The organism is Collinsella sp. AF04-24 (assembly GCF_003465685.1).
Lineage (GTDB): Bacteria > Actinomycetota > Coriobacteriia > Coriobacteriales > Coriobacteriaceae > Collinsella > Collinsella aerofaciens_AP.
This window is the reverse complement of the sequence record NZ_QSBK01000002.1, coordinates 1-56123: the sequence shown is the minus strand read 5'-3', so window position 1 is coordinate 56123 and position 56123 is coordinate 1. Positions and strand designations below refer to the sequence as shown.

The 56123-nt window shown below is 60.7% G+C and carries 54 protein-coding genes and 5 tRNA genes (1 of these 59 running past the window's edge); 13 read left to right on the top strand and 46 right to left on the bottom strand.

The window, feature by feature from the left end; all coding sequences use genetic code 11:
* Both folP and DWV32_RS01255 read right to left on the bottom strand, forming a co-directional pair.
* A protein-coding gene (folP, locus tag DWV32_RS01260; protein WP_117756946.1) for a dihydropteroate synthase crosses the window boundary here: on the bottom strand, positions 1-663 show its 5' end (the start). 1068 nt of this gene lie to the left of the window's left edge; 663 of the gene's 1731 nt are visible here — the first part of the coding sequence; the start codon lies at positions 661-663; its stop codon lies beyond the left edge, outside the window.
* A 95-nt stretch (positions 664-758) separates the two neighbouring features.
* Entirely contained in the window at positions 759-1511 is a 753-nt protein-coding gene (locus DWV32_RS01255) for an NAD-dependent protein deacylase (protein WP_117735865.1), read from the bottom strand.
* A 114-nt stretch (positions 1512-1625) separates the two neighbouring features.
* Between DWV32_RS01255 and DWV32_RS01250 the strand changes: the two genes are divergently transcribed.
* Positions 1626-2444 carry an exodeoxyribonuclease III gene (locus tag DWV32_RS01250; protein ID WP_117756945.1) on the top strand — a complete coding sequence of 273 codons (819 nt, stop codon included), beginning with the start codon at positions 1626-1628 and terminating at the stop codon, positions 2442-2444.
* Positions 2445-2979: 535 nt separating this feature from the next.
* Here DWV32_RS01250 and DWV32_RS01245 read toward each other — a convergent pair.
* From DWV32_RS01245 to DWV32_RS01235, 3 genes are read right to left on the bottom strand one after another with little or no spacing between them, the layout of a single operon-like run.
* Positions 2980-3693 (bottom strand): DUF6580 family putative transport protein, encoded by a 714-nt coding sequence (locus tag DWV32_RS01245; protein WP_117756944.1) that lies wholly within the window; start codon positions 3691-3693, stop codon positions 2980-2982.
* Positions 3694-3697: 4 nt separating this feature from the next.
* Complete coding sequence (locus tag DWV32_RS01240) at positions 3698-5341, bottom strand: ABC transporter ATP-binding protein (RefSeq protein WP_117756943.1); 1644 nt, start codon at positions 5339-5341, stop codon at positions 3698-3700.
* On the bottom strand, positions 5341-6228 hold the full coding sequence (locus tag DWV32_RS01235; RefSeq protein WP_233540371.1) for an energy-coupling factor transporter transmembrane component T: 888 nt from the start codon (positions 6226-6228) through the stop codon (positions 5341-5343). Before DWV32_RS01235 ends, DWV32_RS01240 begins: the two co-directional genes overlap by 1 nt.
* Before the next feature lie 198 nt (positions 6229-6426).
* On the opposite strand from DWV32_RS01235, the gene glmU reads away from it, so the two are divergent.
* The 5 genes from glmU (at position 6427) to gltA (ending at position 12486) form a co-directional block, all read left to right on the top strand.
* A complete protein-coding gene (gene glmU / locus DWV32_RS01230) occupies positions 6427-7839 on the top strand; it encodes a bifunctional UDP-N-acetylglucosamine diphosphorylase/glucosamine-1-phosphate N-acetyltransferase GlmU (RefSeq protein WP_117756942.1) in 1413 nt (470 codons plus the stop codon).
* Between the two features lie 192 nt (positions 7840-8031).
* Positions 8032-9018, top strand: a complete 987-nt coding sequence (locus DWV32_RS01225; RefSeq protein WP_089573682.1) for a ribose-phosphate pyrophosphokinase — start codon at positions 8032-8034, stop codon at positions 9016-9018.
* Positions 9019-9242: 224 nt separating this feature from the next.
* Positions 9243-9872 (top strand): aminoacyl-tRNA hydrolase, encoded by a 630-nt coding sequence (gene pth, locus DWV32_RS01220; RefSeq protein ID WP_171025267.1) that lies wholly within the window; start codon positions 9243-9245, stop codon positions 9870-9872.
* 374 nt (positions 9873-10246) lie between these two features.
* Positions 10247-11086 (top strand): sulfide/dihydroorotate dehydrogenase-like FAD/NAD-binding protein, encoded by an 840-nt coding sequence (locus DWV32_RS01215; RefSeq protein ID WP_117647773.1) that lies wholly within the window; start codon positions 10247-10249, stop codon positions 11084-11086.
* Positions 11077-12486 carry an NADPH-dependent glutamate synthase gene (gene gltA, locus DWV32_RS01210; RefSeq protein WP_117647774.1) on the top strand — a complete coding sequence of 470 codons (1410 nt, stop codon included), beginning with the start codon at positions 11077-11079 and terminating at the stop codon, positions 12484-12486. Before DWV32_RS01215 ends, gltA begins: the two co-directional genes overlap by 10 nt.
* A gap of 461 nt (positions 12487-12947) precedes the next feature.
* Here gltA and DWV32_RS01205 read toward each other — a convergent pair whose 3' ends face one another.
* The 13 genes from DWV32_RS01205 to purF all read right to left on the bottom strand — a co-directional run bounded on the left by DWV32_RS01205 (position 12948) and on the right by purF (position 23891).
* The gene (locus DWV32_RS01205) at positions 12948-13571 is read right to left on the bottom strand and encodes an AAA family ATPase (RefSeq protein ID WP_117756941.1); all 624 of its coding nucleotides are present in this window, start codon (positions 13569-13571) and stop codon (positions 12948-12950) included.
* Between the two features lie 48 nt (positions 13572-13619).
* Positions 13620-14258, bottom strand: a complete 639-nt coding sequence (locus DWV32_RS01200; RefSeq protein ID WP_117756940.1) for an amino acid ABC transporter permease — start codon at positions 14256-14258, stop codon at positions 13620-13622.
* Positions 14259-14261: 3 nt separating this feature from the next.
* Positions 14262-15008: an amino acid ABC transporter permease gene (locus DWV32_RS01195; protein ID WP_035136546.1), complete on the bottom strand. Its 747-nt coding sequence runs from the start codon at positions 15006-15008 to the stop codon at positions 14262-14264.
* A 25-nt stretch (positions 15009-15033) separates the two neighbouring features.
* Positions 15034-15909 (bottom strand): transporter substrate-binding domain-containing protein, encoded by an 876-nt coding sequence (locus tag DWV32_RS01190; protein WP_117756939.1) that lies wholly within the window; start codon positions 15907-15909, stop codon positions 15034-15036.
* 8 nt (positions 15910-15917) lie between these two features.
* Positions 15918-16649, bottom strand: a complete 732-nt coding sequence (locus DWV32_RS01185) for an amino acid ABC transporter ATP-binding protein (RefSeq protein WP_055251548.1) — start codon at positions 16647-16649, stop codon at positions 15918-15920.
* 287 nt (positions 16650-16936) lie between these two features.
* Positions 16937-17380: a GatB/YqeY domain-containing protein gene (locus tag DWV32_RS01180; RefSeq protein WP_117756938.1), complete on the bottom strand. Its 444-nt coding sequence runs from the start codon at positions 17378-17380 to the stop codon at positions 16937-16939.
* 54 nt (positions 17381-17434) lie between these two features.
* Positions 17435-18655, bottom strand: coding sequence for a peptidylprolyl isomerase (locus DWV32_RS01175; RefSeq protein WP_117756937.1), 1221 nt, complete (start codon positions 18653-18655; stop codon positions 17435-17437).
* Between the two features lie 134 nt (positions 18656-18789).
* Positions 18790-19254, bottom strand: coding sequence for a PTS sugar transporter subunit IIA (locus tag DWV32_RS01170; protein ID WP_117584052.1), 465 nt, complete (start codon positions 19252-19254; stop codon positions 18790-18792).
* 65 nt (positions 19255-19319) lie between these two features.
* The gene (locus tag DWV32_RS01165) at positions 19320-19787 is read right to left on the bottom strand and encodes a PIN domain-containing protein (protein ID WP_199408615.1); all 468 of its coding nucleotides are present in this window, start codon (positions 19785-19787) and stop codon (positions 19320-19322) included.
* The gene (locus DWV32_RS01160) at positions 19784-20128 is read right to left on the bottom strand and encodes a type II toxin-antitoxin system RelB/DinJ family antitoxin (RefSeq protein ID WP_117584050.1); all 345 of its coding nucleotides are present in this window, start codon (positions 20126-20128) and stop codon (positions 19784-19786) included. Before DWV32_RS01160 ends, DWV32_RS01165 begins: the two co-directional genes overlap by 4 nt.
* 143 nt (positions 20129-20271) lie before the next feature.
* The gene (gene purN / locus DWV32_RS01155; RefSeq protein WP_117756936.1) at positions 20272-20970 is read right to left on the bottom strand and encodes a phosphoribosylglycinamide formyltransferase; all 699 of its coding nucleotides are present in this window, start codon (positions 20968-20970) and stop codon (positions 20272-20274) included.
* The gene (gene purM, locus DWV32_RS01150; protein ID WP_117756935.1) at positions 20960-22063 is read right to left on the bottom strand and encodes a phosphoribosylformylglycinamidine cyclo-ligase; all 1104 of its coding nucleotides are present in this window, start codon (positions 22061-22063) and stop codon (positions 20960-20962) included. The genes purN and purM overlap by 11 nt, the downstream gene beginning before the upstream one ends.
* A gap of 157 nt (positions 22064-22220) precedes the next feature.
* Positions 22221-23891, bottom strand: coding sequence for an amidophosphoribosyltransferase (gene purF / locus DWV32_RS01145; RefSeq protein ID WP_117564038.1), 1671 nt, complete (start codon positions 23889-23891; stop codon positions 22221-22223).
* Between the two features lie 286 nt (positions 23892-24177).
* Here purF and DWV32_RS01140 point away from each other — a divergent pair, with 286 nt between their 5' ends.
* Positions 24178-25407, top strand: coding sequence for a putative ABC transporter permease (locus DWV32_RS01140; protein ID WP_117756934.1), 1230 nt, complete (start codon positions 24178-24180; stop codon positions 25405-25407).
* 90 nt (positions 25408-25497) lie between these two features.
* Here the strand turns inward: DWV32_RS01140 and DWV32_RS01135 are convergent, their stop codons facing one another.
* The 9 genes from DWV32_RS01135 to DWV32_RS01095 form a co-directional block, all read right to left on the bottom strand.
* Entirely contained in the window at positions 25498-25914 is a 417-nt protein-coding gene (locus DWV32_RS01135) for a molybdenum cofactor biosynthesis protein MoaE (RefSeq protein ID WP_117756988.1), read from the bottom strand.
* A 67-nt stretch (positions 25915-25981) separates the two neighbouring features.
* Positions 25982-26980 carry a class B sortase gene (locus tag DWV32_RS01130; protein WP_117756933.1) on the bottom strand — a complete coding sequence of 333 codons (999 nt, stop codon included), beginning with the start codon at positions 26978-26980 and terminating at the stop codon, positions 25982-25984.
* A 35-nt stretch (positions 26981-27015) separates the two neighbouring features.
* Positions 27016-27480 (bottom strand): 5-(carboxyamino)imidazole ribonucleotide mutase, encoded by a 465-nt coding sequence (gene purE, locus DWV32_RS01125; RefSeq protein ID WP_006235810.1) that lies wholly within the window; start codon positions 27478-27480, stop codon positions 27016-27018.
* 312 nt (positions 27481-27792) lie between these two features.
* On the bottom strand, positions 27793-28233 hold the full coding sequence (locus tag DWV32_RS01120; RefSeq protein WP_158550938.1) for a MarR family winged helix-turn-helix transcriptional regulator: 441 nt from the start codon (positions 28231-28233) through the stop codon (positions 27793-27795).
* 104 nt (positions 28234-28337) lie between these two features.
* A complete protein-coding gene (locus DWV32_RS01115; protein ID WP_117646153.1) occupies positions 28338-28664 on the bottom strand; it encodes a hypothetical protein in 327 nt (108 codons plus the stop codon).
* Between the two features lie 195 nt (positions 28665-28859).
* Positions 28860-29687 carry a PTS system mannose/fructose/sorbose family transporter subunit IID gene (locus DWV32_RS01110; RefSeq protein ID WP_117646152.1) on the bottom strand — a complete coding sequence of 276 codons (828 nt, stop codon included), beginning with the start codon at positions 29685-29687 and terminating at the stop codon, positions 28860-28862.
* Positions 29687-30544 (bottom strand): PTS sugar transporter subunit IIC, encoded by an 858-nt coding sequence (locus DWV32_RS01105; protein ID WP_089572605.1) that lies wholly within the window; start codon positions 30542-30544, stop codon positions 29687-29689. Before DWV32_RS01105 ends, DWV32_RS01110 begins: the two co-directional genes overlap by 1 nt.
* Before the next feature lie 72 nt (positions 30545-30616).
* Entirely contained in the window at positions 30617-31105 is a 489-nt protein-coding gene (locus DWV32_RS01100; RefSeq protein ID WP_089572604.1) for a PTS sugar transporter subunit IIB, read from the bottom strand.
* 79 nt (positions 31106-31184) lie between these two features.
* Positions 31185-31619 (bottom strand): PTS sugar transporter subunit IIA, encoded by a 435-nt coding sequence (locus DWV32_RS01095; protein WP_089572603.1) that lies wholly within the window; start codon positions 31617-31619, stop codon positions 31185-31187.
* Positions 31620-31927: 308 nt separating this feature from the next.
* On the opposite strand from DWV32_RS01095, the gene DWV32_RS01090 reads away from it, so the two are divergent.
* Entirely contained in the window at positions 31928-32710 is a 783-nt protein-coding gene (locus DWV32_RS01090; protein WP_158551165.1) for a GntR family transcriptional regulator, read from the top strand.
* 215 nt (positions 32711-32925) lie between these two features.
* Here the strand turns inward: DWV32_RS01090 and carB are convergent, their stop codons facing one another.
* The 12 genes from carB to rpsF all read right to left on the bottom strand — a co-directional run bounded on the left by carB (position 32926) and on the right by rpsF (position 47718).
* Positions 32926-36240: a carbamoyl-phosphate synthase large subunit gene (gene carB, locus DWV32_RS01085; RefSeq protein WP_117564030.1), complete on the bottom strand. Its 3315-nt coding sequence runs from the start codon at positions 36238-36240 to the stop codon at positions 32926-32928.
* A gap of 1 nt (position 36241) precedes the next feature.
* Positions 36242-37681 (bottom strand): glutamine-hydrolyzing carbamoyl-phosphate synthase small subunit, encoded by a 1440-nt coding sequence (gene carA / locus DWV32_RS01080; RefSeq protein ID WP_117584039.1) that lies wholly within the window; start codon positions 37679-37681, stop codon positions 36242-36244.
* Positions 37682-37888: 207 nt separating this feature from the next.
* Positions 37889-38854, bottom strand: a complete 966-nt coding sequence (locus tag DWV32_RS01075; protein ID WP_117584038.1) for a hypothetical protein — start codon at positions 38852-38854, stop codon at positions 37889-37891.
* A gap of 19 nt (positions 38855-38873) precedes the next feature.
* Positions 38874-40646, bottom strand: a complete 1773-nt coding sequence (locus DWV32_RS01070) for an ABC transporter ATP-binding protein (RefSeq protein WP_117756932.1) — start codon at positions 40644-40646, stop codon at positions 38874-38876.
* A 247-nt stretch (positions 40647-40893) separates the two neighbouring features.
* Entirely contained in the window at positions 40894-41589 is a 696-nt protein-coding gene (locus DWV32_RS01065) for an NUDIX domain-containing protein (protein ID WP_187361800.1), read from the bottom strand.
* A 21-nt stretch (positions 41590-41610) separates the two neighbouring features.
* Positions 41611-42915, bottom strand: a complete 1305-nt coding sequence (gene purD, locus DWV32_RS01060; protein ID WP_117756931.1) for a phosphoribosylamine--glycine ligase — start codon at positions 42913-42915, stop codon at positions 41611-41613.
* Positions 42916-43033: 118 nt separating this feature from the next.
* On the bottom strand, positions 43034-44320 hold the full coding sequence (locus tag DWV32_RS01055) for an adenylosuccinate synthase (RefSeq protein WP_055251352.1): 1287 nt from the start codon (positions 44318-44320) through the stop codon (positions 43034-43036).
* Between the two features lie 93 nt (positions 44321-44413).
* The gene (gene dnaB, locus DWV32_RS01050) at positions 44414-45811 is read right to left on the bottom strand and encodes a replicative DNA helicase (protein ID WP_006235827.1); all 1398 of its coding nucleotides are present in this window, start codon (positions 45809-45811) and stop codon (positions 44414-44416) included.
* A 218-nt stretch (positions 45812-46029) separates the two neighbouring features.
* A complete protein-coding gene (gene rplI, locus DWV32_RS01045) occupies positions 46030-46569 on the bottom strand; it encodes a 50S ribosomal protein L9 (RefSeq protein WP_022094073.1) in 540 nt (179 codons plus the stop codon).
* A 15-nt stretch (positions 46570-46584) separates the two neighbouring features.
* A complete protein-coding gene (gene rpsR / locus DWV32_RS01040) occupies positions 46585-46851 on the bottom strand; it encodes a 30S ribosomal protein S18 (protein WP_006235829.1) in 267 nt (88 codons plus the stop codon).
* A 72-nt stretch (positions 46852-46923) separates the two neighbouring features.
* Positions 46924-47376 carry a single-stranded DNA-binding protein gene (locus tag DWV32_RS01035; protein WP_006235830.1) on the bottom strand — a complete coding sequence of 151 codons (453 nt, stop codon included), beginning with the start codon at positions 47374-47376 and terminating at the stop codon, positions 46924-46926.
* 48 nt (positions 47377-47424) lie between these two features.
* Complete coding sequence (gene rpsF, locus DWV32_RS01030; RefSeq protein WP_006235831.1) at positions 47425-47718, bottom strand: 30S ribosomal protein S6; 294 nt, start codon at positions 47716-47718, stop codon at positions 47425-47427.
* A gap of 505 nt (positions 47719-48223) precedes the next feature.
* On the opposite strand from rpsF, the gene DWV32_RS01025 reads away from it, so the two are divergent.
* From DWV32_RS01025 to DWV32_RS01005, 5 genes are all read left to right on the top strand, one after another.
* Positions 48224-48314 (top strand) — tRNA-Ser (locus tag DWV32_RS01025).
* Positions 48315-48362: 48 nt separating this feature from the next.
* Positions 48363-48453, top strand: a tRNA-Ser gene (locus tag DWV32_RS01020).
* A 418-nt stretch (positions 48454-48871) separates the two neighbouring features.
* Positions 48872-49879 (top strand): hypothetical protein, encoded by a 1008-nt coding sequence (locus DWV32_RS01015; protein WP_147346199.1) that lies wholly within the window; start codon positions 48872-48874, stop codon positions 49877-49879.
* A 203-nt stretch (positions 49880-50082) separates the two neighbouring features.
* Positions 50083-50772 carry a trimeric intracellular cation channel family protein gene (locus DWV32_RS01010; protein WP_229057814.1) on the top strand — a complete coding sequence of 230 codons (690 nt, stop codon included), beginning with the start codon at positions 50083-50085 and terminating at the stop codon, positions 50770-50772.
* A 106-nt stretch (positions 50773-50878) separates the two neighbouring features.
* On the top strand, positions 50879-52024 hold the full coding sequence (locus tag DWV32_RS01005; RefSeq protein WP_117756929.1) for a polymer-forming cytoskeletal protein: 1146 nt from the start codon (positions 50879-50881) through the stop codon (positions 52022-52024).
* 129 nt (positions 52025-52153) lie between these two features.
* Here the strand turns inward: DWV32_RS01005 and typA are convergent, their stop codons facing one another.
* The 7 genes from typA to DWV32_RS00970 all read right to left on the bottom strand — a co-directional run bounded on the left by typA (position 52154) and on the right by DWV32_RS00970 (position 55965).
* A complete protein-coding gene (gene typA, locus DWV32_RS01000; RefSeq protein WP_117756928.1) occupies positions 52154-53992 on the bottom strand; it encodes a translational GTPase TypA in 1839 nt (612 codons plus the stop codon).
* A gap of 117 nt (positions 53993-54109) precedes the next feature.
* On the bottom strand, positions 54110-54559 hold the full coding sequence (locus tag DWV32_RS00995; protein ID WP_089572580.1) for a hypothetical protein: 450 nt from the start codon (positions 54557-54559) through the stop codon (positions 54110-54112).
* Between the two features lie 30 nt (positions 54560-54589).
* Complete coding sequence (locus DWV32_RS00990; RefSeq protein ID WP_117756927.1) at positions 54590-54946, bottom strand: hypothetical protein; 357 nt, start codon at positions 54944-54946, stop codon at positions 54590-54592.
* Between the two features lie 33 nt (positions 54947-54979).
* Positions 54980-55480, bottom strand: a complete 501-nt coding sequence (locus tag DWV32_RS00985; RefSeq protein WP_117756926.1) for a bifunctional nuclease family protein — start codon at positions 55478-55480, stop codon at positions 54980-54982.
* Positions 55481-55664: 184 nt separating this feature from the next.
* A tRNA-Ile gene (locus tag DWV32_RS00980) sits at positions 55665-55741 on the bottom strand.
* A gap of 4 nt (positions 55742-55745) precedes the next feature.
* Positions 55746-55821 (bottom strand) — tRNA-Ala (locus DWV32_RS00975).
* Positions 55822-55888: 67 nt separating this feature from the next.
* Positions 55889-55965: transfer RNA gene (locus tag DWV32_RS00970), tRNA-Ile, on the bottom strand.
* Between the last annotated feature and the right edge of the window lie 158 nt (positions 55966-56123).

Here is a 56123-nt window from a genome sequence, read left to right as displayed (position 1 = left end):
CGCGGGCTCAGGTTCGCCAAACGGCAACGAGGGCTGCACCACGCCACCCGGAAGCTTTGCCTCGGGCTTAGGGTCGCCCAGCAGCTTGCCACGGCGGCGACGAGCGGGCTTCTCGGCCTCGCGCGCGGCCTCGGCAGCCGCCTCGCGCGCCTTCTCGGCAACAAACGCCGCTGCCGAGGTATCGAGCTGCACCGTTGCGTGCGTGCGGGTAGGCGCGGCGACCTCGCCGGCATGCATCACGATGACACCGCAGGTGCTCGTCTTAACAAACTCGACCATCTTGGGGTCAGTGAAGCCGGTCACGTCGTTGACGATCGAGGCGCCGCAGCGCACGGCCGCCTTGGCAACCGCCACGTGACGCGTGTCAATCGAGACGATGGCGCCCTCCTTGGCCAGCGCGCGCACCACGGGCAGCACGCGGCGAGCCTCCTCGTCGGGGTTGACCGGGGTAAAACCAGGGCGCGTGGACTCGCCGCCTACGTCGATGATGTCGGCGCCGGCGTCGAGCATCGCCAGACCGTACTCGATGGCGGCATCCGGGTCGAAGTGCTCCCCGCCATCGCTAAACGAATCGGGCGTCACGTTGAGGACGCCCATGATGCGCGGACGGTCAAAGCTGAGCTCATACTTTCCGCACCGCCATGTCTTGCTGTCGTTCGCCATGAACATCCTCCTAAAATGCCCACGCCGCCGAGCTTGGGGAGCTGGCGGCGGGGTCGCTTTGCACTCAGTCTTTCTATTGTATCCGCGCACACGGGCTAGAACGCAAACGCGGCCGCGATGTCGCAAGAAATCAGCAGGTCGGCATTTGCATCCTGATCGGTAGGCGCCAAATTGCAAATGGCCAGCGTATCGCCAGTAAAGTAACGCGTAAGGCCTGCCGCCGGATACACCACGAGCGAGGTCCCGCCCACAATGAGGGCATCGGCCGCGGCGATGGCGGCAACGGCACCGGTCAACACACGCTCGTCGAGCGGCTCTTCGTAGAGCACCACATCGGGCTTGATGCGACCACCGCACGCGGGGCACACGGGCACGCCCGCGGCGTCCTCGTGCTCGCGCGAGCAAATCCACTCGGCGCTATAGACCGCGCCGCACGACTGGCAAATGTTGCGATGGACCGATCCGTGCAACTCAAACACGCGCTGCGAGCCCGCCATCTGATGCAAGCCGTCGATGTTTTGCGTCACCACGGCATCGAGCTTGCCAGCTCGCTCCAGCTCGGCCAGCTTGGTGTGGCAGCGGTTGGGCTTAGCGTTAAGCGCGATCATCTTGGTTCGGTAAAAGTCGAAGAACTCCGCCGGATGTGTCTCGTAAAAGCTGTGCGACAGCATGGTCTCGGGCGGATAGGCAAACTGCTGGTGATACAGGCCGTCCACGCTGCGAAAATCGGGAATGCCGCTCGCCGTGGAAACACCAGCGCCGCCAAAGAACACCACACGCCCGTGGGTATTGAACAGCTCCGCCAGCGCGGTGGAGGCCTGCTTGGAATCTGTTATCGCTTGCGTCATGTTTGTCCTCCGTCCACGTTGGTCGGGGCGGCTGCGATTGCGCCGTCGCCCACGGAGCCCACCCCGCCCCTGTTGCGCTAATCTTAAGCCTGCCAACCCCGTCGAAAGGACACCATGCCTCAGACTTACACTTTCGCCTCGTGGAACGTCAACGGCCTGCGCGCCGTGCTCAAAAAGGACCCGAGCTTTATCCAGATCGCGCAGGAACTCGATGTCGATGTCCTAGCGCTGCAGGAGACCAAGCTGCAGGAGGGCCAGGTCGATATCGACCTGCCCGGCTATCACCAAACCTGGAGCTACGCCGAGCGCAAGGGCTACTCGGGCACCGCGGTCTTTAGCCGCCAGGAACCGCTGCGCGTGCTGCGCGCCGATGCACTGCTGCCCTACGCCGGCAAGGGCGGGGCTGCCGAGCTCGTCGCCCAAGCCGCAACCGAGGGCCGCGTCTGCGCGCTCGAGTTCGACAAGTTTTGGTTTGTGGACGTCTATACGCCCAACGCCCAAAATGAGCTCGCGCGCATCAACGTGCGCATGGCTTGGGACGATGCCTACCGCGGCTTTTTGGCAGGCCTCGAGCGCGAGACCGGAAAGCCCGTGGTGACCTGCGGCGACTTTAACGTGGCACACGAGGAGATCGATCTTAAGAACCCCAAGTCCAACCGCGGCAACGCAGGCTTTTCGGACGAGGAGCGCGGCAAGTTTACCGAGCTGCTCGACGCCGGTTTTACCGACACCTGGCGCGCGGCCAATCCGGACGTCGAGGGCGTCTACAGCTGGTGGAGCTACCGCTTTAATGCCCGCAAGAACAACGCAGGCTGGCGCATCGACTACTTCCTGGTAAGCAACGCAATCGCCGGCAATGTGCGCGACGCCGGCATCCGCGGCGACATCTTTGGCAGCGACCACTGCCCCGTCACTCTCACCCTAGAGCTCTAGCCCCAACTGATCTCCTGGGGACGGAGGAAAAGGAATCATTTTCACTTCGCGAGATCATCCACGCAGCTCGCTTGCCACGAAACTGGCCCATCTACTACGTTTAAGCCACTACCCTCAACCACAGTGAACAACGCAGAAAGAAAACCGCAGGTAGAAAGCCTACGGTTTTTCATAAAACACGGTTGAGGTTGGGGGTGTCGGGCCAAACGTAGTAGATAGACCGATTTCGTGGCGGGCGGGTTCAGCTGATTCCCTGGGAACGTCTGGAGGCGAAAGAAAACGGATCAATTTGGCTCTCCGAGGGCCACGATGCCCGTCGTATCAGCCGGCTATTTCAAAACTATGCCGGTTTACGGGGCTGAATCGCGAACCCCCAACCATACGCAATTCCGAAATAATAAAACCGCAGGTAAACGGCTTGCTCTATTTCAAAAATAGCCGGCATGGTCTGCTTGTGCCAATCTGGCCCCGTAAACCGGCATAGTTTTAAAATGGCACTTCGGCAGTATTGATTCCCGCCCCGGCGCAACCAGCCCTACAGTCCGTACTTCACGACGACTCGGTTGATGCGGCGACACCAAGGCTTGTACAGGGCGACCAAAAACACGCAGGTCGCGAGTCCGTGCGTGATATCGAACGGTACGGCGGTGGCAAGACGCGCCACGGTGCCCGCCCACGTGAGCGGTTGAACAAAACCGATGATGTCATACGCGTTGATCACCACGCCGTACAGCAGACCCGAAGCAAAGCCGTACGCCATCAACGGCGGCATGCGCACGGTGCCGTCGGCACGGTCGAACGCACCCGCATGCGCCAGCGCGCCGCCAACATAGCCAACCAGACCCCAGGCATACATCTGCCACGGCGTCCACATACCCTGCCCAAAAAAGAAATTGCTGGTCAGCGCTGCCAGCGCACCGACCATAAAGCCATTACGACGGCCGAGTGTCGCACCGGCGATAATGGCGATGGCGCTCACGGGTTTAAAGTCGGGAATGGGGCCAAACAAGATGCGCCCCGCCGCGGCCAACGCCGCCAGAACCAGCGTTGGCATAATCTGGCGCAGGCCCGGTCGCGACGCCTCGTAGTCCGCAAAGAACAGCGCGAGCACCAGCGCCACCACAACCAGCATGGCAAGCGCTGTCTGCTCAATGCCCGTCAGCAATGCTGCGGCCATTACCGCCGGCACCGCCAACAACAGCGGAATCTCCAGTTTTGCAAGTAGGCGCGAGACGCGATAATCCACCATTCCATCACGCCCTATAAAACACGTTGTCGGCAAAGAAGTCTGCCGGCGGCTCCATGCAGGCAATTTCGCCGTCGAACATCATGGCAACGTCGTCGGCAGCCTGCTCGGCGAAGCCCAGGTCGTGCGTGGCCATGATGACGGTGCCGCCGGCTTGCGCATGCTCGCACAGGGCGCGGGCGATAATGCGGCGGCTCGTCAGGTCCAGCCCCTTCGTGGGCTCGTCGAGCAGCAACAGCTCCGGACCAATCAACAGCAGCTTTGCCAACGCGAGCAGCTGACGCTGGCCGCCCGAAAGATCGTACGGATGGCGCGCATCCAGGCCGTCCAATCCCAGCTGCGCCGCGCGCTCCTGGGCCGCGTCCTCGTCGTATCCGCAGGTCGAAGCCCATTCCATCAGCTCGTCGTGCACTGTCTCGGCGACCAGCAGGGCCTTGGGGTTCTGCGGCAGCAGCGCCGCCGAAGCCGCCCCGCGCACCATGCGCCCACGCTGCAGCTTAGCCGTTCGGGCCAGAATCGAGAGCATCGTCGATTTGCCGCAGCCGTTTCCGCCCACAATCGCATGCACCGCGCCAGTCGAAAACGCCACATCGAGTCCGCGCAGCACCCAGCCGGACGCCCGATCGTAGCGAAACCAGCTTCCTGTCAAGGTGGTGGCCGAGCCAGCGTACATTTTTGGGAATATTCTGCATCCACCGGCGCGCGATGACGCCCCCGAGTCGTCCTGCGGCAGGATTTGCGCCTCAAATTTAGCCGATTTGTCCGTTTTTGGTCCCTTTTTCGCACCCGCAACGTCCGCGTGCGGGTCTAAAGAGCCCTGCCGGCCACCAGCGATGCTGAAAATTCCGTTTTTTGCACGCCGCGAGCCACCCCACCCTGGCACCTCGCCAGAAAACAGCTCTTCGCGATGCCCCAAGGAGGCAATGTCGGCCACCTCGCGCACGCGGCCGCCCTCAATCCGATACGCGCACGTCGCATACTCGAGCATTGGGCGCGGTTGATGCGTAGCCACAACAACCGTGCAGCCCAGCTCGCGATTCACACGAAACAGCGCGTGCAGAAAATTCTTCTCGGCAACGGGATCGAGCTGAGACGTGGGCTCGTCGAGTAGCAGCACACGCGGACGCAGCGCCAGGACGGCGGCAAGCGACAGCAGCTGCTTGCGGCCACCCGAAAGCGTATCGGTATCGCGATGAAGCCAGTCCTCCAGACCAAAGAAATAGCTGGTTTCGGCAACACGGCGGCGCATCTCGTCGCGCGACACCCCCAGATTCTCTAGGCCAAACGCCATCTCGTGCCACACGGTCTCGCACACAATCTGGTTCTCGGGATCCTGGAACACGTAGCCCACGCACTCCGCAGACGCGCGCACGTCCATGTCGGCAACGTTCTCGCCCAGCACGCGCGCATCGCCAGTGCGCTCGCCCGCCGGAGCGATCTCGGGCTTGAGCAGCGACAGCAGCGTCGACTTACCCGATCCGGTACCGCCAACAAGCAGCGCAAATGCACCTTGGGGAACAGACCAGTCGAGCCCCTCGAGCACCGCAGCATCAGCCCCGGGGTAGGCAAAGCTCAGGCTCCGCGCCTCAATCGCCGGCATATCCGGGCCGCACGCCGCACCCGACACCGGGCCCCTATCCAACCGAGCCATCAGCCAAACCTCTTCTCATCGATCACATGCAACACGCAGGGCAGCACCATCCATGCAGCGTACACGACATAGCCCAGCCACGGCGCCGGCACCGAGAGCTGCGGATAAAACGAATACTGCGTCGTCGCGGTCCACGCCACTGCCGCCGTGGCCACGCCAAACACCGCAAGCCCAGCCAGCGCGACAACGTCGCTGCGCCCCAGTCGATACCTCGCATACGTCGTACGACGCGTCGCGGCACCCCACCCGCGCGAGCGCATCGCGTCCGCACGCTCCAGCGAATCTTCCATGCCCCAGCCCATCAACACGCTCGATGCCCGTAGGCGCGAACGCACGGGGTCGGCCGGCGCACGCCCCGGCACATCAATCGCATCCTGCACCGCCAACACCGTACGACCGCGGCGCAAAAACTGCGGGACAAGCCGCATGCACATCGAGATCATGAGCGCAATCACCGGTGCGGCATTGCCCAGCAGCGCGAGCACCTTGTCGTATTCGAGCATCGACGCCGCCGCCTCAAACCACAACACGCTCGCCACAAACAGCCCTCCCATGCACAGGCCGTATACCATGCTCTCCAGATACACCGCGCGCATGCCAATACGGAACAGCTCCGTCGAGCCCGAGGCGCTAAACAGCGGATTGAGCACCGCGACGATCAAAATCACCGGCAGCTGCCAGCGGAGCGCGCCCAGCGTGCGGGCAGCCCCACGCGTCGCAAATCCATACGCCAGCCCGCCCGCAAGTGACAGCGCAATCAGTACCGGCTGCATCGAGAACATAGTGAGCCCCAGCGTCAGCACTATATAGAGTGCCGGCACAGCCGGATGCGACATCGAGAATGCCGCGACGGGCTCGCCGCCAAACTCCTCTCGTATGTTGTCCACGGGCACCCCGTCCCCTCGCTCAAACAACAGCTCCGCAGCACCGCCAACGCCGCACGCAAGCAGTGCAAACGCCACGCCGGCGGCGCAAGCCTCAACCGCCGCAAACCAATCGTTACGCGCTCGTCATATGCCTGCGGTATCATATTGCGCCGTGTATCGTTTCCAAACACACGTCTCTATAACGTAACAGGAGATCACATGGACGCAACCGCAATTATCCTCGCTGCCGGCGAGGGCACCCGCATGAAGTCGAACCACTGCAAGGTTTCGCACAAGATCCTGGGTAAGCCCATGGTCCAGTGGATCGTCGACGCTACCATCAAGGCCGGCTGCAGCCGCGTCGTGGTCGTCATCGGCAGCCACGCCGACGAGATGCGCGCCCTCATCGACGGCGCCTACGCCAACAGCGCCACCAAGGTCGAGTGCGTCGAGCAGACCGAGCGCCTGGGCACCGGCCACGCCGTAAAGGTCGCGCTCGAGGCCTGCGGCATCACGCAAGGCCCCGTCGTCGTGCTCAACGGCGACCTGCCGCTCATCACCGCCGACACCGTCGCCAAGTTCGCGCAAACCGTCGCCACCGGCGAGCTCGCCTGCACCGTCATGACCATGACCCCGCCCGATCCTTTCGGCTACGGCCGCATCAAGCTGGGCGCCGATGGTCAGATCGAGCGCATCATCGAGCAGAAGGACTGCACGCCCGAGCAGGCCGCCACGCTGCTGGAGTGCAACGCCGGCTGCTACGCCTTTGACGGCGCGCAGCTCGCCGCCCACATTAACGAGATCGGCAACGACAACGCGCAATCCGAGTACTACCTGCCCGACATGCTCGAGATCCTCAAAGGCCACGGCCAGGCTGTCTCCATCTTCCACTGCGACGACTACCGCGACGGCCTGGGCGTCAACAGCCGCATCCAGCTCGCACAGCTCACCGCCATCGCGCGCGACCGCATCAACGAGCACTGGATGGCCGAGGGCGTTACCTTCATCGACCCCACGCAGGCTTGGATCGGCCCCGACGCCACCATCGGCCGCGATACCGTCGTATGGCCGCAGACGCACCTGATCGGCCACGTCACCGTGGGCGAGGAGTGCCAGCTCGGTCCCAACAGCCGCCTCAGCGACACCACCGTCGGCAGCGGCTGCACCATCGATGAGACCATCGCCATCGAGGCCGTCATCGAGAACGGCGTCGACTGCGGCCCGCGCGCTTACCTGCGCCCGGGCACCCACATGCTCGACGGCTCCAAGGCCGGCACGCACGTGGAGATCAAGAAGTCCACGATCGGCGAGGGCTCAAAGGTGCCGCACCTGTCCTACATCGGCGACACCACCATGGGCTCCGGCGTCAACGTGGGCGCGGGCTCCATCACCTGCAACTACGATGGCGTGCACAAGCACAAGACCGTCATCGGCAAGGACGCCTTCATTGGCTCCGACACCATGATGGTCGCGCCCGCCCAGATTGGCGACGGTGCACTCGTGGCCGCTGGCTCCGTCATCACCGAGCCGGTCCCGGCAGACGCGCTCGGTCTGGGCCGCGCCCGTCAGGTAAATATTGAGGGCTGGGCCGCCGATTACCGCCGCCGCCTGCACGAGGACGACGAGGTATAACGTTTTACCAAGCACAAAAGGAGCTGCTCCATGGGGGCGGCTCCTTTTTCCATCGTGACCTGCGCAACCGGATGAGTGGTCGGTTCGTGTCCGTTGGCGGTAAAGACGTTATCAGGACCCGATAAACCCCGCCGCGCGGTTACAATGCAACAAGGCATCTATATGGCATTCGATGTATAAAGGAGAAGGGTAATGCCGATTAATGATCCCGAGAAGTCGGAGAATATGCGCAAGTCCATCCGCGTGTATTCCGGTTCCTCCAACCGTCCCCTCGCTCAGAAGATTGCTGAGTACCTTGGGGTCGAGCTTTCGGGCCTTACGCTAAAGCAGTTCGCCAATGGTGAGATTTACGCCCGCTACGACGAGACCGTCCGCGGCGCCGACGTCTTCCTGATTCAGTCCGTGGCCGGCGGCAACGTCAACGACATGCTCATGGAGCTGCTCATCGCCACCGACGCTGCCAAGCGCGCATCCGCCCGCTCCATCACCGCCGTTATCACCCACTACGGCTATGCCCGCCAGGACCGCAAGGCCGGCCCGCGCGAGCCCATCACCGCCCGCCTCGTCGCCAACCTGCTCGAGCGCGCCGGCGTCAACCGCATCATCACCCTCGACCTGCACCAGGGCCAGATCCAGGGCTTCTTCGATATCCCGGTTAACCACCTGTCCGCACTGCCGCTGTTTGGCCAGTACTACAACGACATGCACTTCGACACCGACAACCTGGTTGTCGTCTCCCCCGACGTGGGTCGCGCCAAGGCCGCCAAGAAGCTGTCCGACATGCTCGGCTGCGACCTGGCCATCGCCCACAAGGGCCGTCCGCGCCACAACGCCGCCGAGGTCATGGGCATCATCGGTGACATCAAGGGCAAGACCTGCATCATCAACGACGACATGATCGACACTGCTGGCACCCTGTGCGCCAACGTCAAGGAGCTCAAGGCTATGGGCGCCGGCGACATCTACGTCTGCGCCACCCACGGCATCTTCTCCGGTCCGGCCATCGAGCGCCTGAACGATGCCCCCATCGTCGAGTGCGTCGTCACCGACGCCATCCCCGTCGAGGTCGGCGGCAAGATCAAGACTATCTCGGTCGCCGAGGAGTTCGCTCAGGCCATCTCCGCCGTTTACCACGAGGAGCCCGTCTCCACGCTCGTCGGCGGCGACTTCGCGCTGTAGTCGCATCGTCCTTGCAACCCGACGCATCGCCGTCGGAACAGAAGAAACCCCCGCGCTCCCCCTTGCTTCGCAAAGGTCGCGCGGGGGTTTCTTCTGTTCCGACGGCTCGCTCTGCCGCGGCCGCGCTTTTGTCTGGTGGGATTTCGCTGAAACGAAGTCTCGCCTTCGGCGGGCGTGGTAGCCTTTGTCGTTGATTGAACTATTTGTGTAACGAAGGGACAAATATGGCAGCTGCACAGCCGCTTAAGATTCGCATGGTTGCCGGACTTGGCAACCCTGGCGATGAGTATGCCGAGACCCGCCACAACGCTGGCTTCAAAGCAATCGACGAGTTGGCCCGTCAGGCCGGTGTCACGTACTGGAAAAACCAGGCCGGCGCCGAGGTCGCACTCATCAACATCAACGATCCCGAGGAAGAGGGTGGCAAGCGCCAGATCGTGCTGGTCAAGCCGCAGTCGTACATGAACACCTCGGGCGGACCCATCTCCAAGCTCTGCCGCGAGTACAAGATCAAGGCCGAGGAGCTGCTCGTGATTCACGACGAGCTCGACATTCCCGCCGGTGACGTGCGCGTCAAGGTGGGCGGAGGCCATGCCGGTCACAACGGCCTGCGCTCCATCATCGACAAGATGGGCAGCCGCGACTTTAGCCGTATCCGCACCGGCATCGGCAACCCTCCCGGCAAGATGGCCGTGGCAGACTATGTGCTCAAGCAGCTGCGCGCCCGCGAGGCCGAGGACTTCCAGGACACCTGCGCCCGCGCCGCAGATGCCGCCGGTCTGGCCATCGTCCACGGCGTAATCTACGCCCGCGACCACGTCAACGGCGCCGCCTCCGCCAACGGCAAGCACTAAAACCTACCGTTTAGGGACAGGTTTATTTTGGCAGGTTTTATCTGCGGAAACGCCCCGGTGGCCGCATCGCAATAAACCCCGCGCCGCCATACACGCATAACACCCCAAAGGGGGCCGGCCTCATCACAACCCGAGGCCGGCCCCCTTTGCCGTTTTGCCTGATAAAACCGACCAAAATAAACCTATCCCTATTTGGTAGGTCGAAGTGGATAAACCCTTTTCCCAACCGCCGAAGACACACGTAAACAGCATGTCCATGAGGGTATAATTTGCACCGTATGTCTGCACAACGCCTGTGCGCGTACGGTTTTACTCGGGCTACCGTCCATTTCCGTGGAGGCACGGTTCGGCGGCCCTAACAAGAGAGGGGTTCTATGTATAAGATCCTGGAGAAGACGCAGTTCTCGGAGAAGGTGTTCAAGTTCCGCATCGAGGCGCCCGCGATCGCCAAGCATGCGCACGCTGGACAGTTCCTCATGGTTCGCGCCAACGAGACGGGCGAGCGCGTCCCGTTTACCCTAGCTGGTTGGAACGGTGACGAGGGCTGGGTCGAGTTCATCTTCATGGTGATCGGCAAGACCACCGAGATGCTTTCCACCTATGAGGCCGGCGAGTCACTGCGCGACGTCGTGGGCCCGCTGGGCGTTCCCACCGAGATGGCCGAGGGCCCCTGCGCCGTCATTGGCGGCGGCGTCGGCCTGGCAATTGCCTTCCCGGTCGCCAAGCACCTGGTCGAGACCGGCCACGAGGTCCACGCCATCATGGGCGCCCGCACCAAGGACCTCCTGCTCATGGAGGACCAGTTCCGCGAGCTCCTCGACGAGGACCACATCCATATCACCACCGATGACGGCTCCTACGGCGAGCAGGGCGTTGTCACCGCTCCGCTGGAGCGCCTGCTGCAGGACAAGGCCGTGAGCCAGGTCTTCTGCGTCGGCCCCGTTCCGATGATGAAGTTCTCGACCCTCACCGCCCAGAAGTACGACACCCCCATTACCGCGTCCCTCAACCCCATCATGGTTGACGGCACCGGTATGTGCGGCTGCTGCCGCGTCGAGGTGGGCGGCGTGACCAAGTTCGCTTGCGTCGACGGCCCCGACTTCGATGCCACCTTGGTCGACTGGGATGACCTTCGTGCCCGCCAAGCCGCTTACCGTTCCGAAGAGGGCGCGTCCCTCAAGGCCTATGAGGAAAAGAGCTGCGCATGCCACTAGTTAACGGTCGTTTCGTTGCCGATATGAAGTCGCCCCGCACCCCCGATAACGAGGAGCCGGCTGCCGAGCGCGCCTGCGACTTCCGCCCCGTCGACAAGGGCTTCACCGAGGAGATGGCGCTGGCCGAGGCCGAGCGCTGCCTCAACTGCAAGAAGCCGTTCTGTGTCGAGGGCTGCCCCGTCAACATCAACATTCCCCGCTTTATCGAGCAGATCCGCGAGAAGGACTTTGGCGGCGCCCTCGATACCATCCGCGAGGACTCCATGCTTCCCGCTATCTGCGGCCGCGTCTGCCCGCAGGAGAACCAGTGCGAGGGCAAGTGCATCCGTGGTAAGAAGTCCGAGCCCGTGGCCATCGGCCAGCTCGAGCGCTTCCTGGGTGACCGCCCCGAGCTCGCTTCCACGCCCAAGATGGCTCCCAAGAACGGCAAGAAGGTCGCCGTCGTCGGCTCTGGCCCGTCCGGCATCACCTGCGCCGGCGAGCTCGCCCGCAACGGCTTTGACGTCACCGTCTTTGAGGCCTTCTTTACCGGCGGCGGCGTGCTGGTCTACGGCATCCCCGAGTTCCGTCTGCCCAAGGCGGTCGTCAAGCGCGAGATTGACGGCCTGGAGGACATGGGCGTCAAGTTTGAGTACAACTCCGTCGTGGGCAACATGGCCACGGCCGAGGAGCTGTTCGAGCAGGGCTTCGACGCCATCTATGTGGCGACCGGCGCTGGCCTGCCCAAGTTCCTCAACGTCCCCGGCGAGAACCTGCCCAACGTCTTCTTCGCGAACGAGTACCTCACCCGCGTGAACCTGATGAAGGCCAACAAGTTCCCCGAGTACGACACCCCCACCAAGCACGGCAAGAACGTCGTCGTCTTTGGTGGCGGCAACGTGGCTATGGACGCCGTCCGTACCGCCAAGCGCCTGGGCGCCGAGCACGCCATCATCGCCTACCGTCGTACCGAGGACGAGATGCCCTGCCGTCGCGCCGAGCTGCACCATGCTAAGGCCGAGGGCGTCGAGGTCCTGCCGCTCGTCTCCCCGCTCGAGTTTGTCGCTGGCGAGGACGGCTCCGTGTGCGCCGTCAAGGTCCAGAAGATGGAGCTCGGCGAGCCCGACGAGTCCGGCCGTCGTCGCCCGGTGCCCATCGAGGGCGCCATCGAGGAGATCCCCTGCGACGTCGCGATCTCGGCTATCGGCACCAACGCCAACCCCTTCGCTGCCAAGATCGGCGGCAAGATGGAGCTCAACAAGTGGGGCTACATCGTCGCCGACGAGGAGACCGGCCAGACCACCGATCCCCGCATCTGGGCCGGCGGCGACATCGTCACCGGTGCCGCTACGGTCATTCTGGCGATGGGCGCCGGCAAGAAGGCCGCCGCTTCGATCACCAAGAGCCTGCTGGGCGAGTAATCACCTGCAGCACTAGCCATCAAACGGCAAAGTCCCCGTCGAGCACACGCCCGGCGGGGACTTTTTTCTATGCCGGCCGCCCCAACCACCACGATGGGACAGGCACCTTTGTGGTGGTTGGGGACTTGCCCGGTCGTTTTGTCTCAATCTGTAACAGCTGGAGTCCGTTGAGCCCTGCAGTTGTTACAGATTGAGATATTGTGCCGGCCGCCCACGCCGCATCTCAATCTGTAACAGTTAGAGACCAAATATGCCGCCTGGTGTTACAGATCAAGACGTTGGGCTGACGGCCGAACGGTTCATCTAAATCTGTAACAGTTAGAGCCATTTTCGCTGGCTTGGTGTTACAGATCGAGATTTTGCAAAAGCCGAGGATAGGCACTGCCGCCAAGGCCTTTCCCTCGGCCTAAAACAAAACCCCCACAAAGGTGCCTGTGTCCCCCTTGTGGTGGTTTGGTCGGTTAGTCTTCGAGCTGCGCTACTTTGTAGCGGTAGGCAGCGGCGATAACGTCTTTGCAGCCCTCGCGGCCCAGCTTGGCGCGGTTGACGACGATGTCCTTACCGCTCGTCATCTTCCACTTGCCGGCGCTGTAGCGCTTGTAAAAAGCCTCACGCGCCTTCTGCTGCTGCTTGACCAGCTTGGCGCCCTTCTTTTTATTAAGGCCACGCTTCTTGCGCACAATCTCGACGCGATCCTCAAAGGGAGCGGTCACCAGCACGGCAATGTGGTTGGGGTTGTTGCGAAGCAGGTAATCGGACAGACGGCCTTCGATAATGCAGCTCTCGGTCTCGCCCAGGTCCAAAATCACCTGGCTCATCTTCTGGAACAACTTGTCCGAGTACGAACGCGCATCGTAGCGGTCGGGCAGAAACGCCATGTTCTCCACGGCCAGACGCTCGTCATAGGCGGCCATCTTATCGAGCGACTCGCCCGTGCGCAGCGACGCACGCACCAGCAGCTCGTTGTCATACAGCGGAATCCCCAACTCGTCGGCAAGCATGCGACCGATCTCGTGACCCTCGGCACCAAAATCGCGCGCGATGGTAATGACCACAGGATTCTTCTTATTCTCCAGATCGCTCATCGCGATTCCTTTCTCTACGTGACAAAGGGGCTGTCCCTTTGCCACATTCTACGCTGCCACCATTCGCCTCTGATATGCCCTCACCAGCAGCGAGATACCAAAGTTGAGCGCAAAGTACATCGCAAATACCAGGCCGTAGAGCATAAGCACCTGCGACAGGTCGATTGCGTGGGCCATCACGACGTTTGCCGTGTACATGAGCTCTGCCACGTTAATGCCCGAAAGATACGAGCTGTCTTTAATGACGGTCGTGCACTGGCTAAACAGCGCCGGAATGATCGTCTTAAACGTCTGCGGCAGAATGATGTAGCGCATGGTGGCAAAGAAGCCGAAACCCTGGCTCTGCGCCGCCTCAAACTGGCCGCGCGGAATCGAGTTGAGGCCGCCGCGCACAATCTCGGCCATAACAGCGCTGGTAAACAGCGTAAAGGCGATGGTCGAGATCACAATGTCCAAACCCTGCACCGTAAAGTAGATAAACAGGATCCACAGTAGGTTGGGCGTGCAGCGGAACAGCTCGATATAGGCGCTCACCAAAATACGGAACGGGCGGGGCGCATAGCTTTTAACAAGCGCCAGCACCGCGCCAAAGATGAGCGAGAAAAAGATCGACAGCGCCGAGATCTCGATCGTCTTAACAAAGCCGCCCCAAATGTAGAGCAGGTTGGTCGCGTTGAAGATTTCCATGCGCTAGGCCTCCTCTACGTTGTCGAGCCCCAGCTCGGCCAGGCTCACGCCGCGCGGACGCTCCTTGGAGCGGCGCTCGAGCCACTGCACCAGCATGGCGAGCGGAAAGCAGATGATGAAGTACATAAGGCAGCAGACGATGTATCCCTGCAGGTAACCGTACAGACTCACAAAGTTGTCGGAACGGTACATAAGGTCGCCGCCGGCCACAAGCGCCAGCACCGACGTGTTCTTGACTAGGTTGAGTGCCTGGTTACACAGCGGCGGCAGAATGATCTTGAATGTCTGGGGCAGCACGATGTACCAGTACGCCTGCGCACGGGTGAAGCCCTGGCTCTGCGCCGCCTCCATCTGACCGCGCGGAACCGCCTCGATACCGGTGCGGATAACCTCCGAGATATAGGCCGCATGGTACAGGCCCACGCCCAAGAAGCCCAGCACGAACGGCGCGATGCGCACCGGCTGGTCGGCACCGGTTATGGCCTGCAAAAACTGCGGACCGGCCATGTACATAAAGAGCACCTGCACGGGCAACGGGGTGTTCTGGTAAAACTCCACGTACACGCGGCTTATGGCGCGCAGCACGCGCGAACGGGTGGTAGAGAACACACCCAGCAGCGTGCCCAGCACCAGCGACAGCAGCAGACCGGCAACGACCACCTGTAGCGTCACGCCAAAGCCCTCCCAGAAGGGCCCCATGTTTTGAAATGTCGTCGACCAACGGTCGGCGTCAAATAATCCTTCGAGCATTTGATTCCTTCCTTGGACGATGCGCCTATACAAGACCCCAGGTCTTGACCTCTTGGTCGAGCCATCCATCGGCCAGGCGATCGCAAATCACCTGATCGACCACGGCCGAAAGGTCGCAGCCCTTCTTGGTCGCCACGCCGTAGCCCTGCTCGCCAAACTTGACCTCGGGCTGCAGCAGCTCAACGGTCTCGTTCATGTAACCGGCCAGCGTGGAGCGGTCCATGGCAAAGACGTCGATATTGCCGGCGTCGAGCGAACTCTTGATGATGGGGTAGCCGCTAAAGGCCCTAAACTCGGGCTTGCAGCTAAAGCCGTTGTCCTTGATCATCTGCTCGATCAGCCCCTGCGTGGTGGCACCCTGGCTCACGCCAATGACCTTGCCGTCCAGATCCTCAATCGAGGTAAAGCCCGAACGCTTCTTGACCATGAGTCCCACGTAGTCGGTGCGGTACGGCGTCGAGAAATCCCAGCTCTTCTTGCGCTCGTCGGTGATGGTGTAGGTCGCTGCGACCACGTCGAGCTGGCCGTTATCGACCAGCGGGCCGCGTGTCTTGGGCGTTACATCGGTAAACTCGACAAGCTCCTGGGCACGGGCCTTCTTGTAGCTCACGCCAAAGACGGCAGCGGCGATCTGGTAGCACAGATCGACCTCCATGCCCTCAAAGCGACCCTTGGCGGTGTCGTAATAGCCGTAACCGGGAACGTCCTTCTTAACGCCGGCATTCAGATGGCCACGCGACTTAATGGCCGCAAGCTTGGACCCCTTGTCGGAGCCCTCGCCGCTGGTAGAGTTGCCGCAACCGGTAAGCGCGGTCCCCGTCAGCGCAAGCATGCCGGCGCCAGCCAGCTGCAAAAAGTGACGGCGCGACACGGCCGCCCTCGTCATATCCGTCATGTCCATCACCGCGCCTAGTGCAGAATCTTGGACAGGAACTCGCGGCAGCGCGGGTTCTCGGGGTTATCGAAGAAGTGCTCGGGCGTGCCCTCCTCCAGAATGCGGCCGTCCTCCATAAAGATGACGCGGTCGGCCACCTGGCGCGCAAAGCCCATCTCATGCGTCACGCAGATCATGGTGATGTCCTCCTGCGCGAGCTCAATCATAACGTCAAGGACTTCCTGGACCATCTCGGGGTCGAGCGCCGAGGTCGGCTCGTCAAACAGGATGATGGGCTGTTTGGTGCACAGGGCACGGGCGATGGCAATGCGCTGCTGCTGACCGCCCGAGAGGTTCTGCGGATACTCGCCGGCCTTATGCGCCATGCCGACGCGCTTGAGCGCGGCGATGGCGATCTCGGTCGCCTCCTCCTTGCTCTTCTTTTGCAGCTTGATGGGCGCGAGCGTCAGGTTGCCGAGCACCGTCATGTTGGGGTACAGGTTGAACTGTTGAAACACCATGGAGCTGTACTTGCGAGCCATCTCCAGGTGATTCTTCTTGGTAAGCGGCGTGCCGTCGATAATGACCTCGCCCGACGTGGGCTCCTCCAGATAATCGACGCAACGGATGAGCGTCGACTTACCCGAGCCGGAAGGCCCGATCATTACGAGCTTCTCGCCGCGCTTGACGGTGAGGTTGATATCTTTGAGCACATGCAGGTCGCCAAAGTACTTGTTGAGATGCTTGATCTCGATCATGTCTGCCATGAATGTCCCTTCCCTGCGTTTACACGAGTTGAACTATTGTACGGAAAGAACCACGTTTCCGCAGCCCACACTACATTCCCGTAAAGAACCCGCAATCTTCCGCCCACTCATTGGGCACTCGGGCACTCATTGGGGACAGACTTAAATGAGTACCCTTAAATGATCACCTACTCATTGGGTACTCATTTAAGTCTGTCCCCAATGAGTGCCCTTCAGCTGCCATCAAAAAAGGGGCGCGACCGCAATGGTCACGCCCCCCTCAACATCAACTATGTGTCGACCGGCACTTACGCCAATTTCGCGCCAACGATCTTTGCTGCTGCCGGCTTGTCGAAGTTGCCACCGGTGGCCTTGCCCAGAGCGCCCATGACCTGGCCCATCTGCTTCTTGGACGTGGCGCCCAGCTCGGCAATAACCTGCTCGATCAGAGCCTCGAGCTCCTCGCCCGAAACCTGCGCGGGCAGCAGGCTCTCCAGAATCTTGACCTGCTCGCTCAGGTTATCGGTACGCTCTTGGTCGGTGCCGGCCTTGATGGACATCTCCAGCGTCTCGCTCGTCTGCTTAATCAGACGCTTGATCATGCTGTTGACGTCTTCCTCGGTCACATCGCGGCGCTCGTTGACCTCGATATTCTTCACCTCGGCCTTGACCTGGCGAATGATGGACAGGCGAACCTTGTCCTTAGCCTTCATGGCCGCGATCATTTCCTTCTGCAGCTCTTCGTTGGTCATCTGCAAATCCTCCTCAATAGCGTGGGCGGCACTCACGCGGGCGCCGCCCCATGATTACTCAGTCGTCGACGCGTCGTCGGTCGAACTCTTGGTGACACCCTTCAGGCTCACGTTATAGGGTACGTCCTCGGGCATGGGGTTGACGGTGATGTCGGCGTCCTTCTTGTACTGCTCAAGCCACTCGCTATATGCAGTGCTGGCCGCCTGCGTCTTCACCACGTTGGAGACGTACTTCTTGATGGCCTTGGGCACCTGGTTGATGTCATCAACCTGATTATCGACATGGAAGTAGTCGGTGCACTTGATGATGTGGTAGCCATAGGTCGACTCGATGACTTCGCTCACGTCGCCCTTGTTGAGCCCCTCGAGCGCCGTCTGGTAGCTGTCGACAAAGGTGGTGAGCTTATCCCAGCCCACATCGCCCTTCTTCTCCTTGGAACCGGTGTCCTCGGAGTACTGCTCAACGGCGTCCTCAAAGCTCAGCTCACCGGAGTTGATCTTGTCCAGGCACTCCTGCGCCTTGGCCTTGGCGGCAGCCTTGTTCTCGTCGGAAGCGTCGGAATCAACCTTGATCAGGATGTTCGACGAGCGGCGGACGTCGTTGTAGCTGGACAGGTTTTCGTTGATGTAATCGACGATCTCGCTGTCCTTGGGCTTGCTCGTGGGCGCGACGGCATCCTTGAGTTTCTGCTGCGCCAGACTCTCCTTGAGCGAATCCTTGTAGGTATCCTCGGTATAGCCGTAGGTCTTGAGGGTCTTCTTAAAGGCCTTGGCACCGCCCGCGCTCTTGCACGCGTCCTTCCAAGCCTTCTCGACCTCCTCGTCCGACACCGTCACGCCGTTCTCCTTCTGTGCCTGTTGAAGCAGAATCTGCTGCGTGTAGGAGTCGATGAGTTGCTTGCGGTACTTCTTGGGCGTGAGGTCGTTGTCGACCAGATACTGTGCCCAGTCCTTGTCCTTGGTGTAGCCATAGGACGTGCGCATGCTCATGATCTGCTTGGTCACGGTATCCTCGGTGAGGTTGGTGCCGTTGATGGTGGCGGCAACGCCGCCGGTGAGCTTGTAGCCCGAGGTGTCCTCGGTCTGCGACATAAGACCGGAGCACGCCATGGCCGAGACGGAAAGCAACATTGCCAGCACGCCGATAACCACCAGAACAATCTTGACGGTCTTAGACACGTACGTCTTGCGCTGCTTCTTACGAGAGCTGGAGGCAGCGCGAGTCTGCTGCTCGGGCGTCGGCGCGGCCTCGGAGTTCTTTTTCTTATTTGCCATAGTTGGCCTTTCGCATAACGAATCGAACAAACGCCATTGTGTCACAACGCAGCCCCCGCGACAAAGGGGCAACCCTGGCACTTGGGGACGTTCCTTTTCTGCCGGCAGTTAGGGACAGTCCCCAAGTGCCGGCTTTAAAAGTGGCGGCGGATGGCGTCGACCATGCCTTGGGGCGTGGTCTGGCCGAGCACATCGGCTGCGACGTCCGCGTCCATAAAGATATTCATGAGCGCTTGCAGGGCCTCGACCTGGCCGCCCGGCTCGGCGATGCCCAGATTGATGACGATCTGCGCCGGCACCGGAGCACCCATGCCAGCCATAGCGTTAAATGTCACGGACGTGGCGGGCTTTACCACCGCGATATAGGGCTTGGCCACAAACCCCGGGTCGGTGTGTGGGATGGCGATGTTGGCCGCCGGCATGGCAAGGCCCGTGGGATAGGCATCCTCGCGCGTGCGGACGGCGTCGAGCCAACCGGTGCAGATGTAGCCGCGTGGGGCAAGTTCGCCTTCGAGTCGCGCAAACACCTCGGCGGGCGTCGCGCACTCCCAATCAAAAAACACCAGCTCAGGCGTAAACAGTGCTTCGTTATCCGCCATACCGTCCTCCAAAGTTGCATGAGGGCCACAATGCTCAATATGATAGCGAAACGGGGTATGCAAGGTTAGCCGAGGATCCCGATGAGCTCGAGTGCGCGCGCGGGCGTCAAGCATACCTCGGGCATCGTCTCCAACATGCGTCGGTCGCTCGTGACTACGTAGTCAACATCCGCCGTATCGCCCGAGGCAATAATGAGATTGTCCTCGAGGTCCGGCATGCGCTTGCCAAGCATGCGCGCCATCTCGCACTCCGCCATCGAAAGCGGGGAAGCCGTTGCCACCTGCATCATATGCTCGACGCATGCCCATGCAGCCGGACCGAACGAAGCGTTAATCCCATTCACATTCCGTCGAGCTAGACGCCGAGGCAAGATATAGAACACGTCCTTTGCCGTCGTTGGCGCGTACAGAAGGTCGATCTTTCCCGCTTCGGCCAGTTCAACCAATCTTCTCACGTTGTCGAATGCGCCCTCTTGCAGGTAGTAATCAAGCCAAACATTCGTGTCCACCAAGAGCCGCTTTGCCTCAATCATCGGCAATTCGCCTCTATGTCGGCAATCATCGCGTCATACATATCATCGCGTACGGCATCCCAGTTGTCCGCCGATGATTCGCCTGGCGCAAAATCTGAGAAGCTCAACCCCAATGAGGAAAAAGCCAGACCACACCCCTGTTCGGCAAGACTCTTCGCACGGGGCGTCTCGCACTTATCCGTCACCATAAATCCCGGCAACGTTTGATGCTCGGCAAGATAGGTCCAAAGCGCACGAATGGCGTCACTCGGCCCCAGCCCATTACGAGTCAGGACCGCATCGCCACCGGCCTTGAGCATAGGGTCGATTCGTGTGTTGAGCTGCACCGTTGCTGTACCCATAGCGGCCCCTCTCTACTTGCTAGCAGTATAGCAAACAGAGTAGACCACACAAAAGGGCCCCGCCCGCGCACGGACAGGGCCCTATCAGATTTTCTAGATCGCTTACGTCCCAAAGAACGCTCAATGAGCCCTCTTACACACGACTAGCGTGCCGGATCAATTGCGACCTTGCCGCTCTCCACCACGTGGACGCGGCCGTCGGCGAGCATTTGCACGACCTCGGGATACAGCACGTGCTCAATCGCGTGGATGTGCTCCTCGAGCGTGTCGACATCCCAGCCCTCCTCGACAGCCAGCGCACGCTGGGCGATGATGGGACCGTTGTCGTAGACCTCGTTGGCAAAATGCACGGTCACGCCAGTTACCTTGACGCCGCGCGCAAAGGCATCGTCAATCGCATGCGCACCGGTAAAGCTCGGCAGCAGCGCCGGATGCAAGTTGACCACGCGGTTGGGAAACGCCGCCAACAGAGGCGTGTGCACCATGCGCATGTAGCCGGCCATGACCACATACTCGCAGCCGCGCTCGAGCAGCTCGTGCGCGATGATCTCGTCGGCGGCAATAGGGTCGGCATAGACATCCTTGGACAGCGTGAGCGTCTGGATGCCCGCGCGCTCAGCGCGCTGCAAACCCTTAGCCGAAGGACGGCTCGACACCACAAGCTCAATCGAGGCGTTGAGCTTACCGGCGGCGATCAGATCGATCAGCGCCTGCAGGTTGGTACCCGAACCGCTGATGAGCACACCGATCTTGAGCGGCTCGGCCGTATCGGTGCCGGTCGGACGGGCGTAGGGCACAAAGCCCAGGCCCTCACTAGCAGCCATCTGCTCGTTAGCGCTCATCGGAGTACACGACCTTACCGGAGCCCTCGACGCACTCGCCCACGCGGAACGGCTTCTCGCCCAGCGCGACCAGGGCCTCGGTTACCGCGGCCTCATCCTCGGGGGCGACGATCAGGCACAGACCAACGCCCATGTTGAAGGTCTTGCATGCCTCGTTGGGGGCGAGCTCGGCCTGGCGCGACACGTAGGTGATGACGGGCGGAACGTCCCAACCCATCTCCGCGCCGTTGCGGGTGACCACGGCGTCAACGTCGTCGGCGAGCGCGCGGTTGAGGTTCTCGGTAATACCGCCGCCGGTGATGTGGGCGATAGCATGCACGTTGGCGCCGCCGCGCAGCAGCTCAAGAATCGGCTTCACATAAATGCGCGTGGGAGCCAGCAGGGCGTCAGCCAGCGAAGCACCGCCGAGCTCCTCGAGCGGACGGCTCAGCTCCTCGGCCTTAGCGACGGCCTCGGGCGTGCCCGGCTTAACGCCGTCGACGCCAATGACCTTACGCACGAGCGAGTAGCCGTTGGAGTGCACGCCGGTGGAAGGCAGGCCCAGGATCACATCGCCCGGGTGGACGTTTGCGGGGTCGAGCATCTTGGGACGGTCGACGACGCCCACGGTAAATCCGGCAAGGTCGTAGTCGGCAGGAGCCATGACGCCCGGGTGCTCGGCCATCTCACCGCCCACGAGCGCGCAGCCCGCGAGCTTGCAGCCGTCGGCCACACCCTTGATAATCTTTGCCATGTGCTCGGCCTCGATGTGACCGATGGCAACGTAGTCCAGGAAGAACAGCGGCTCGGCGCCCGAAGCCAGAATATCGTTGACGCACATAGCGACCAGGTCCTGGCCAACCGTCTCGTGACGGTCCATGATCTGGGCGAGCACGAGCTTGGTGCCCACGCCGTCGGTACCGCTAATCAGGATCGGGTCTTCCATATCCTTGAGCGCGGCGGCCGAGAACAGGCCGCCAAAGCCGCCGATGCCACCGATAACCTCGGAACGGTTAGTGTCCTTGACCATCTGCTTAATCGCGTCGACGGCGCGGCCGCCCTCGGCGGTGTCGACGCCGGCGTCCTCGTACGTCACATGCTTGCTGTCGCTCATCTGAGCCTTCCTCTCCCACTACCGTGGCGCCGCACGGGCGCCAAACGGTGCTCATAGTTGCGTTCATTTCGGCGCGCGCCATAACAGCACGCGCCGTCATATCAACAAAACAGCAGGTAAAACCTACCAAAATAAACCTGTCCCCATATGGCAGGTTTTATGCCTCGCCGTGCTCCTCTTCCCAGCTGCGGTCGTCGTATTTCTCGATCACGGCGTCGTCGTCAAAGTGCAGCGGCTTGTCCAGGTTGCGGGGCTTAAAGCCCTCCATAAACTTGTCGCGGCCAAAGCTCTCGGGAATCGCCACGGGGTAGCGGCCGGTAAAGCACGCATCGCAGTAACCGCCCTTGGGCATGACCTTAAGCAGGCCCTCGACCGAAAGGAAGGCCAGCGAATCGGCGCCGATATACTCGCAAATCTCGTCGACCGTCTTGTTGGCGCTGATAAGCTGCGACTGCACGTCGGTATCGATACCGTAGAAGCACGGCCAGATGACCTCGGGCGAGTTGATGCGGATATGAATCTCCTTGGCGCCGGCGTTGCGCAGCATCTTGACGAGCTGCACCATGGTGGTGCCGCGCACGATGGAGTCGTCGATGACGACCAGGCGCTTGCCCTCGATGTTGTCGCGCAGCGGGTTGAGTTTCATACGCACGCCCATGGCGCGCAACTCCTGCGTAGGCTCGATAAACGTACGGCCCACGTAGCGGTTCTTGATAAGGCCCTCGCCAAAGGGAATACCGCTCTCGTGCGAATACCCCTCCGCAGGCGGCAGGCCGGAGTCGGGCACGCCGATGACCAGGTCGGCCTCGACAGGCTCCTCATGTGCCAGCTGACGACCCATGTCGTAACGGCAGGCATAGACGCTCTTGCCGTTCATGATGGAGTCGGGGCGGGCAAAGTAGACCTGCTCAAAGATGCAGTTGGCGGGCTCTTCGGCTGCAGGCACGCCCTGCTCGGATACCAGGCCCTCGGCGCTGATGCGCAAGATCTCGCCGGGACGGACGTCACGGACGTACTCGGCACCCACGATGTCGAGTGCGCAGGTCTCGGAAGCAACGACCCAGCCGCCGGCGCGCGTGACACGGACGGCGGAGTCGACCGTCGCGGCGCCGTCCTGCGACGGCAGCTGCGAAACGGCTGCGGCATCGGCCTGGTCCAGACCCTCGTCCACCAGCTTGCCCAGCACGAGCGGGCGAATGCCGTGTGGATCGCGGAATGCGTAGAGCGCCTGCTCGTTGATGAGCGTCATGGCGTAGCCGCCGCGCACGAGCTCCATGGTCTTGCGAATACCCTCGCGCAGGTGGCCCGTACGCTGGGTAAAGTAGCCGATAAGCTTGGTCGCGACCTCGGAATCCGAATTGGAGAGGAACGGCACGCCCAGCTCGATCAGCTGACGGCGCAGCTCGTCGGTGTTGACGAGGGTGCCGTTGTGCGCGAGCGCGATAATGACGCTATTGATGGTAGAGAGGTGCGGCTGAGAGGCTTCCCAGCTCTTGGCGCCGGCAGTGCCGTAGCGCACATGACCCACGGCCAGCTGGCCGGAGAGCGTCGACAGGTCGGCGTTGGAGAACACGCGGTCGAGCAGGCCCAGATCTTTGCGGACCATAACCGTGCCGCCGTCACCCACGGCGATTCCAGCCGATTCCTGGCCACGGTGCTGCAGCGCACGCAGGCCAAAGTACGTCAGTCGAGCCACGTCGCGATCGGGCGCCCATACGCCGAAAATGCCACATTCCTCATGCAGCTGGTCGGAGTCCGGATCATACGTCGACATGGTGTTCACCTGTCCCGCGGCACGCTCGGCCGCGCGGATGGTTTCTTGAGACATGGTATCCCCTCAGAGCCTCGTATTTTTGGCGTTACCCGCCTTATTATACGCACGGCGCGACGTGCTCCCCAGCGCATGAGCAGCGCTTTTTAAAAGCCCACCGAGCTAATAATCAGTTTTGTTGCCAAACATTTTATCGGTCTGTCCAGTGTAAGTGCCCGCGCCCCCAGATGGCCGCCGCGTCCGCCGTTGGGGATTACAAAGTTGCAATTGGGACGTTCATCCTGTCTTTTGGCAGGTCGGCGGCGTATCCTTATAACCTACAACAAAGCGAGAAAGGTTCTGTATGGATCGAAACGAACTCGACCCCAGCGTCCCCAGCGCCACAGAGGTCAAGAAGATTCCCCTCATCATTAAGGTGTACGCCGTCCTGTGCATCCTTTCCGGCGTGGGCACGCTCCCGTCAGTCGCTGCCTTTATGTGGCAGGTCATCACGGCACTTGTTAACGGCAACGCCACCGAAAAGCTCGGCGATAACACGCTCGTCGCAGTCGGCCTTATCGTCGCCGGCATCATGCTCTCTGCGGCAAGTGCCGTCATCCTAATCATCTTTGGCCTGGACCTTATCAAAAACCAGCGCCGCAACGCCGCCCGCCTGTCCTACATCCTTATTGCATTCACGGTCGTCGAGCTTTTGGTCGACGTGATGCTCCAGGGCATCGGGCCCTTCCTGCTGCGTCCCACGATCCAGCTCGGCATCCTTGTTGCACTTTCGGCAACCGTCGACCCCACGCTGCGTCAGGAGCGCGAACTGCAGCGCCGCCTGCAGGAGATGCTCGACCGCGACGCCGCCGCCGAGGGCATGCTCGGCCGCGATGAAACCGGCGAGGGCTACATCAAGCTCAACTACTTCAACCTGTTCTGGGTGTTCTTTGTCTGCTGCATACTCGGCCTGATCGCCGAGGACATCTGGCACATGACGGTCGACGACCCGGGCGTCTATCAGAACCGCGCCGGCATGCTGTTTGGCCCCTTCAGCCCCATCTACGGATTTGGCGCCGTGCTCATGACCATGGTGCTTAACCGCTTCTACAAAAAGAACCCCATCATCATTTTCCTGGTGAGCGCCCTGCTCGGCGCCAGCTTTGAGGTGTTCGTGGGCTGGTTTATGCAGACCGCGTTTGGCGTGGTCTCGTGGAGCTACTCGCACATAACGCTGTTCGGTTTGCCCGATCCGCTCGTGGTCCTCACGGGCGGACGCACCTGCACGGGCTTCGCCTGCCTGTGGGGCCTGGGCGGCCTCATCTGGATCAAGCTGCTGCTGCCGAGGCTGCTTAAGCTTATCAACAAGATCCCCTGGAAGAGCCGCTACTCGGCCACCGTCATCTTTACCGTTATCATGCTGGTCGACGGCGTCATGACGCTGCAGTCGCTCGACTACTGGTACCAGCGCGTTAACGGCACGGAGCCGGACATTCCCGTCGCACAGTTCTACGGAGAGCACTTCGATAACGAGTACATGGAAAACCGCTTCCAGAGCATGACCATGAGCCCCAAGGATGCGACACGCGTATAGCGCTCACCGCGCCCAAAACGCAAAATGCCCGCCGGTATCACACGTACCGGTGGGCATTTTTATAAACGATCCTTCTATCGACGCAATCCTCTATGCCTCGCGCTCGACCTCACTCACGCATTCGTTCTTGATGGTGCCAACGAGCGCCTGCAGTGCATCGACCACGTGTGGGCGAATGTCCCCGCCGATAAGCACGAGCATGATGTCGTCACCTACGGAAAGCTCGCCGCTTGCCAGCCACACGCGCACATAGCCGATACCCGGCATCGCGCGCGTGGCCTCGATAGCAGACCGTACCTTTTCGGCGTCGTAGTCAAAGACCATGCCGCCCACCCTGTGGCCTGGTGCCACGCCATCGGTCTCGACTCCGCGCACCTCGGCCTTGGGCGTCGCACGCACCACACCGTTATGCGTCAGATACATCCCGCAGCCTGCCGCCGAAGCATCGGCCTTGGCCTCACACAGCCAAGCATCAATCGAAGGCATCAATTTGCCACTCTCGAGCATCATTTCTCCCTTACCGTCGTCGAGTAGCTAATTTGGGACGGGGCCTTTTTAGCTACTCTCGAACAACTTATTCCTCGACCGGCGTGAGCACCATGACGGCGCGTGTGTTGCTCAGCGACAGCGAACGACAGGTCACAAGCGTTACAACCTTAGTTGCCGAAGCGGCACGATCGGTAGCATCACTCGCCACGGCAGAAGCGCCGTCGAGCATCTCGGACAGGTAGTTCTTGAGTCCGTCGTCGCCCTCAAAATTGGTCGTGCGCGCCTTGGCATACGTGTCCTCGACCACCTTGGTCGCCAGCGGACGCAGCTTATACGTCGCATCGCGCGTGATGTAGTACACAAACTCGATGCTATCGAACGTCGCCTGATCAGTGGTGTCCGAAATCACGTTGAACATCGATCCGTCGTTCATATGGTGGCCGTAGATCGTGGTCTGCTGGTCGACCATTCCCGGCGCGGTGTCATCGCTATCCAGGAAAATGGCACCGGACGCGTTAGCCGTTCCGTCGAACAGCGTGTTGAGGTATTTGGAGTTGTTGTTGGTCTGCACCACGGGATAGTTGATGTTGGTTCCCGGCACGTAAATCCAACCCACAATCTCGGGGTTCGTCTGAGCAAGCGCATCAAAGTCGATAATCGGCACGCCGCTGGCATCCTTATCGCTTACATATTGCTTCTCGATTTTCTGATACGAATCGCTCGCCTGCTTATAGCCAATCTGGGCATTAATAAAGATAGCGGCGGCGGCGACAATCAGGCCGATACCGATGATGATGAGCAGAATGGGAATAATGGAGCGGCGCTTTTTGCGCGGCGGCTCGGTGCAATCCGACGGCGCGGCATGCGATGAGAACCGGGGCGGCTTCTTAGCGGAGCTATAAGACGAAGGACGATATGCGGCCGGCGCGTCCTGTCGACGATGCGTCGCCGGTGTCACGGGGCGCGGCGCGCGCGGCTGCTGAGGAGAGGATGTCCGACCCTGCTGTGCCGCACGGGCAGCACCTGGCTTCGACGGATCGGGAATCTGAGAAGCCTTGAATCGTTTTCCCTGATAATCGGACATGGCTCTCCTTATACTGCGGTGAAACGGCGGAACGCTTAGGCGTCAGCCATCTCCTGCTTCATCTTCTCGATAACCTTGCGGTACTCGGGGTCGCAAGCACCCAGAATCTGTGTGGCATAGATGGCGGCGTTCTTGGCACCGTTGATGGCAACGCAGGCCACGGGCACGCCCGAAGGCATCTGCACCATCGACAGCAGCGAATCCATACCGCCCAGGTCACTCGTCTTCATAGGCACGCCGATAACCGGCAGCGGCGTAAAGGCAGCCACGACACCACCCAAGTGAGCGGCCTTGCCGGCGGCGGCGATAATCACTTTGATACCGCGATCGGCGGCAGTCGAAGCCCACTCGTGGACCTTCGCCGGCGTGCGGTGCGCGCTCGCAATGACGAGCTCATAGGGCACACCCAGTGCCTCGAGCTCGGCGGTGCAGCCTTCCATAACGCCCAGATCGGACTTGGAACCCATGATGATCCCGACAACCGGCTTCTGATCTGCCATAAACAAAGACCTCCTGTTGAGAGCGGTGACGCGGCGAATCCGCGACCCTTAACTACTGAGAGTAGTATAGCTGCTCCCGTCCCTGCGGTCTGCGGGTGCCCCGCGGCGGTCTGGTGTTTTCATCTTCACTCCGGTTGCTTCGCAAAGTCGTTCAGATGAAAACACCAGACCGCCGCGGGGCACCCTCGACCTACCGGGGATTGCCATGACGTACGTTGGCTGATTTGGTTTGGAATGAGATGTTGACGGTGGCTGATGGGCACAACTGTCCCGGGTGCATTTCAAGATGCACCTAAATGTCTGTCTTTATCCTTATAGATTGTCCAGGTAGTCGTCGGCATCATAGGTAAGGCTGTAAGCTTTATTCAGGATGCGCACGAGCTCCTGGGCATCGTGCTCGCCGAGCGCCGAGAGTTGTTTCGAGAGCGATGCCACACTCTCGGCATTTTTTTTCGCCGCGAAATCACGGCCTTCCTCGGTAATGCTCACCAGCACACGCCGACGATCGTTTGGATCAGTCCTGCGCTGAACGTAACCCTTACTCTCGAGTGAATCCAAGATATGCGACATGCGCGCACGGGAGAATTTCAGCTTCTTGGCAATCTCGGAGGGAATGACATCACCGTCAATACCCGATAGATACTGTAAAACCGGTGCCTCGCCCACACTGGCGCCGCCGGCAGCACTCAAGGATCCCTTGGCAAGGGAACGTGAGTACACAATCAGTTTTCGAGCGACGTCATCGTAATCCACTGGGGATATTGTCCTTTGCAACTCTAGAAGGGCCATAAAACCGTCATTTGCCGTACATTAGTTAACATTCGCAACAATTATTTATGATACCCCAACGCGGAAGTCTATTGCTCGTCCTTCTTGCGTCGCATAAGCTCCTCAACGTCGACACCAGCGGCCTCGAGCATGCGCTCGACATTCTTTTTGGCGTTGGTCGTGCCGACCTTAAGCACGATCGAAAGCGGAGTGCCCACCACCAGGCACACGATGCCCACGGGGACACCCCAGCCGGGGCCGCCCTGCATACCCCACATCCCCATCAAAAAGCCAATCGCCACGAGCGAATAGCCCAGGCGCAGCCAAACATTGAGCCGCTGAATAGCATCGGTCTGCATCTTTGCCTCGCGAATCAAGTCGTCGCGCGAAAGGTCGTGTCCATGTTTCTCGTGCATATGGTCCTCCTCGTGCAAAGTGTGCATCATGCGCAAGTGCATCGTTTGTCGAATACGTCATCTTTCAAGAGCAATATAGCGGGTGTCGTGTAGGCGATGGAGGTCGCTGGCCATATTGCCCTTGAAGGGCGGCGCAAAATCAGAAGGCCGTGCGGTTGAGGCCGCACGGCCTTACAGGGGGCCAGGGGATGATGACTAGTAGCTCAGTGCCGGGTCGAAGAAGCCAATGAGAACGCCCACAAATGCGATCACAACGAGGATCAGCATCATAACGATGGGGTTGACCTTCTTCTTGGTCATCATGTACCAGCAGAAGATGATGAAGATCATCGGCAGCAGGTGCGGATAGATGCCATCGAGCGTGTCCTGGAACTTACCGCCACCGGGCAGCACCAGGTTGGGGCTGCAGGTGATGGAGACCCAGGTAGCACCGACTGCACCGATGACCATGGTACCGACCATCACGATGGAATCACGCAGAGCCTTGGCCTTGGGGCCGACGAGGGCCTCGACCGCCTTGCCGCCGAGCTCATAGCCCTGGTTGTAGGCAAAGCGCATGCCAAGGAACATGAGCAGGTTCCACACGACAATATAGAAGATGGCGCCGAGCGGGGAGCCGCCGGTCGAGAGACCGAGGGCAATACCGAGCAGGATCGGGATCAGGGTACCGACGATCAGCGAGTCGCCAAGGCCGGCGAGCGGGCCCATGAGGCCGGCGCGGATGCCGTTGATGGCGTCGTCGTCGATGGCCTCGCCGTTTGCGCGAGCCTCCTCGAGGCCGGCGGTGACGCCGACAATCATGGTGCCGATCTGCGGCTCGGTGTTGAAGAACGCGGAGTAGGTCTGGAGGGCCTGCTTCTGCTCCTCGGGCGTGTCGTAGAGCTCCTCGACAATCGGAAGCATGGCGCACAGGTAACCGAAGGTCTGCATGTGCTCCTGCGAGAAGCAGGTCAGGTTGCCATAGGACCAGTTACGGAACGACTTGGCAAGCGTTTTCTTAGAGAGCTTTTTCTTCTCTGCCATTAGATGTCCTCCTCTTCCTCATCATCTGAGCCCGAGGCGATAGCTGCCTTGGGAGCGTTTGCGAGGTCGATCTTGAGCGAAGCGATCTCATAGTTGATCAGGGCGAAGAAGCAGCCGATGCCGGCAGCGGCGATCAGGTTGCAGCCCATAACAGCGGACAGGGTGAAGCCGAAGAAGAACGTCAGGAAGTCCGTGGGCTTAGAGATGACCTGCTTGAGCAGGATGGCGATACCGACGGTAGGCAGCAGCGAGCCGACGGTAAACAGCGTCTTCATCGCGATGCCGTCCATGGGCATGTAGGTCTTCATGAGGTCGACCATGGCGGTGCCGCCCATGGTGATGATGAACGTCGGGAGGAACGAGCAGACGATGTGACCGATCCAAGGCAGAACGTTGTTGACCAGGTAGAGCTTGTGGAGATCGCCCTTCTCGAGCCACTTCCAGCCCATGCCCTGCCACACCAGGTTGATGGTGGCGGTGCCATAGAAGAGCACAGTGCCGAGCGTGCCGACGGCGGCACCGAGGGATGCGGCCATGCCGGCAGCCTCAGCGGAGGCGGGATCGATGCCCGAGTTCTTGATGGCGAGGATCGCCAGCGGGATGCCGATATAGGACACGGCGCGGACGTCGGCGGAGACGGTTCCGCCGGGGGTCACGAGAGCGATGTAGACAACCTGGATGGCAGCGCCGACGAGGATACCCGTCTGCATATCGCCCATGATGATGCCGACGATGAGGCCGGCGACCAGAGGACGACCCAGAGTGTAGTTGCCGATCGTCGTGCCGCCCATGCCAGGCAGTGATGCCAGGCAGGCGAACAGGCCGAACAGCGCGGCTTGGAATGCATTGATTGCCATGCTTTCCCCTTTCTTTATTCCTCAGCCCCTTTCACCAAGGGCTGTAGATACCAAAATGCGGCTGGCACCTAACTAGAAGCCAAACTGACCGCGGAACTTGGGCCACTCACCGATGGACTTCTCCTTGATAAGGGCGAACTCGACCGTGTAACCGGCGTTGGTGAGATCCTCGAGCGCCTGGGCCTCTTCCTGCGTGATCGACTGGTTGTTGCCAAGCTTGGTGGTGCCGGGACGATCGTTGCAGGGACCGACGATGATGCGGTCCATGCCGGGCTTAAAGCCAAAATCGACGAGAAGTTCCTTCATGTCGAGCGGGTTCTTGGTGATCAGGAAGTACTTGGTGTCGGACTTGAGAACCTTCTCGGAGACCTCCTTGAAGTGCTCCTTGGTCCACACGAACGTCTTCTTGCCCGAGGCACTCTTGTAGGCCTCCTTGAGCACGGGGTTGGACGCTGCAGCGTCGTTGACGGCGATAAGACCGTCGCAGGGATACTCGAGGGCCCAACGGGTAACGGTCTGTCCATGGATCATACGGTCATCAATACGGATGAACGAAATCATGCGTTCTCCCTTTCTTTATCACCGGGGGTCTTTCCTCTTAACCCCCGCTCCATCACGAAAATTTGGGCGGATGCGCTGCCTAGATGTCGTCGTCCTCGTCGTCGGCGTCATCGGTCGGGACAACGAGCTCGGACATACCGTTCTTGCCCTCCTGCAGCATCATCTGCTTGAGGGAATCCAGGTCCATGGTGGCAAGCCCCATCATGGCGGTCATAGCCATGGGCAGATTCATACCGCCGAAGGCAATGGTGTGGGCGAGCAAACCCTTCTCGGCCAGCGTGTTCATGGCATTGGTGAGCGGCGATCCGCCCAGGATGTCACCAAGCAGGACAACCTCGTCATCGGCGGTAACGGGAGCGAGCATCGCCTTGACGTTCTCGACATACTCGTCAGCGCCCATGCCGTCCACGAGACTCGTCGACAAGATGTTCGGGGCGTCATTGCCGAGCATCTTGAGGACACTGTGCAGTCCGGGAGCGAGCGTTCCGTGACTGACCATTACCAGATACCGCATGCGGTCTCCTCTCGACCTGCCGTGTGTCGCACGGCTTTGCTTTTTGCTGAGATTATTGTTGCGCCGGGGCATGTTCGGTACAAGAAAATAGTTGCGAACGGCAACTATTCATCGGTTAACGGTACCAACTATTTTTGTGCCTAAATTATTTTTTCTTCTAATTATTTTTAAAATAGCAGGTAGATTGCCTGATAAATGTTTTATGTTCCTTATGCACCATACATACCAGCAAGAATCGGGCCTGGCATCTCCGGTTTGCCCCGCAGTGTCAGACCATGTCACGTACGCCCACGACATGGAGGTACCCCATGGATATGATCTCGTTTCTCGCCTCCGAACCCTTCGACCGCAGCGGTGATACGCCGCTCTATGTCCAGCTTAAACATCGAATCGCTCTGCTTATCGCCAGCCAGGCGTTCGACACCAAGACGCCGCTGCCACGCGAGCTCGAAATCTGTGAGCGGCTGGAGTTATCGCGCGCGACCGTGCGCCGTTGCTTCCAAGATCTCGTCATCGAGGGGCGCGTGGTGCGCAAGCGCGGCCAGGGCACGTTCATCAAGCCCCAAACTTCAGCACCCGGCATCGACCTGGCCCTGAATTTCAGCGCGCGGATGCGCGAAGCGGGACGGGTTCCGAGCTCGCAGATTCTCGCCTTTTCAAGCATACCGGCCGTCCGCGGCATCGCCTCCGGGCTCAAAGTGCCCGAAGGGACACCCGTCTGGGAGATTCGCCGCCTGCGTCTCGCCAACGACAAACCCATGGAGCTCAACTACGTCTATATCCCCGTGTCACTTTGCCCCGAGCTCACGCGCAAAGACGTGGATGGCTCGCTCTACGCCTACATCGCGGAAAAGACCGGCATCCTGCCCGCAAGCGTCGATGCCGTCTACGAGACAGTCAACCTCGACAAGCATGAGGCGCGTCTTTTGGGACAGAACACCGGTAAGGCGGCGATGCGCATCGTGCGTTCGACCTACGACAAGACGGGAACCCCGTTCGAGGTAGGCGTGCTCATCAGCTGCGACGGTCAGGCAAAGCTGCACGTGCACATCGCCGCCGACAAAACAACCTTCACCGCCACAGCCCAATAAATCCAAAACGTGGGCGCCGTCGTTCAAACGAACGACGGCGCCCACACTCATTTTCTATTCAGCCCTAGTCATCGCACAAAGCCCCTTCGGCAGCACACGGTGCAACCGAGTCACCGTAGGCCGGGGCGGGAGGCGGTCCTTTCTCTCGGAAAACTTCGCGAAGCCCAGTTTCCGAGAGAAAGTGTCCGGCTGCCGCCCCGGCCGACCAGGTCACATTACACCGTGTGCTGCGGCAGGTCCTGCAGGGCGATGACGTCCATGCCCATGTCGTTGGCGCTGCCGTGACCCTGCTGGTCCTCACGCACCGCCTCGATGGCACTCACGTACGTGTTGGCGGCAGACATCGCGGTCACGCAGGTCACACCGCGTCGCACTGCCTCGGTGCGCAGCAGATAGCCGTCGCCGCGCGAGCCCGGACCGTACGGCGTGTTGATGATCACCGCGATCTTGCCATCGGCGATGAGGTCGCCGATGTTGGGGCGCTCGCCGTCGTGCGGGCCGCTAATCTTCTCCACGATCTCGCACGTCACGTTGCCTCCACGCAGCACGCGCGCCGTACCCTCGGTAGAGCAGATGTCAAAGCCCAGATAGCGCAGGATACGGGCGACCGAAAGGATATGGCGCTTGTCGCGGTCGCACACGCTAATGAACACCTTGCCGCAACTCGGGTCGGGCAGCTTGTAGTCGATCGCCAGCTGCGTCTTGGCGTATGCCTCGGGATAGCTCTTGGCGATACCCATGACCTCGCCCGTCGACTTCATCTCGGGCCCCAGGATGACGTCGGCGCCCGGGAAACGGCCCCAGGGCATAACGGCTTCCTTCATGCAGAACCAGTCCAGCTGACGCTCATCGCTCGGCAGGCCCAAGCTCGCGATGGAATCGCCCGCCATGATACGCGCCGCGCACTTGGCCAGCGGCACGCCGGTGGCCTTGGAGATAAACGGCACGGTACGGCTGGCACGCGGGTTGGCCTCGATCACGTAGACGGTCTCACCCTTGATGGCATACTGCACGTTGACCAGGCCGCGTACGCCCAGCGCCATCGCGATGCGGCGCGTGGTCTCGCGGAGCTTCGCCTGCAGGCTCTCGCTAAAGCTAAACGGCGGAATGCAGGTCGCAGAGTCGCCGGAGTGAATACCGGCCTCCTCAATATGCTCCAGGATGCCGCCGATGTAGACCTCTTCGCCGTCGCACAGGGCATCGACATCGGACTCAATCGCACCCTCCAGGAAGCGGTCGAGGTACACCGGGTAGTCGGGGCTAATGCGCGCAGCCTCGGCCATGTAATCGCGTAGATGCCCGGCATCGTAGGCGATCATCATGCCGCGGCCACCCAGCACGTAGCTCGGACGCACCAGCAGCGGGTAGCCGATGTGCGCGGCCACGGCCTCGGCCTCCTCAAACGAGGTGGCCTGACCCGCCGGCGGGTACATAATGCCCAGCTTGTCGAGTAGGGCGGCAAAGCGCTCGCGGTCCTCGGCAAAGTCGATGGCGTCGGGCTTTGTGCCCATAATGTTGACGCCGCTCTCCTCGAGCATGCGCGCCAGTTTAAGCGGGGTCTGGCCGCCGAGCGTCACCACGACGCCGTCGGGGCGCTCGACATCGATAACGTCCATGACGTCCTCGTAGGTGAGCGGCTCAAAGTACAGACGGTCGGACGTGTCATAGTCGGTCGAGACGGTCTCGGGATTGCAGTTGACCATGATGGTCTCGAAGCCGCGGGCCGCCAGCGCGTAGCTCGCGTGCACGCAGCAGTAATCGAACTCGATACCCTGGCCAATGCGGTTGGGGCCGGCGCCCAGGATCATCGCCTTGGGCTTGTCCGCCGGCGTGGTCTCGTCGGGAGCCACGCACTTCTTGGCATCCGGGCTCGTGCGGTAGATGTTCTCGTACGTCTTGTAGTGGTACTCCGTGGCGCTCGAAAACTCCGCAGCGCAGGTATCGACCGTCTTCATGCTGGGAACCACGCCCAGACCCTTGCGATAGGCGCGCACAAAGCGCTCGTCCGAGCCGGTCAGCGCGGCAATCTCGGCGTCGCTCGTGCCGTACTGCTTGAGCAGGCGCATCGCGTCGGCGTCGATATCCTCCACACGCAGGCCGCGGATGCTCTCCTGGACCTGCACCATGTCGTTGATACGGTTGAGGTACCACGGATCGATACCGCAGATGGCATGGATGTGGGCGATGTCCCAGCCACGGCGCAGGGCCTCGACCACAAAGAAGATGCGGTGCTCGGTCGGGGTTGCCACGGCCTGAGCGAGCTCATCGTCGCTCAGCTTGTCGGCACCCTCCTTGCCACCGGCGCAGATGCCCTGGTGACCGTCCTCCAGTGAGCGCATGGCCTTGCCGAAGGCCTCCTCAAAGGTGCGGCCGATCGCCATAATCTCGCCCACGGCCTTCATGCGCGTGGTGAGCGTGGGGTCGGTACCCTTAAACTTCTCGAAGGCAAAGCGCGGCACCTTGACCACACAGTAGTCGATCGTGGGCTCAAAGCAGGCGGGCGTTGCCTTGGTGATGTCGTTGACGATCTCGTCGAGCGTGTAGCCCACGGCCAGGCGAGCGGCGGCCTTGGCGATGGGGAAGCCCGTGGCCTTGGAGGCCAGTGCGGACGAACGGCTCACGCGCGGGTTCATCTCGATGACGATCAGACGGCCGGTCTGGGGGTTCACGGCAAACTGCACGTTGGAGCCGCCGGTCTCGACGCCAATCTTCTCCAGAATGGCGAGCGACGCGACACGCATGCGCTGGTACTCAAGGTCGGAGAGGGTCTGCGCTGGCGCCACGGTGATGGAGTCGCCGGTGTGCACGCCCATGGGGTCGAGGTTCTCGATGGAGCACACGATGATGCCGTTGCCGGCGTGGTCGCGCATGACCTCCATCTCATACTCTTTCCAACCCTCGATGGACTCCTCGACCAGCACCTCATGGGCAGGCGAGAGCTCAAGGCCCTGGCTCACGATGGAGACGAGCTCCTCGTGGGTATGCGCGATGCCGCCGCCGGCGCCACCGAGGGTAAAGCTCGGACGCAGTACGCAGGGATATCCCACGCGCTCGGCGATAGCCTCGGCGTCGGCCACGCTGTAGGCATAGCCCGAGCGCGCGACCTCCAGGCCGATCTCGGCCATGGCCTCGTTAAAGAGTTTGCGGTCCTCGCCGCGCTCGATAGCGGCCAGGTCGCAGCCGATCATCTCGACGCCGTACTTGTCGAGCGTGCCGTCCTTTGCCAGCTCGACGGCGGCGTTCAGACCGGTCTGGCCGCCCAGCGTGGGCAGCAGCGCGTCCGGGCGCTCTTTCTTGATCACGCGCTCGATAAACTCGGCGGTGATAGGCTCAACATAGGTGCGGTCGGCCAAGCCCGGGTCGGTCATGATGGTCGCCGGATTGGAGTTGACCAGGATGACCTCAAAGCCATCCTCCTTGAGCACCTTGCAGGCCTGGGCGCCGGAGTAGTCGAACTCGCAGGCCTGGCCAATAACGATGGGGCCCGAACCAATAACGAGGATGCGCTTGATGTCAGTACGTTTAGGCATGTTAGTTCTCCTCGGTCGCAGCGTTCTCGGACTCGGCGAAATTCCAGCCGGCGAGGCGGTCCTTCGCGGTGTCGATGTCCAGGTAGTTCTCCTCGCCGTCCATGAGTCGCGTAAAGGCGGTAAAGAGATAGTGGGCATCGGTGGGGCCGGGCGAAGCCTCGGGGTGGTACTGGACCGAGAAACACGGGGCGTCGAGCAGCTGGATGCCCTCGGCGGTGCCGTCGTTGAGGTTCACATGTGTCAGGCGAATGCGACCAAAGCGCTCGTTCATCACGACCGGCGCGACGCCGCGACGCACCCAGGCGCGCAGGTCGCCATCGGCCGCATGCTCGGTTTCGCCGCCGGAAAGCTCCGGAATCAGTTTGCCCAGACTGGGGAACAGCAGGCCAAAGCCGTGGTTTTGCGCGGTGATCTCCACGCGACGGCTCACCAGATTCATAACCGGCTGGTTACCGCCACGGTGACCGAATTTAAGCTTTTCCATTTGGGCGCCGCAGGCCAAGCTGATCATCTGGTGACCCAGGCAAATACCAAAGACCGGCACCTTGCCGATCAGCTGCTGCACCTGCTCGTAGGTCTCCACCACGGCATCGGGGTCGCCGGGGCCGTTGGACAAAAAGACGCCATCAGGATTCATGTCGAGCACCTGCTGGGCGGGCGTATCCCACGGCACGACGGTGAGGTCGCAGCCGGCACGGACCAGGCCCTCCAGAATACCGCGCTTCACACCGCAGTCGTAGGCGACCACTTTGTGACGGGCAGGAGCGGCAGCCACAAGCGCAAAGCCATGCGTGGCAGGCAGGTCGGCGGCCACAAACTCGTGAGGCGCGGGACAGCTCACGGTCTTGACCAGGTTCTCGCCCACCAGCGTGGGCGCTGCGTCCAGACGCTCGGCGAGCTCGTCGACGTCGAAGATCTCTGTCGAGATAATGCCCATCTTGGAACCATTGTCGCGCAGATGGCGCACCAGAGCGCGGGTGTCGACACCCTCGATAGCGACGATGCCGTGAGCGCGCAGGTACTCCGGCACGCTGACGGCCGAGCGCCAGTTAGAAGGCGTGGCGCACATGTCGCGAACGATCATGCCGCGCATAGCCGGAGCGCTCGCAGGGCGCACGGCGTCGCCGGGGAAGGCCGACTGGACATCGGTCTCGTCGATACCGTAATTGCCGATCTGCGGATAGGTCATGGTTACAATTTGGCCGGCATAACTCGGGTCGGTCATGACCTCAAAGTAGCCCTCAAGCGAGGTGTTGAAGCAGACTTCGCCGGTCGCGGTGCCCTCGGCGCCGCATGCACGTCCATAAAAAATGGTCCCATCCTCAAGATACAGGATACAGGGACCGCAGGCGCCCTTGCTGGTTTTGGCCAGCATACGCTGGCAAAGCTCGCTGGGCGCGAAGGTGCGGGCGGCAGCGCCCGCGGTATGGTTGTTCGCCATAATTCTCCTTCCCGGTCTCACAGGACCGGCTTAAAGGTGTGTAGTTAGGCCTCGCGGTATTGTAACCGCAAGCATGCCTCATGGCGTTAATTTCATCGAAATGTTTACGAAATGATAATTATGACTTTCTATGCATAATGATTTTTTAATCCCCGTCCCGGAAAAATCATCCCGCGGGGCTTGTGGCTCACGCGGGATGATGGCGTCTTATTTTATCTTGTCCTGCTCCAGCAGTTCGGACGGTGTGCGATCGGGCTTGCCGCCGCGGAAAATCTCGCGGCCATGCAGACGATGCTCCAGGTCACGTTCGGCCTTTTCCTCGTCAATCTTGGTCTGGCTCACCACCGGGTCCTCAATCAACGACGACACCGAGTTCACCTGCTTCTGAATGCGCTCGGCGATGGTGTCATCCATACTCACGATGCGCATCTTCCAGTCGATACTCGTAGCGTTGGATGAGCTCTTGGTCCACACGAACGTCAGGATGGCGCTCTGGTGGCCCTGGGCGGGAAACATGCCAAAGAAGGAATCGTGCTGAATGTTGCTATCCTCGTCGATATAGGCGTGAACGTTATACACCACGCGGTCGATCTTATCGTTGAGCAACGCGTTGGTCGCAAGCGCCGCGGCCTGAATCTGCCCGTTGGACAGCAGCTCGAGCTCGTTGGCAGACGATGTGTCCAACACCGTCACCTCGACCGTGCCCGTACGCTCATCGGCTTCATCGACGGTAAAGTCGAGCGGGAACTGCGTAAAGCCGTTGCCCCACTCAAGGCCGCCCTTCAGCGCCGTCGAAACGGTATCGACCGAAACGCTCTCGGACAGGTTGGCGGTGTTCAGGCGACGCATCACGCCGTAGCCAATCTGCATGCCCACAATCAGCACCAAGATGCCAATGACCACGGCCATCGCGGTCTTCGTAATGGTATGACTCACCTGCGAACCCGAAGGATCATCCTCGGACAGCGGGTCGATATGTTTTGCCTGGCTCGCGCGGTCCTCGCTGCGCAGCTGCGCTAGCGCCGCTTTGTCACCGCGCTTGGCCGCAGCCTCCTTCTCACGCATGCGCTCGGTTCGCTTTTTGGCAAGCGTGGGATCCAAGACACCGGATGCATCGATTTCGGAGAATAACTCCGTCACTTCTTCCGGAGTCAAAGGGTTCTTGTCAGCCATAAACTTCCTGTCATATCAATCAGTCGAGCTCGTGCGCACGCGCACCTTCGAACTGCATTCGATAGTAACGGGCATAGGTGCCGCCACGGGCGAGAAGCTGTTCATGCGTGCCACGTTCCACAACGCGACCATGCTCAACGGTCGCAATCTCATCGGCGTGTTTAATGGTCGAGAGACGGTGGGCGATGATGATTGTGGTACGGCCGCGTGCCAGCTCTTCGAGCGACTCCTGGACCGCCTCCTCGCTCTCGTTATCCAAAGCACTCGTCGCCTCGTCCAAAATCAGGATCTTGGGGTTCTTGAGAAACACGCGCGCAATGGCAACGCGTTGCTTCTGTCCGCCCGAAAGACGGCTGCCACGCTCGCCCACGACCGTGTCATAACCCTGTGGAAGCGACTCGATAAAGGCATCGATGTTGGCGCGACGGGCGGCCTCGGCGATCTCTCCTGCCGTAGCGCCCGGCTTGCCGTAGGCGATGTTCTCGCCAATCGTGCCGTCAAACAGATAGACATCCTGCTGCACCAGGCCGATGGCGCGACGCAGGCTCTGCTGCGTCACATCGCGCACGTCCTGGCCGTCGATGCTAATGGATCCGGCAGCCACGTCATAAAAGCGCGGCAGCAGCGAACAGGTCGTGGACTTGCCGCCGCCCGAAGGGCCAACCAAAGCGATGGTCTGCCCAGGCTTGATGGACAGATTCATATGGTCGATAACGGGACGCTCTTCGGCATCGCCCTCGCCCAGCTCAACGTCCTCGTAGTTAAAGCACACGTCGTGATACTCCACGGCGCCGGCAGTCACCTGCAGATCCGTAGCGCCCGGCTTGTCCTGGATATCCGGCGCGGTCGAGAGCACCTCGTCCATGCGCTTAAAGCCGGCGATGGCCTTCTGATACGTTTCGGCCGAATTGACAAGTGTCTCGAGCGGCGTGCAGAACAGCGAAATATAGAGTGCAAAGGTCGCCATATCGACCGCCTGCAGCTGTCCCTGGGCGACCAGCCAGCCGCCCAGCAGCACCACGATCACATAGAGCACACCCGAAAGCAGGCCATACGTCGCGGTATAGACGCCCATGGCGTGATACATGTTCTCCTTGGACGAAAGATAGCGATTGTTGGAGGCGCGGAACTTGAAGCGTTCGGTCTCCTCATTGGCAAAACTCTTGACCACGCGCATGCCCGCCAGCGAATCCTGCAGCTGCGCATTGATGCCGCTGATCTTTTTGCGGTTGTCGCTAAAGACCTCGCGCATGCGCATGTTCTGCCAAAACATGATGACCGCAAACGCCGCCGTCACCACGGCCATGGCGAGCGCCAGCACCGGGGCGATGGTAAAGAGGATCACAAACGAGCCGATAATCTCGATGCCGCAGATGATGATCCACTCGGGCACGTGGTGCGCCGCCTCGCAGATATCGAACAGGTCGTTGACCACGCGGCTCATCATGTCGCCCGAGCTGTTGCGGTCAAAGTACGCAAAGCTAAAGCGCTCATACTGGTCAAACAGGTCCTCGCGCATCTTGGACTCCATACGCGCGCCCATCACGTGACCCCAATAGCTCACAAAATAGCGGCAGGCGCAGCGGGCGGCATACATCAGCACCAAGCCCACCGCAATCATGCCGAGCGCCTGCATAATGACAGCCTGACCCTGAGTAAAGAGCCCACCGGTCAAATTGCGCAGGATAATGGGGAACGCCAGGTCAATGGCGGCAAGCACCAGAGCACAAACAGTATCAGCAACAAAAAGCCCCATCTGGGGCTTGTAGTACGAAAGAAACCTTTTAAACATGCAATCCTCGAAGAGAAATAAATAGCGTGAGAAATCCGGTTGAACCGGTCAGGCTGAAAACAAAGCGTCCCAACAAGCATAACGCCGATGTTCTGGCAGCGTCAGCGAAAACGTCCCTAAGCGAGCAAGGTGCCTTGAAAGAGGAGCGACGCGTACTTCGGTACGCGAGCGACGATTGAAAGGCAGATTGCCGCTTAGGGGCGTTTGCAGCGTCGACTCGTTACGCGGTTTGGTAAAACCGCGTAACCTAGAGCTCCGCGCCCCCAAGGCGATGCGCGATGCTATCGCAGGCCAAGGCGCCCACGACGGTCTTGGCGTCTTCGATCTTGCCGTCGAGCACGGCGTCGATCAGCTCGTGCAGCGGCACCAGGTCAACGTTGACAAACTCGTCATCGTCGGGGCTGGGCGCATCAAACTCCAGCTTGGTAGCCAAGTAGATGTGAATGATCTCGTCGCAAAAACCGCAGGACGTGACAATCGACGTCAAAAAGCGAATGCGACCGGCCCTAAAGCCCGTCTCCTCGTGTAGCTCGCGCTTAGCGCAATCGAGTGGGTCCTCGCCCGGGTCGAGCTTGCCGGCGGGAATCTCGACCGTCACGCGGTCGATGGCGGTGCGGTACTGACGCACCAGTACGATCTTGCCGCTCTCGGTCAGCGCCACAACGGCCGCCGCACCCGGATGGCGAACGATATCGCGGGCACTGCGGCGACCGTTGGGCAGCTCAACCTCAAGACGGTGGACGTCGAGGATCTTGCCCTTCCAGGCGCACTCCTCCGAAAGAATCTTCTCGTGCAGCTCGGCATCGTGCGGGTCGTCGTCGCCCAGCACCAGCGCCGGCTCGTCAGCGACCTCGCCACCAGGTTCGCCCTCGGCGTGCCCATACATGCGGCTGTCCTCCTCGACGATCTGTGCGTCCACGAGCTCTTCGTTCTTCTCGTCCATCCGTCTCATTCCTCTCGGATTTTAGGCATCCCAGGCGTCGCGGCCGCGCAGCGCACGCAGGCCGATGTCGTGGCGCAGGGTCTTACCCTCAAAATCAATCTTCTCGCAGGCCTCGTAGGCAAGGTTGCGAGCGTTCTCGAACGTGTCGCCCAGAGCGGTCACGGCAAGCACGCGGCCACCATTGGTCACGAGCTGGCCGTCCACCACGGCAGTGCCCGCGTGGTACACGGTCACGTTCTCCATGGCCTCGGCATCGGCAATACCGGTGATGACCTTGCCCTTCTCGTAGCTGCCGGGATAGCCCGCACTCGTCAGGACAACGGCCACGGCCCACTCGTCACGCCAGTCGAGCTCAATCTGATCGAGCTCGCAGTTGGCGCAGGCCAGCATGACCTCGACCAGGTCGTTCTTAAGGCGCGGGAGCACGACCTGCGTCTCGGGGTCGCCAAAGCGGGCGTTGAACTCCAGCACCTTGGGGCCGGCGGGGGTGAGCATAAAGCCGCCATACAGGCAGCCGCGGTAGTCGATGCCCTCGGCAGCAAGCTCGGCAACGGTCTGCTCCATGACCGCCACCATGGTGGCGTGCTCCTCGTCGGTCACGATGGGCACCGGGCTGTAGACGCCCATGCCGCCGGTGTTGGGACCCTTGTCGCCCTCGAGCGCGCGCTTGTGGTCCTGCGAGGTGGCCATGGGGCGCACGGTCTTGCCGTCGGTAAAGGCCAAAAGCGAGCACTCGGGGCCGGTCAGCATCTCCTCGATAACCACGGTGTTGCCGGCATCGCCAAAGGTGCCGCCAAAGCACTCGCGCACGGCCTCCTCGGCCTGCTCAAGTTCGATCGCCACGATGACGCCCTTGCCCGCGGCAAGGCCGTCGGCCTTGACGACCAGCGGGGCGCCCTGCTCGCGCACGTAGGCGAGAGCCGAAGCCTCGTCGGTAAACGAGCCGTAGGCTGCCGTCGGAATGCCCGCGCGCTCCATGAGCTGCTTGGAGAACAGCTTGGAGCCCTCCATCTGGGCGCCCTCGGCACCCGGGCCAAAGCAGAGAATACCCGCCGCGCGCACGGCGTCGGCCACACCCGCCACGAGCGGAGCCTCGGGGCCAATTACCACGAGTCCGCATCCGTGGCTCTGCGCAAACGCCGCCACGGCCGCAGGATCGCAGTCGTCGAGAACAACGTTCTCGCCGCAGCTCGCGGTGCCGCCGTTGCCCGGCGCGATGTAGAGCTTGCCGGCGCGCGGTGATGCTGCGAGCTTAGCTGCCAAAGCATGCTCACGGCCGCCGCTGCCCAACAACAGGATGTCGATGGTTTGAGTGTCCGCCTTCAAGGGTGCCTCCTCTATGGATGAATGGCCCGCTCCGCGCGAGCCCTTTGCAAGCAAATATACCCCTCGGCCGCCCGCTTGGGCTGCAAAGGGGTATATCGCAATAACCAAATAGTCCCGATTACTTCCAGAATCGGTTGATGATCTGCTCGCGACCGGCGCCGACGCCAATGAACGTCACGCGGGTGTGTGCCAGATCCTCGATAAACGCCACGTAGTCCTGAGCCTCCTGCGGCAGCTCATCAAAGCTGCGGCAACCGGTGATGTCGCACTTCCAGCCGGGGAGCTCCTCGTAGATGGGCTTGGCATGCTCAAAGCGCACCTGATGCTCGGGCACGCTGGTGTAGCGCTCGCCATCGACGTCGTAGGCCACGCACACCTTGATGGTGTCGAAGGCCGAAAGCACGTCGAGCTTAGTCAGGGCGATATCGGTGAGGCCGTTGACGCGTGAGGCGTAGTTGGCGATGGGGCCGTCGAACCAGCCGCAGCGACGACGGCGACCGGTGGTCACACCGTACTCATAGCCCTCCTCGGTCAGCGTGTGACCGGCCTCGGACTCATAGGAAAGCTCGGTGGGCATGGGGCCCGAACCGACGCGGGTGATATAGGCCTTCATGACGCCCAGCACGCGGTCGACGTTCTTCATGCCCACGCCGGAGCCGGTGATGGCGCCGCCGGCGGTGCAGTTGGAAGACGTCACGTACGGATAGGTGCCGTGGTCGATGTCGAGCAACGTCGCTTGGGCGCCCTCAAACAGCAGGTCCTTGCCCTCATCGATCATGTTGTTGAGCAGCAGGCTCGTCTCGGTGATGTAGGGACGCAGGCGCTCGGCCATGGGCAGGTACTCGTCGCAAATCTGGTCCACGGTGTAGGTGGGCAGGTTGTAGATGAGCTCAAGCTCGGGGTTCACGCGGGCGAGAGCGGTCTCCAGCTTGTCGCGGAACAGCGCCTCGTCCAGCATATCCTGCATGCGCAGGCCAATGCGGGCCATCTTGTCCTGATAGCACGGACCGATACCGCGCTTGGTGGTACCGATGTTCTTCTTGCCGAGCTTCTGCTCAAAGGCGCCATCCAGGTCGATGTGGTACGGCATGATGACATGCGCGTTGCCGCTAATCTTGAGGTTCTTGGTGGTGATGCCGTCGGCCTCGAACATGTCGATCTCCTCAAGGACAACCTTGGGGTTGACGACGCAGCCGTTACCGATCACCGACACATGGTCGGAATACATGATGCCGGAGGGCACCTGGTGCAGGCCGTACTTCTTGCCGTTGACGACGATGGTGTGGCCGGCGTTGTTGCCGCCCGAGTAGCGCACGACGGCATCGAAGTCGCCGGCGACCAGGTCGCAGATCTTACCCTTGCCCTCATCGCCCCACTGGGCACCGACCAAAACGGTTGACGGCATGTTTACTCCTTACATTCATGGACTGTCTACGCGCCACGCCGGCACGCAGAAGCACAAAACATTCCCAGTATACCCGTGCAACGGGCGCCTGTCCTACTCCTCGGCATGTGCCCCATCAAGCTCATAGAACTTGGTGGATGCCGGCAGGAACATCAGGTCGACGTCGCCGATCGGGCCCGAACGGTTCTTGGCCACGACGATACGCGTAACGCCCTCGTCGGGTCGATCGTCGCGCGAGGCTTCGGCCTCGTCGGCGGAGCGGTCCAAGAACATAACGATATCGGCGTCCTGCTCGATGGAGCCCGATTCACGAAGGTCGGAAAGCTGCGGGCGCTTGCCGGTACGGGATTCGACCTGACGCGAGAGCTGCGACAGCGCGATGAGCGGGATCTTGAGTTCCTTGGCCATGATCTTCAGACCACGCGACATCTCGGAGACCTCGACGGTACGGCTCTCGGAGCGGCGTCCCGGCGGAGGACTCACCAGCTGCAGGTAGTCCAGGATGATGATGGCCTTCTCCTTGTTGTGGAGCATGCGGCGGCTCTTGGCGCGAATCTCGGTCACTGTGGTGCCGGGCGTATCGTCAATCAGAATATCGAGCTTGGACAAGGTCTGCGTGGCCTCGTTGATATTGGCCCACTGCTCGGGGCTAATGCGGCCCATGCGGAAGTCACTGATCGAAATCATGGCGTAGGCGCAAATCAGACGCTGGGCAATTTCCTTGCCCGACATCTCCAGCGAGAAGAAGCCGACGGTATAACCGGCCGCGGCAGCGTTGAGCGCCAGATTCAGGGCGAACGACGTCTTACCCACAGCAGGGCGGGCGCCGATGATGATGAGCTGGCCCTCGCGAAAACCCATGAGCATGCGGTCGAGCGACGGGAAGCCCGTGGGCACGCCCGCAGCCTGGCCGCCTGCCTGGCACACTTCCTCGGCCTCGTTATAGGCCTCGACCATAAACTCGGTCAGCGTCTTGTAGCTCGACTTGACCTCGCGCGCCGTGACCTTGAGCAACTTGCTCTCGGCCAGCTCCACGACCTCTTTGGTATCGGTGGGAGCGTTATAGGCCAGCGCGTTGATCTCGTTGGTGGCGCCGATCAGCTCACGCAGCATCGAATCGCGGCGAACGATAGCGGCATGGTGCTGCCAGTTGACGAGCGACAGGGTCTGACCCATCAACTCCAAAATGTAGGCCTCGCCGCCCACGGCATCAAGCTTGTTGATGCTTCGCAGGTAATCGATCAGCGAGATGGAGTCGATGGGAATGCGGCTGTTGTACATATCGACCATCGCGGTATAGATGGTCTTATGAATGGGCCGGTAGAAGTCATCGGGCTGCAGCTCGACCTGGGCCTCTTCGACCACCTCGGGCGATAGCAGCATAGCGGCCAGTACATTGGCCTCTGCATCTTGGTTTTGGGGAAGACCCAACTTGGAGCCGCGGTCCTCAACCGTCAGCCCGGTCTCCCTATCGTCATATGCCATGAGCATCCTCATTCATATCGCTTGCGAGCATCCATAGTATCAGCCACGGTCCCAAAACGCGCCGCGCGCCGCCAATCATCACCGAACCAAACGGATGAACGGTCCTGTATATAGGACTTCGACGCAACGTTCACCATGACACTCACTCAGCGCAAAAAACAAAAGGGCGCCCTGGTTTCCCAGAGCGCCCTTCTTAGAACAAGATTGTTGCGTTGCAGCAAATGCTACTCGGCAGCAGCCTCAGTCTCGACCTCGGCGGTCTCGGCCTCGGCGACCTCAGCGGCCTCCTCGACCTCAGCCTCGGCAGCGAGCTCCTCGGCGGTAACGCCGACGAGAACGACAACCTCGGCCTTGATCTCGCGGTACAGCGAGATGGCAACGGTGTGGGCACCGGCAACCTTGATGGGCTTACCGAGCTCGACGCGCTTGCGGTCGATGTCCATACCGAGCTGAGCCTTGATGGCGTCAGCGATCATAGCGGCGGTAACGGAGCCAAAGAGGATGCCCTCGTCGCCGACCTTGACGTCAACGGTGACCGTCTTGCCCTCAAAGGCAGCCTTGGTCTCGTTGGCGGTAGCCAGACGGACGGCCTCGCGCTTGGCGATGTTGTTGCGACGCTCGTCAAGCTGCTTGAGGTTGCCCTTGGTGGCGGCAACAGCGAGCTTCTTGGGGAACAGGAAGTTCTCAGCGTAACCCTGAGCGACCTCTACGACGTCACCCTCGCCGCCCTTGCCCTTGATCTCATCGAGAAGAATAACCTTCATGATGCGTCTCCCTTCTTAGCCGCGGTCGCGGTTGCCACGAGAGGAAACCACGGGGACGGTGTACGGCAGGAGAGCCATCTCGCGGGCGCGCTTGATGGCGTTGGCGATGTCATGCTGATGCTGCGTGCAAGCGCCAGTGACGCGACGGGGCTTAATCTTGCCACGGTCGGTCATGTACTTACGGAGAAGCTGAGTGTCCTTATAGTCGATGAACTCAGTGTTCTCCTTGCAGAACTGGCAGTACTTACGACGCGGCTGACGTGCAGAAAAATCATTAGCCATGTCAAAATACCTTTCGTTTGGCAACTTCGGCGAACCGAAGCCGCCTCTCACTCAAAAATAGGTGAACAACCCTTAGAACGGGATGTCCTCATCGTAGACGTCGACCGCGGGCGGCGTAGCCACCGGTGCGGCAGGACGTGCTGCGGGCGCGGGAGCTGCGGGGGCGTAACCGCCCTGGTCGTAGCCACCCTGGCCACCACGGGAGCTCATAAACTCGATCTCATCGACGATGACCTCAAGCTTGCTCCGGCGCTGGCCGTCGCGCTCCCAAGAGCTGTAGCGCAGCTTGCCCTCGATCGCGACCTTGTTTCCCTTTGCCAGGAAACGGCTCACGGCCTCGGCGCGGGTGCCGAACATGGTGCAGTCGACAAAGTTGGGATAGTCCTCCCACTCGCCAGTCTGCGCGTTGCGGCGACGATCGTTCACGGCGACGCCAAAGGACAGAACCTGGGTTCCGCCGGCGGTGGCGCGCAGCTCGGGATCGCGGGTGAGGTTACCGGTGATGTTCACTCGATTGATGCTCATAACTCACTACTTCCTCTTGGGGCACAAGCCCAGTCCAAAACGACAGTCTTACTCCTGGTCGTCGCGACGGACGATCATGTGGCGGACCACAGCGTCGGTGATGCGCAGGACGCGATCAAGCTCGGCGATCTGGGTAGGATCTGCGTGGAAGTTGATGAGGGTGTAGTCACCATCGGTGAGGTCGTTGATCTCGTAGGCGAGCTTGCGCTTGCCCCACTCGTCAACGGAGTCGACCTTGCCAGCGCCCTCAGCGATCGTGGTATCGATACGCTTCATAACAGCGAGACGAGTCTCGGGGTCGAGCGACGGGTCAACAAAGAACAGCAGTTCATAAGCCTTCATATTGTCACCTCCTCTGGGCAAATGTGGCTTCAGGTCGTGAAGGTGCGCCTGAAGCAGGAAAAGACTTGGTAATAATATCTTTCAACCTCCTAGGCTGCAAGAATATGCAGCTACAACCTCATGACCTCCACATATGTCCATGCTCACACGGCACTTCATGCGCATTCCAACCAAATGCTGACCAAATGCTTGACGGATCTGTGTTCAAGATACGGTGCCGTGGGGACAAGCTGAGCCAAGCCGCAGGTCAGCGGGCACAAGGCTGTGGTCGCAAAATGCATACCAGTGGCCCACAGCACCACCCAAAGATTTTTAAATTCATTGCCAAGTCGCTTATGAATACCCTTTTTTGAACAATTGAGTTGATCAACCACGCTGGTCGGAAGCCGTTTTTTGGGACCTCAAGCCCCACTGCAGCGCCAAGCACGGCCAAGCGTTTTAAAAAATGCCAACTTTTCTGTTTGCACTTTGCGATTCCTCGTGTATACTGACTTTCGCATTTAACGGAGAGTTGTCCGAGTGGCCGAAGGAGCACGATTGGAAATCGTGTAGGCGTCAAAAGCGTCTCCAGGGTTCAAATCCCTGACTCTCCGCCAGTTAATTCCAAAGCAGGCCTTCGAGCCTGCTTTGTTTTTACCCCACGCGGAGGGGTGGCAGAGTGGTTGAATGCGGCGGTCTCGAAAACCGTTTGGCCTGTATAAGGTCACGAGGGTTCGAATCCCTCCTCCTCCGCCATTTTGGTTGAGAAAGCTCCCGAAAACGGGGGCTTTTTGTTTAGAGTCCCTTACAAGCAAATACGGCGGAGGAGGAGGGATTCGAACCCGCCAGGGCGCAAAGCGTAAAGAAAACGCGCCAGTGGCGCGTTTTTAGCGCAGCGCGGTCGGCGCAAGCCGACCGAATAAATTTTGAGCTCCGCTCAAAATTTAGACATCCCTCCTCTTCAACCCACACCCCCATCACGTTCAATCCCAACCCAACATCCCAAACATGTACATTACCCTCCAAAGATGTCAAAAAATGTCGTTTTTGGAGGGTGGTGTACACGTTTGTATATGACACACGCCGTGCATGAGTCGGCTTACTCGCATTCGGTATATTTCCCCACCTCAACGGACATAAGAGTTGGGTATCGACTCAGAGCGAGAGGTCCCCAATGGATACCCCTGTTCTCATTTCGCATAAAACTGCATGGCTCGTCCATCACGCGCCGCAAGGCCGGGTTCAAGCGGTCGCGCAACACGGCTACCAGATAGGCGCAAGAGGTCTCTCCACCCAGCAACGCATCGCGCGCATACGACAGGCCCTCACCGACTGCGGCATTCCGCCCGATATGTTCAAGACTATCGATATCTCCGTAGTGTTTGCTTTCGAGCGAATTCGCACCAACGGCGTCACTTGCCATGTTCTCGGCCAAAGCCTACCCTATGGCCATATTGACGAGCTTACGCCCGGCATCTTTATCACCGACGAAGCCTTCACCTTCGTGCTCGCCGCCGAGTGGATGGATAGAATCGAATACCTCGAGTATGGCTACGAAGTTTGCGGCGACTATCGCATGGGCCTTAATCCCTCTGACCCTTATACCGAGCAACCAGCAACCACCTCCAAGGACGAAATTGTCGAACTGCTCGATCAACACCCTGGCAAACCCGGTGCCACACGCGCGCGACTCGCGCTCAGACATGTCTACGACCACTCGGTCTCGCCTATGGAGGCTGCATCGGCAATCGCACTTTCACTTCCAACAAGCGAAGGCGGCGTTGGCATTCGAGGCATCGAGCTCAACCGACCGCTCGAGATCCCTCAACGTCTTTGGCATTGCACCAAAGCCCGAACACTCAAAATCGATGCCCTCATTACCTATAAGCGCAGAGAGCTCGGCATCGAATATAAGGGTGGCTTTCACGACGAGACTGGCCGTAAGGGAGCAGATGCGGAACGCGAAGCTGTGCTCGCCCAAATGGGTTATCGCATTGTCACACTCACCTCAGCGCAATTTGCCAGTCAACTCGCTTTTCACCGTGCCATGAACAATATCCGCGAAGCACTCGGTATGCCCCGCTGCACGGATGCCGAGTATCAGCGAAAGCAAAACGAACTGCGAAAGGCACTTATCCGCAACTGGAAGGGCACGAAGGACATAGAGACGCCCTCCGAGTAACGTCGCCCGCTCGGCGCGCGCCAAAACATGTACATCATCCGCCAAAAACGACATTTTTCGACATCTTTGGAGGCTGGTATACATGTTTGGAACCTATGACCGCACCCAACCCCTACCGTTTGCCGAGCAATAGGGTCGCAATCGCCGCCAACCATGTACTATGTACGGGCATTGTCCAAACCTGCAACTCAAAGGATTCCATCTTGCCCGTCGTCGCCGCTATGACCGTTACCTCACACGCCACGGATGCCATGGTCGCCATCCCGTTTTGGCTCGAAATGTTCGCCGTCGTCGCGGCTTCAATCTCGGGCGTGTTGGTCGCGCGCGAGCACAAACTCGACCTGGTGGGTGCAGTTGCGCTCGCCGTGGTCTGTGGCTTGGGCGGCGGTCTTTTACGCGACATGACGCTGCAGGTGGGCAACGTCTACATCCTCAACCAGCCAATGGCGCTGCCGCTTTCCATTGCCACGGCAGCCATCATCTATATTTTCCCGGCAATCGTCGACAAGCCCGAAAAACTCATTCCCCTGCTCGACATCATCTCGGTCGGCATCTACGCCGCCACTGGAGCAGACAAGGCGCTGGTCTACGGCTTTGCGCCGGCGGTGTGCATCATGATGGGCTTTTTCACCGCGGTGGGCGGCGGCATGTTGCGCGACGGCTTTATGGGCGTGGTTCCGGGCATTTTCCAACGTACTAACTTTTATGCCATCGCCGCCATCGCCGGATCGACAAGCTATGTGTGTCTCGTTATGAGCGGCATTATGAGCAATGTCGCCGCGCTGGTCGTATGCGTTGTCGTGACCATGGGTCTGCGCTGGCTCTCGCTGCGCTTTGACATCAAAAGCCCCACCGAAGAAGATATCGCGCGCTTCTTGCACCGTAAAAAGTAAACAGCACGGCACGACCCTTCGAAATGCAACCGAGAGGTTCTTTTAGAGCGCCCACGCGTTGGGTACCCTGTTAGGTGTATGTCGAGCATCTGACGAAGGATTCACTATGCCCTGTAATCAATTCCCGTCGACCCAGCGCCGTAAAGCGTGGGTCCGCATCACGATCCTATTCGCGCTCGTCGCCCTAGCGGTCACCGCACTTCCCACGGCGTCGTTCGCCGGCACAGACACCGCAGGCAACGTACTCGCGACCGACAATGACGCCAATTCGTCCGGCGTCGAAGGTGACCTGTACTGGGCAGGTCAGGCCCTCAACTTGGACGATGCGTCCATCGGCCGCGACATAATTGCAACAGGCGAGAGCCTCTCCATCCGCGACTGCACGGTGGGCGGCGCCGTCCGCTTGGCGGCGCGCACCATCGACATTGCCAAGACTACGGTTGATGGCAGCGTGACCGTTGCCGGCCAGCATGTCGTGCTCAATTCCGACAGCACCGCCAACTGTTTCTATGCGATAGGCGAGACGGTTGCCCTGCGCGGCTCTACCAAGTCGGCAGCGCTTGCGGGCGATACGGTGACTATCGATGGCACCGTCGAGGGCGATGTCGAGGTTTGGGCCGACAAGCTCATCCTGGGCAAGAACGCCCGCATCACCGGCACCGTGAACGCTCACGTCTCCGAGGACCCCGAGCGTGCCGCGGGAGCCGAGGTCGGTGCGCTCAAGATCGACCGCACCGAGAACGAAGATACTTCCACCGTTAACGATGTCATCGGCGGTATCGTCGCCGCGGCGCTTTCCACCTGCTTTGTCGCCCTACTGCTCGAACTCGTCTTTCCGCGCGCAACCGCCAGCGCCGCCGGCATGCTCCACCAGCGCCCCATGCCCCTGTGGGTGAGCGGTCTTCTGGGCACGATTGCTATCGTCCCCGCCGTCCTACTGCTAATTATCTCTATCGCTGGTCTGTCGCTTGCCGGAGCCCTCATGTGCGGTGTTATTGGCATCGCGTTGGTGTCGAGCGCCTTTGCGGGGTGCGCGATCGCCCGCATGGTCGGACACAACCAGAACCGCTACGCCATGGCAGCCGCGGGCGGCGTGGCCGCGGGCGCGCTTACGGCAATCCCCCTCGTAGGCGATTTCATCAGCGGCGTGGCCTTTGTCTTCACGCTCGGCTATGTTATCCAGATCATCTGGCGCAACGCTCACCTCAAGTCGCAACAGCCGGCTAATACGCCGGAACTCCCCACCGCCTAGCCGCCAACCACCACAAAGGGGACAGGCACCTTTGTGGTGGTGCAAGCGAACCTGTCCCCCTTGCACCAAAAAGGGCGCCGACCATCGCGGTCGACGCCCTTTCTTATTGGCGGTTATAAGCCCCAGCGCTTATTTGTTGACCTGGCCGGCGCGGACGGCAGCCTTCTTGCGGTCGGTGGCGTTGAGCAGACGCTTGCGCAGGCGAATGTTCTTGGGGGTGATCTCGACCAGCTCGTCGTCGGCGATGTACTCCAGCGCCTCCTCCAGCGAGAAGGTGCGAGGCGGCACCAGTTGGACGGAGATATCGGAGGTCGAGGAACGCTGGTTGCCCAGGTTCTTGGTGCGGGCGATGTTGACGACCATGTCGCCAGCCTTGCTGCGCTCGCCCACGATCATGCCCTCGTAGCACTCGGTGCCCGGCTCAACAAACAGCTGGCCGCGCTCCTGCAGCGTACCCAGGGCGTAGGCAACGGCCTTCTCGGTGGTCATGGAGATCATGGCGCCGTTCTGACGGTTGCCGATCTCGCCGGCGTAGGGGCCATACTCCAAGAAGGTGTGGTAGAACACGCCCTCGCCGTGGGTGACGTTCATGATGCGGTTCTTAAGGCCCATGATGCCGCGGGTCGGGATCTTAAACTCGAGGTGCGTCACGATGCCCGAGGTATCCATGCTCGTCATGATGCCGCCGGAGGTACCGAAGACCTCAACGACCTTGCCCGAGTACTCGTCCGGGCACTCGACGACAGCCTGCTCGACGGGCTCCATCTTGTTGCCGTTCTCATCCTTCTTAAACAGAACGCGGGGACGACCGACCTGGAACTCAAAGCCCTCGCGGCGCATGGACTCCATCAGGACGGACAGGTGCAGAATGCCTCGGCCCGAGACCTCAACGCCGCTCTTGTCCTCGAGCTCCTCGATCTTCATGGTCACGTTGTTCTCGGCCTCGTTGAACAGGCGCTCCTTGAGCTGACGGGCGCCCACGATGTCGCCGTCGCGACCGACGAGCGGGGAGGTTGAGGCCTCAAAGACGATAGACAGGGTCGGCGGGTCGATCTCGATGGGTTCGAGCTCGACGGGGTTCTCGGGATCGGTGTAGACATCGCCGATATCGGTGCGGTCGATGCCCACGACGGCGGCGATGTCGCCGGCGCCGACTTCCTGGCACTCGGTGCGGCCTAGGTAGTCGAAGGTAAAGAGCTGCTTGACGGTAGCGGTGGCGCCGGAACCGTCGCTCTTGACGACCAGGATCTGATCGCCCTGGTGGATGGTGCCGGAGTACACGCGACCGATACCGATACGGCCGACGAAGTTGGAGTGGTCGATAGTCACGCACTGCATGGCCAGCGGGGCGTTCTCGTCAACCTCGGGCGCGGGCATGTCGTCGATGATCATATCAAGCAGCGGATACATGTCCATGTTGCCGTCGTTGGGGTCAAGACGGGCAAAGCCGTTCATGGCGCTGGCGTAGACCACGTGCTCCATGGCGAACTCGAGCTGGTCGTCGGTGGCACCCAGGTCGGCCATAAGGTCCAGGCAGTCGTTGTAGGCCTTCTCGGGGTTAGCGCCCGGACGGTCGATCTTGTTGATGACGATCATGATCTTAAGGCCGGTGTCGATAGCGTGACGCAGCACGAAGCGGGTCTGGGGCATGGGGCCCTCAAAGGCGTCGACCAGCAGCAGGGCGCCGTCGGCCATACGCAGCACGCGCTCGACCTCACCGCCAAAGTCGGCGTGGCCCGGGGTGTCGATGACGTTGATCTTGACGTCCTTGTACTCGATAGAGATGTTCTTGGCGAGAATCGTAATGCCGCGCTCGCGCTCCTGGTCGTTAGAGTCCAGGACGCGGTCCTCGACCTGCTGGTTGGCACGGAAGGCGTCCGTGGCACGCAGGAGCTTGTCGACCATCGTCGTCTTGCCGTGGTCGACGTGGGCGATGATGGCGATGTTCCTCAGATTGTCTACGCGCATGTAGTTCCCCTATCTTCTATCCATATACAAACGGCACGCGTATGCGGCCCGCCCAGCGATACAACGCTCAGCGGGAATATTGAGCCTTTTACCGAAAACTCGTTTATTTTAGCGATTTTAGATAAGAGGGGTTTCCTCACCTGCAGGTTCAGGGTCGCTCCACATAAAACCATCGCCGGCACCCATGCCCTCATACAGCACGTATGCCGAAAAACCGCTCTCGAGCGTGGTTTCGAAGAAGCTCACGAGCAGGGCGTCGTGATAGCCGCCGTCAATTTCGACACAACCGGTGTAGCCGATGGCATAGCGGGCGATGCGGCCCAGGCCCTCGTCCTTAAGACCCATCTTGTGCTCGGAGATAAAGTTGGTGGCCGCCTCGAGGCATGCCTCTTCGCCGTCCTCGTCGAGCGCCGCCAGATATCGGTTGGAAGCAGCGTCCTCGATCGCCACAACTACGCCCGGGTTCTCGCCGGCGGCAAGGTCGTCCAAGAACGCACCAATCAGGTCACACACCATGGCGTCGAGCTCGGCGGAGACGTTACCGGCGTCCTGCATATCCTGTGCCATCTTTAGACCTTCCCATCGAGTCTGGCGTCGTTACAGTTCTTGTGCCTCAGCAGCGATCTTGGCGGCAGCGTCGCGGGCGCGCATCATATCCATCGCGCGCTTGTCGAGTACCTTGATCTGGTTGGTCAGCATTACTGCATCGACCACACCCCAGATGACCAAGCCTGTTGAAATCGAAAACCCAAGCGCACCAACTGTACCACGAAGGCGCGAGCAGATTGCCGCGACAAGGGCGGAGACGACAACCATCTTGATAAACGAGCCGCGGCGCTCGCGAAGCGTGCGGGCCTGCGTCACATAGGCAATGCGTGCCGCCTCGGATGCCTCCGAGCGCATCTGGGCCTCGCGCGCAATGGCCGCCGCCTCAGCCGACATACCGCTGGCCATCAGCGAACACTCCGCAACCCTGCCGCCCCGCATTTAGAAGTCATCGGGGGAGAGCGTATGGACGAACTCGTCGAACTTCTCGAACTCCTGCTCGTCGTCGACATCCTCGGCGTGGGTGGAAACAGTGCCCAGGCGATTCATGATGTCGTCCTCCACAAACATGGGGGCATTGCTGCGCACGGCAAGGGCAATGGCGTCACTAGGGCGGGCGTCGATCTTGCGCTCCTCGCCATCGGCCAGTACGACGATCGTCGCGTAGAACACCGGCGGCTCGGCGCGAACGATCTCGATGCGCTCGAGTTTGGCGCCCAGGGCGTCAACGGTATCGAGCAGCAGGTCATGGGTAATCGGGCGCTCGGCGCGGCCGCTATCGATGCCGCGGCTGATGGCAGCAGCTTCAAACGAACCAGTCTGAATGGAAAGGGAACGCAGCGGCGCGGGCGAGTCCGATTTGCTGCTGCGCTCACGAAGCACGATAAGCGATGGCACGGGACCGGCGGCCATGACGATGGTCTCTATGTCGACACGAACCATGGAACACCTCCGGTACGTAGCGGTTAACACGCGGCAGCCCGCCGCATTGAATAGCTATACTACCCAATCTTTCGCACAGCACACAAAATCAAAGTAGTTAATTTGGGACGGGGCTTTTTTGACTACTTTCAGTAGGTAAGAAAAAAGCCCCGAGGCAACGCCCCAGGGCTCTTCACAGTTTTGATGGTGGACCTGACAAGATTCGAACTTGTGACCTCCCGGTTATCAGCCGGACGCTCTAACCAACTGAGCTACAGGTCCATCATGGTGGAGGTTAGGGGGATCGAACCCCTGACCTCAGGCTTGCAAAGCCCGCGCTCTCCCAGCTGAGCTAAACCCCCACGGAGACAGTAATAAACACCCCAGCGGCGACTCGGCTCTCGCTGGGGTGTTTATTGCGAAAGAAAGTGGTGGACCTGACAAGATTCGAACTTGTGACCTCCCGGTTATCAGCCGGACGCTCTAACCAACTGAGCTACAGGTCCATCGCGCAAGGGATATATTAGACGAGTCGTTACGCGCGCGTCAACAACTTTTTTGAAAATCTTTGAGGGGTGTCGGCCCCGGCTGCCCGTCGGCATGCGAAGTCGCCTGCTCGGACAGTCCTGCTCGCACGGAGAGCACATTAAGTGCTCTCCGGCTC

What these genes read in the sequence shown, in the direction of transcription:
- DWV32_RS01255 (WP_117735865.1), bottom strand. Translation starts at nt 1,511, where the DNA reads ATGACGCAAGCGATAACAGATTCCAAGCAGGCCTCCACCGCGCTGGCG.
- DWV32_RS01250 (WP_117756945.1), top strand. Translation starts at nt 1,626, where the DNA reads ATGCCTCAGACTTACACTTTCGCCTCGTGGAACGTCAACGGCCTGCGC.
- DWV32_RS01245 (WP_117756944.1), bottom strand. Translation starts at nt 3,693, where the DNA reads ATGGTGGATTATCGCGTCTCGCGCCTACTTGCAAAACTGGAGATTCCG.
- DWV32_RS01240 (WP_117756943.1), bottom strand. Translation starts at nt 5,341, where the DNA reads ATGGCTCGGTTGGATAGGGGCCCGGTGTCGGGTGCGGCGTGCGGCCCG.
- glmU (WP_117756942.1), top strand. Translation starts at nt 6,427, where the DNA reads ATGGACGCAACCGCAATTATCCTCGCTGCCGGCGAGGGCACCCGCATG.
- DWV32_RS01225 (WP_089573682.1), top strand. Translation starts at nt 8,032, where the DNA reads ATGCCGATTAATGATCCCGAGAAGTCGGAGAATATGCGCAAGTCCATC.
- pth (WP_171025267.1), top strand. Translation starts at nt 9,243, where the DNA reads ATGGCAGCTGCACAGCCGCTTAAGATTCGCATGGTTGCCGGACTTGGC.
- DWV32_RS01215 (WP_117647773.1), top strand. Translation starts at nt 10,247, where the DNA reads ATGTATAAGATCCTGGAGAAGACGCAGTTCTCGGAGAAGGTGTTCAAG.
- gltA (WP_117647774.1), top strand. Translation starts at nt 11,077, where the DNA reads ATGCCACTAGTTAACGGTCGTTTCGTTGCCGATATGAAGTCGCCCCGC.
- DWV32_RS01205 (WP_117756941.1), bottom strand. Translation starts at nt 13,571, where the DNA reads ATGAGCGATCTGGAGAATAAGAAGAATCCTGTGGTCATTACCATCGCG.
- DWV32_RS01200 (WP_117756940.1), bottom strand. Translation starts at nt 14,258, where the DNA reads ATGGAAATCTTCAACGCGACCAACCTGCTCTACATTTGGGGCGGCTTT.
- DWV32_RS01195 (WP_035136546.1), bottom strand. Translation starts at nt 15,008, where the DNA reads ATGCTCGAAGGATTATTTGACGCCGACCGTTGGTCGACGACATTTCAA.
- DWV32_RS01190 (WP_117756939.1), bottom strand. Translation starts at nt 15,909, where the DNA reads ATGGACATGACGGATATGACGAGGGCGGCCGTGTCGCGCCGTCACTTT.
- DWV32_RS01185 (WP_055251548.1), bottom strand. Translation starts at nt 16,649, where the DNA reads ATGGCAGACATGATCGAGATCAAGCATCTCAACAAGTACTTTGGCGAC.
- DWV32_RS01180 (WP_117756938.1), bottom strand. Translation starts at nt 17,380, where the DNA reads ATGACCAACGAAGAGCTGCAGAAGGAAATGATCGCGGCCATGAAGGCT.
- DWV32_RS01175 (WP_117756937.1), bottom strand. Translation starts at nt 18,655, where the DNA reads ATGGCAAATAAGAAAAAGAACTCCGAGGCCGCGCCGACGCCCGAGCAG.
- DWV32_RS01170 (WP_117584052.1), bottom strand. Translation starts at nt 19,254, where the DNA reads ATGGCGGATAACGAAGCACTGTTTACGCCTGAGCTGGTGTTTTTTGAT.
- DWV32_RS01165 (WP_199408615.1), bottom strand. Translation starts at nt 19,787, where the DNA reads ATGATTGAGGCAAAGCGGCTCTTGGTGGACACGAATGTTTGGCTTGAT.
- DWV32_RS01160 (WP_117584050.1), bottom strand. Translation starts at nt 20,128, where the DNA reads ATGGGTACAGCAACGGTGCAGCTCAACACACGAATCGACCCTATGCTC.
- purN (WP_117756936.1), bottom strand. Translation starts at nt 20,970, where the DNA reads ATGAGCGCTAACGAGCAGATGGCTGCTAGTGAGGGCCTGGGCTTTGTG.
- purM (WP_117756935.1), bottom strand. Translation starts at nt 22,063, where the DNA reads ATGAGCGACAGCAAGCATGTGACGTACGAGGACGCCGGCGTCGACACC.
- purF (WP_117564038.1), bottom strand. Translation starts at nt 23,891, where the DNA reads ATGTCTCAAGAAACCATCCGCGCGGCCGAGCGTGCCGCGGGACAGGTG.
- DWV32_RS01140 (WP_117756934.1), top strand. Translation starts at nt 24,178, where the DNA reads ATGGATCGAAACGAACTCGACCCCAGCGTCCCCAGCGCCACAGAGGTC.
- DWV32_RS01135 (WP_117756988.1), bottom strand. Translation starts at nt 25,914, where the DNA reads ATGCTCGAGAGTGGCAAATTGATGCCTTCGATTGATGCTTGGCTGTGT.
- DWV32_RS01130 (WP_117756933.1), bottom strand. Translation starts at nt 26,980, where the DNA reads ATGTCCGATTATCAGGGAAAACGATTCAAGGCTTCTCAGATTCCCGAT.
- purE (WP_006235810.1), bottom strand. Translation starts at nt 27,480, where the DNA reads ATGGCAGATCAGAAGCCGGTTGTCGGGATCATCATGGGTTCCAAGTCC.
- DWV32_RS01115 (WP_117646153.1), bottom strand. Translation starts at nt 28,664, where the DNA reads ATGCACGAGAAACATGGACACGACCTTTCGCGCGACGACTTGATTCGC.
- DWV32_RS01110 (WP_117646152.1), bottom strand. Translation starts at nt 29,687, where the DNA reads ATGGCAGAGAAGAAAAAGCTCTCTAAGAAAACGCTTGCCAAGTCGTTC.
- DWV32_RS01105 (WP_089572605.1), bottom strand. Translation starts at nt 30,544, where the DNA reads ATGGCAATCAATGCATTCCAAGCCGCGCTGTTCGGCCTGTTCGCCTGC.
- DWV32_RS01100 (WP_089572604.1), bottom strand. Translation starts at nt 31,105, where the DNA reads ATGATTTCGTTCATCCGTATTGATGACCGTATGATCCATGGACAGACC.
- DWV32_RS01095 (WP_089572603.1), bottom strand. Translation starts at nt 31,619, where the DNA reads ATGCGGTATCTGGTAATGGTCAGTCACGGAACGCTCGCTCCCGGACTG.
- DWV32_RS01090 (WP_158551165.1), top strand. Translation starts at nt 31,928, where the DNA reads ATGGATATGATCTCGTTTCTCGCCTCCGAACCCTTCGACCGCAGCGGT.
- carB (WP_117564030.1), bottom strand. Translation starts at nt 36,240, where the DNA reads ATGCCTAAACGTACTGACATCAAGCGCATCCTCGTTATTGGTTCGGGC.
- carA (WP_117584039.1), bottom strand. Translation starts at nt 37,681, where the DNA reads ATGGCGAACAACCATACCGCGGGCGCTGCCGCCCGCACCTTCGCGCCC.
- DWV32_RS01075 (WP_117584038.1), bottom strand. Translation starts at nt 38,854, where the DNA reads ATGGCTGACAAGAACCCTTTGACTCCGGAAGAAGTGACGGAGTTATTC.
- DWV32_RS01070 (WP_117756932.1), bottom strand. Translation starts at nt 40,646, where the DNA reads ATGTTTAAAAGGTTTCTTTCGTACTACAAGCCCCAGATGGGGCTTTTT.
- DWV32_RS01065 (WP_187361800.1), bottom strand. Translation starts at nt 41,589, where the DNA reads ATGGACGAGAAGAACGAAGAGCTCGTGGACGCACAGATCGTCGAGGAG.
- DWV32_RS01055 (WP_055251352.1), bottom strand. Translation starts at nt 44,320, where the DNA reads ATGCCGTCAACCGTTTTGGTCGGTGCCCAGTGGGGCGATGAGGGCAAG.
- dnaB (WP_006235827.1), bottom strand. Translation starts at nt 45,811, where the DNA reads ATGCTCATGGCATATGACGATAGGGAGACCGGGCTGACGGTTGAGGAC.
- rplI (WP_022094073.1), bottom strand. Translation starts at nt 46,569, where the DNA reads ATGAAGGTTATTCTTCTCGATGAGATCAAGGGCAAGGGCGGCGAGGGT.
- rpsR (WP_006235829.1), bottom strand. Translation starts at nt 46,851, where the DNA reads ATGGCTAATGATTTTTCTGCACGTCAGCCGCGTCGTAAGTACTGCCAG.
- DWV32_RS01035 (WP_006235830.1), bottom strand. Translation starts at nt 47,376, where the DNA reads ATGAGCATCAATCGAGTGAACATCACCGGTAACCTCACCCGCGATCCC.
- rpsF (WP_006235831.1), bottom strand. Translation starts at nt 47,718, where the DNA reads ATGAAGGCTTATGAACTGCTGTTCTTTGTTGACCCGTCGCTCGACCCC.
- DWV32_RS01015 (WP_147346199.1), top strand. Translation starts at nt 48,872, where the DNA reads ATGGATACCCCTGTTCTCATTTCGCATAAAACTGCATGGCTCGTCCAT.
- DWV32_RS01005 (WP_117756929.1), top strand. Translation starts at nt 50,879, where the DNA reads ATGCCCTGTAATCAATTCCCGTCGACCCAGCGCCGTAAAGCGTGGGTC.
- typA (WP_117756928.1), bottom strand. Translation starts at nt 53,992, where the DNA reads ATGCGCGTAGACAATCTGAGGAACATCGCCATCATCGCCCACGTCGAC.
- DWV32_RS00995 (WP_089572580.1), bottom strand. Translation starts at nt 54,559, where the DNA reads ATGGCACAGGATATGCAGGACGCCGGTAACGTCTCCGCCGAGCTCGAC.
- DWV32_RS00990 (WP_117756927.1), bottom strand. Translation starts at nt 54,946, where the DNA reads ATGGCCAGCGGTATGTCGGCTGAGGCGGCGGCCATTGCGCGCGAGGCC.
- DWV32_RS00985 (WP_117756926.1), bottom strand. Translation starts at nt 55,480, where the DNA reads ATGGTTCGTGTCGACATAGAGACCATCGTCATGGCCGCCGGTCCCGTG.